At 46.6% G+C, this 57,671-nt stretch carries 47 protein-coding genes, 1 tRNA gene and 2 riboswitches (2 of these 50 only partly in view); of the genes, 39 read left to right on the forward strand and 9 right to left on the reverse strand.

The genetic code is table 11. The features are described from left to right. Together ACQW03_RS17335 and ACQW03_RS17340 are read left to right on the forward strand one after the other, a co-directional pair. A protein-coding gene (locus tag ACQW03_RS17335; RefSeq protein WP_441950822.1) for a glycoside hydrolase family 1 protein crosses the window boundary here: on the forward strand, positions 1-416 show its 3' end. Its footprint begins 1,042 nt before the window's first position; 416 of the gene's 1,458 nt are visible here — the last part of the coding sequence; its start codon lies off the left edge, out of view; its stop codon occupies positions 414-416. A 168-nt stretch (positions 417-584) separates the two neighbouring features. Further along, a riboswitch (glycine riboswitch) is annotated at positions 585-661 on the forward strand. Positions 662-679: 18 nt separating this feature from the next. Continuing rightward, positions 680-774: riboswitch (glycine riboswitch) on the forward strand. A gap of 159 nt (positions 775-933) precedes the next feature. Further along, positions 934-2,352 carry an alanine/glycine:cation symporter family protein gene (locus ACQW03_RS17340; RefSeq protein WP_049827704.1) on the forward strand — a complete coding sequence of 473 codons (1,419 nt, stop codon included), beginning with the start codon at positions 934-936 and terminating at the stop codon, positions 2,350-2,352. Positions 2,353-2,409: 57 nt separating this feature from the next. On the opposite strand, the gene ACQW03_RS17345 is transcribed toward ACQW03_RS17340, so the two are convergent. The 5 genes from ACQW03_RS17345 to ACQW03_RS17365 all read right to left on the reverse strand — a co-directional run bounded on the left by ACQW03_RS17345 (position 2,410) and on the right by ACQW03_RS17365 (position 8,449). Beyond that, complete coding sequence (locus tag ACQW03_RS17345; protein ID WP_068941706.1) at positions 2,410-3,582, reverse strand: iron-containing alcohol dehydrogenase; 1,173 nt, start codon at positions 3,580-3,582, stop codon at positions 2,410-2,412. Between the two features lie 148 nt (positions 3,583-3,730). Next, the gene (locus ACQW03_RS17350) at positions 3,731-4,558 is read right to left on the reverse strand and encodes a carbohydrate ABC transporter permease (protein ID WP_023989996.1); all 828 of its coding nucleotides are present in this window, start codon (positions 4,556-4,558) and stop codon (positions 3,731-3,733) included. Between the two features lie 22 nt (positions 4,559-4,580). Next, positions 4,581-5,456, reverse strand: coding sequence for a carbohydrate ABC transporter permease (locus tag ACQW03_RS17355; protein WP_076294466.1), 876 nt, complete (start codon positions 5,454-5,456; stop codon positions 4,581-4,583). Positions 5,457-5,487: 31 nt separating this feature from the next. Beyond that, positions 5,488-6,771 (reverse strand): ABC transporter substrate-binding protein, encoded by a 1,284-nt coding sequence (locus tag ACQW03_RS17360; protein ID WP_441950826.1) that lies wholly within the window; start codon positions 6,769-6,771, stop codon positions 5,488-5,490. A 196-nt stretch (positions 6,772-6,967) separates the two neighbouring features. Further along, complete coding sequence (locus ACQW03_RS17365) at positions 6,968-8,449, reverse strand: PTS transporter subunit EIIC (protein WP_071642602.1); 1,482 nt, start codon at positions 8,447-8,449, stop codon at positions 6,968-6,970. Between the two features lie 316 nt (positions 8,450-8,765). Here ACQW03_RS17365 and ACQW03_RS17370 point away from each other — a divergent pair, with 316 nt between their 5' ends. Further along, complete coding sequence (locus ACQW03_RS17370) at positions 8,766-9,590, forward strand: MIP/aquaporin family protein (RefSeq protein ID WP_441950829.1); 825 nt, start codon at positions 8,766-8,768, stop codon at positions 9,588-9,590. Between the two features lie 32 nt (positions 9,591-9,622). Beyond that, positions 9,623-11,116, forward strand: coding sequence for a glycerol kinase GlpK (gene glpK / locus ACQW03_RS17375; RefSeq protein ID WP_441950831.1), 1,494 nt, complete (start codon positions 9,623-9,625; stop codon positions 11,114-11,116). Between the two features lie 85 nt (positions 11,117-11,201). Here glpK and ACQW03_RS17380 read toward each other — a convergent pair whose 3' ends face one another. Continuing rightward, a complete protein-coding gene (locus ACQW03_RS17380) occupies positions 11,202-12,242 on the reverse strand; it encodes a LacI family DNA-binding transcriptional regulator (protein ID WP_076294416.1) in 1,041 nt (346 codons plus the stop codon). Between the two features lie 284 nt (positions 12,243-12,526). On the opposite strand from ACQW03_RS17380, the gene ACQW03_RS17385 reads away from it, so the two are divergent. The 5 genes from ACQW03_RS17385 (at position 12,527) to ACQW03_RS17405 (ending at position 20,259) form a co-directional block, all read left to right on the forward strand. After that, a complete protein-coding gene (locus ACQW03_RS17385) occupies positions 12,527-13,855 on the forward strand; it encodes an ABC transporter substrate-binding protein (RefSeq protein WP_441950833.1) in 1,329 nt (442 codons plus the stop codon). 70 nt (positions 13,856-13,925) lie between these two features. After that, on the forward strand, positions 13,926-14,819 hold the full coding sequence (locus ACQW03_RS17390; RefSeq protein WP_028541563.1) for a carbohydrate ABC transporter permease: 894 nt from the start codon (positions 13,926-13,928) through the stop codon (positions 14,817-14,819). Continuing rightward, positions 14,819-15,637: a carbohydrate ABC transporter permease gene (locus tag ACQW03_RS17395; protein WP_028541564.1), complete on the forward strand. Its 819-nt coding sequence runs from the start codon at positions 14,819-14,821 to the stop codon at positions 15,635-15,637. The genes ACQW03_RS17390 and ACQW03_RS17395 overlap by 1 nt, the downstream gene beginning before the upstream one ends. Positions 15,638-15,660: 23 nt before the next feature. Continuing rightward, positions 15,661-17,007, forward strand: a complete 1,347-nt coding sequence (locus tag ACQW03_RS17400; protein ID WP_071642596.1) for a GH1 family beta-glucosidase — start codon at positions 15,661-15,663, stop codon at positions 17,005-17,007. Between the two features lie 18 nt (positions 17,008-17,025). After that, positions 17,026-20,259, forward strand: a complete 3,234-nt coding sequence (locus ACQW03_RS17405; protein ID WP_441950837.1) for a cellobiose phosphorylase — start codon at positions 17,026-17,028, stop codon at positions 20,257-20,259. A gap of 86 nt (positions 20,260-20,345) precedes the next feature. Here the strand turns inward: ACQW03_RS17405 and ACQW03_RS17410 are convergent, their stop codons facing one another. From ACQW03_RS17410 to ACQW03_RS17420, 3 genes are all read right to left on the reverse strand, one after another. Then, positions 20,346-21,110 (reverse strand): exodeoxyribonuclease III, encoded by a 765-nt coding sequence (locus tag ACQW03_RS17410; RefSeq protein ID WP_104497854.1) that lies wholly within the window; start codon positions 21,108-21,110, stop codon positions 20,346-20,348. Between the two features lie 16 nt (positions 21,111-21,126). Further along, on the reverse strand, positions 21,127-22,206 hold the full coding sequence (locus ACQW03_RS17415; RefSeq protein ID WP_104497853.1) for a hypothetical protein: 1,080 nt from the start codon (positions 22,204-22,206) through the stop codon (positions 21,127-21,129). Positions 22,207-22,517: 311 nt separating this feature from the next. Further along, positions 22,518-22,591: transfer RNA gene (locus ACQW03_RS17420), tRNA-Arg, on the reverse strand. A gap of 257 nt (positions 22,592-22,848) precedes the next feature. On the opposite strand from ACQW03_RS17420, the gene ACQW03_RS17425 reads away from it, so the two are divergent. From ACQW03_RS17425 to minC, 30 genes are all read left to right on the forward strand, one after another. After that, complete coding sequence (locus ACQW03_RS17425) at positions 22,849-23,757, forward strand: hypothetical protein (RefSeq protein WP_441950839.1); 909 nt, start codon at positions 22,849-22,851, stop codon at positions 23,755-23,757. Between the two features lie 143 nt (positions 23,758-23,900). Further along, positions 23,901-25,214 carry a trigger factor gene (gene tig / locus ACQW03_RS17430; RefSeq protein WP_028541569.1) on the forward strand — a complete coding sequence of 438 codons (1,314 nt, stop codon included), beginning with the start codon at positions 23,901-23,903 and terminating at the stop codon, positions 25,212-25,214. Between the two features lie 410 nt (positions 25,215-25,624). After that, the gene (gene clpP, locus ACQW03_RS17435) at positions 25,625-26,215 is read left to right on the forward strand and encodes an ATP-dependent Clp endopeptidase proteolytic subunit ClpP (protein ID WP_016324659.1); all 591 of its coding nucleotides are present in this window, start codon (positions 25,625-25,627) and stop codon (positions 26,213-26,215) included. Between the two features lie 12 nt (positions 26,216-26,227). Next, a complete protein-coding gene (gene clpX / locus ACQW03_RS17440) occupies positions 26,228-27,484 on the forward strand; it encodes an ATP-dependent protease ATP-binding subunit ClpX (protein WP_013311623.1) in 1,257 nt (418 codons plus the stop codon). A 110-nt stretch (positions 27,485-27,594) separates the two neighbouring features. After that, on the forward strand, positions 27,595-28,713 hold the full coding sequence (ispG, locus tag ACQW03_RS17445; RefSeq protein ID WP_023989971.1) for a flavodoxin-dependent (E)-4-hydroxy-3-methylbut-2-enyl-diphosphate synthase: 1,119 nt from the start codon (positions 27,595-27,597) through the stop codon (positions 28,711-28,713). Between the two features lie 217 nt (positions 28,714-28,930). After that, positions 28,931-30,658: an ATP-dependent protease LonB gene (gene lonB, locus ACQW03_RS17450; RefSeq protein WP_023989970.1), complete on the forward strand. Its 1,728-nt coding sequence runs from the start codon at positions 28,931-28,933 to the stop codon at positions 30,656-30,658. A 110-nt stretch (positions 30,659-30,768) separates the two neighbouring features. Next, a complete protein-coding gene (gene lon / locus ACQW03_RS17455; protein WP_441950843.1) occupies positions 30,769-33,105 on the forward strand; it encodes an endopeptidase La in 2,337 nt (778 codons plus the stop codon). 18 nt (positions 33,106-33,123) lie between these two features. Next, positions 33,124-33,735, forward strand: coding sequence for a ribosome biogenesis GTP-binding protein YihA/YsxC (gene yihA / locus ACQW03_RS17460; RefSeq protein ID WP_013311619.1), 612 nt, complete (start codon positions 33,124-33,126; stop codon positions 33,733-33,735). A gap of 286 nt (positions 33,736-34,021) precedes the next feature. After that, positions 34,022-34,609 (forward strand): non-ribosomal peptide synthetase module, encoded by a 588-nt coding sequence (locus tag ACQW03_RS17465; RefSeq protein ID WP_076294409.1) that lies wholly within the window; start codon positions 34,022-34,024, stop codon positions 34,607-34,609. Between the two features lie 267 nt (positions 34,610-34,876). Beyond that, a complete protein-coding gene (gene speD / locus ACQW03_RS17470; protein WP_441952418.1) occupies positions 34,877-35,275 on the forward strand; it encodes an adenosylmethionine decarboxylase in 399 nt (132 codons plus the stop codon). Positions 35,276-35,520: 245 nt separating this feature from the next. After that, on the forward strand, positions 35,521-36,915 hold the full coding sequence (gene hemA, locus ACQW03_RS17475) for a glutamyl-tRNA reductase (RefSeq protein ID WP_053325974.1): 1,395 nt from the start codon (positions 35,521-35,523) through the stop codon (positions 36,913-36,915). Between the two features lie 16 nt (positions 36,916-36,931). Further along, positions 36,932-37,759, forward strand: coding sequence for a cytochrome c biogenesis protein CcsA (gene ccsA, locus ACQW03_RS17480; RefSeq protein WP_071642591.1), 828 nt, complete (start codon positions 36,932-36,934; stop codon positions 37,757-37,759). An 8-nt stretch (positions 37,760-37,767) separates the two neighbouring features. Further along, positions 37,768-38,415 (forward strand): precorrin-2 dehydrogenase/sirohydrochlorin ferrochelatase family protein, encoded by a 648-nt coding sequence (locus ACQW03_RS17485; protein WP_071642589.1) that lies wholly within the window; start codon positions 37,768-37,770, stop codon positions 38,413-38,415. Position 38,416: 1 nt separating this feature from the next. Beyond that, the gene (hemC, locus tag ACQW03_RS17490; RefSeq protein WP_025722717.1) at positions 38,417-39,343 is read left to right on the forward strand and encodes a hydroxymethylbilane synthase; all 927 of its coding nucleotides are present in this window, start codon (positions 38,417-38,419) and stop codon (positions 39,341-39,343) included. 4 nt (positions 39,344-39,347) lie between these two features. Further along, on the forward strand, positions 39,348-40,904 hold the full coding sequence (gene cobA, locus ACQW03_RS17495) for a uroporphyrinogen-III C-methyltransferase (protein WP_076294407.1): 1,557 nt from the start codon (positions 39,348-39,350) through the stop codon (positions 40,902-40,904). A 47-nt stretch (positions 40,905-40,951) separates the two neighbouring features. Continuing rightward, positions 40,952-41,950 (forward strand): porphobilinogen synthase, encoded by a 999-nt coding sequence (gene hemB / locus ACQW03_RS17500; RefSeq protein ID WP_028541574.1) that lies wholly within the window; start codon positions 40,952-40,954, stop codon positions 41,948-41,950. A 30-nt stretch (positions 41,951-41,980) separates the two neighbouring features. Beyond that, the gene (hemL, locus tag ACQW03_RS17505; protein WP_441950848.1) at positions 41,981-43,285 is read left to right on the forward strand and encodes a glutamate-1-semialdehyde 2,1-aminomutase; all 1,305 of its coding nucleotides are present in this window, start codon (positions 41,981-41,983) and stop codon (positions 43,283-43,285) included. Beyond that, the gene (locus ACQW03_RS17510; protein ID WP_441950850.1) at positions 43,282-44,196 is read left to right on the forward strand and encodes an RluA family pseudouridine synthase; all 915 of its coding nucleotides are present in this window, start codon (positions 43,282-43,284) and stop codon (positions 44,194-44,196) included. The genes hemL and ACQW03_RS17510 overlap by 4 nt, the downstream gene beginning before the upstream one ends. Positions 44,197-44,322: 126 nt before the next feature. Continuing rightward, positions 44,323-45,654 carry a LysM peptidoglycan-binding domain-containing protein gene (locus ACQW03_RS17515; protein WP_441950852.1) on the forward strand — a complete coding sequence of 444 codons (1,332 nt, stop codon included), beginning with the start codon at positions 44,323-44,325 and terminating at the stop codon, positions 45,652-45,654. A gap of 409 nt (positions 45,655-46,063) precedes the next feature. After that, a complete protein-coding gene (locus ACQW03_RS17520; RefSeq protein ID WP_023989958.1) occupies positions 46,064-48,730 on the forward strand; it encodes a valine--tRNA ligase in 2,667 nt (888 codons plus the stop codon). Positions 48,731-48,766: 36 nt separating this feature from the next. Next, positions 48,767-50,143 carry a bifunctional folylpolyglutamate synthase/dihydrofolate synthase gene (locus tag ACQW03_RS17525; RefSeq protein ID WP_441950855.1) on the forward strand — a complete coding sequence of 459 codons (1,377 nt, stop codon included), beginning with the start codon at positions 48,767-48,769 and terminating at the stop codon, positions 50,141-50,143. 6 nt (positions 50,144-50,149) lie between these two features. Next, complete coding sequence (murC, locus tag ACQW03_RS17530; protein ID WP_013311605.1) at positions 50,150-51,529, forward strand: UDP-N-acetylmuramate--L-alanine ligase; 1,380 nt, start codon at positions 50,150-50,152, stop codon at positions 51,527-51,529. A gap of 167 nt (positions 51,530-51,696) precedes the next feature. Next, positions 51,697-52,917, forward strand: a complete 1,221-nt coding sequence (locus tag ACQW03_RS17535) for an SPOR domain-containing protein (RefSeq protein ID WP_441950857.1) — start codon at positions 51,697-51,699, stop codon at positions 52,915-52,917. Positions 52,918-53,038: 121 nt separating this feature from the next. After that, positions 53,039-53,281, forward strand: coding sequence for a DUF4321 domain-containing protein (locus ACQW03_RS17540; protein ID WP_023989955.1), 243 nt, complete (start codon positions 53,039-53,041; stop codon positions 53,279-53,281). A 22-nt stretch (positions 53,282-53,303) separates the two neighbouring features. Continuing rightward, positions 53,304-53,912: a Maf family protein gene (locus ACQW03_RS17545; protein ID WP_071642572.1), complete on the forward strand. Its 609-nt coding sequence runs from the start codon at positions 53,304-53,306 to the stop codon at positions 53,910-53,912. 13 nt (positions 53,913-53,925) lie between these two features. Next, positions 53,926-54,618, forward strand: coding sequence for a RadC family protein (gene radC, locus ACQW03_RS17550; protein WP_081366859.1), 693 nt, complete (start codon positions 53,926-53,928; stop codon positions 54,616-54,618). Positions 54,619-54,723: 105 nt separating this feature from the next. Then, positions 54,724-55,758: a rod shape-determining protein gene (locus ACQW03_RS17555; RefSeq protein ID WP_013311600.1), complete on the forward strand. Its 1,035-nt coding sequence runs from the start codon at positions 54,724-54,726 to the stop codon at positions 55,756-55,758. A 55-nt stretch (positions 55,759-55,813) separates the two neighbouring features. After that, positions 55,814-56,635, forward strand: a complete 822-nt coding sequence (gene mreC, locus ACQW03_RS17560; protein ID WP_023989952.1) for a rod shape-determining protein MreC — start codon at positions 55,814-55,816, stop codon at positions 56,633-56,635. Beyond that, complete coding sequence (gene mreD, locus ACQW03_RS17565; RefSeq protein WP_023989951.1) at positions 56,635-57,165, forward strand: rod shape-determining protein MreD; 531 nt, start codon at positions 56,635-56,637, stop codon at positions 57,163-57,165. The genes mreC and mreD overlap by 1 nt, the downstream gene beginning before the upstream one ends. An 82-nt stretch (positions 57,166-57,247) precedes the next feature. Continuing rightward, positions 57,248-57,671 carry the 5' portion of a septum site-determining protein MinC gene (gene minC / locus ACQW03_RS17570; protein WP_013311597.1) on the forward strand. The gene runs 239 nt beyond the window's last position, so 424 of the gene's 663 nt are visible here — the first part of the coding sequence; the start codon lies at positions 57,248-57,250; its stop codon lies beyond the right edge, outside the window.

Genomic DNA, 57,671 nt, shown 5'->3' on the forward strand with positions numbered 1-57,671 from the left:
ATCCATATTTACAGTCCTCTGACTGGGGATGGCAAATTGATCCGATCGGTCTGCGTGTTACACTGAACACGTTATATGACCGCTACCAAAAGCCGCTGTTCATCGTGGAAAATGGCCTAGGTGCTTATGATAAGGTAGAAGAAGACGGTTCTGTGCATGACACATATCGTATTGATTACTTGCGTCAGCATATTGTTCAAATGAAGGAAGCGATTGCCGACGGTGTTGATCTGCTTGGCTACACCAGCTGGGGTCCTATCGACCTTGTGAGCATGTCTACTTCCGAAATGTCCAAGCGCTACGGATTTATTTACGTTGATCTGGATGATGACGGTAACGGAACGCTCAAACGCTCCAAAAAGGACTCATTTAACTGGTATAAAAATGTGATAGCAACCAATGGTGAAGAATTGTAATACTATATCTTCTCGGGCGGGTATAGCAGAGGACATCCTAAGGATGCAATCTGCTGTACCCGCTTTTTTGATAGACACAATAATAATATTTCAGCGGGCTTCACAAACTTTTCACTTGTAATAAGCTGAAAGTTTTCTGTATAATAAATAAAAATTTCATATGTCTGGTTGATGTTTGCGGGAGATGGAACGAAAGTTCCGACCGAAGGGGCAAAACTCTCAGGTGCTTAGGCTGATTACAGCAACAAGCGGGGACCGTAAACGGACAGAACTCTGGAGAGACCCTTAATTGGGCGCCGAAGGTGCACCGCAGAGAACATCTGCTTAAACTCTCAGGCAAAAGGACAGAGACGCGAATAACCTGTGACAGGGAATGCCCTAGGCTTTTTTATAAGCTATTAGAGGCAGAAACCTGCGCAAGATGGTTGTATTTTTTCGTGCCTTTAACCTCTCCAGGAGTCGAATCAGCGGATTTGACTCTTTTTTGTTTTCTAATATGCTGGAGGAGCGGGTTGAAATGAATTTGGTACATGTGTTAGAAGCGATTAGCAGTTGGATATGGGGGGCGCCTCTCATCATTCTTGTCATGGGAACGGGGTTGTGGCTGACCATACGTTTGAAGATGCTGCAGGTATTCCGCCTGCCCCTGGCGATCAAGCTGATCGGTAAGGCCCCGAATGAAGGCAGCGGGGATGTAAGTAGTTTTGCGGCTTTGAGTACAGCGTTGGCGGCTACAGTTGGCACAGGAAGTATTGTCGGCGTAGCGACAGCCATTAAGCTGGGCGGGCCGGGTGCCTTGTTCTGGATGGTCGTTGCAGCCTTTTTTGGGATGGCGACGAAATATGCGGAAGGTGTACTTGCGGTAAAATACCGGGTGAAGGATCGGAATGGGCAATTTTCCGGCGGCCCGATGTATTATATTGAGAAAGGTCTGGGACGCCGTTTTAAACCGCTGGCGATGCTGTTTGCTTTTTCGGGCATGCTGGTAGCGTTGTTCGGGATTGGAACGTTTCCGCAGGTCAAAGCGATTGTATCTTCGACTGAAAATAGTTTTGGCGTTCCGCCCATTGTAACGGCACTGATTATTGCTATCCTTACAGGACTTGTTACTATTGGAGGACTCAAAAGCATTGCCAAGGTATCGACGAAGGTCGTTCCTTTTAAAACAGGCTTGTATGTACTGATCTGTCTCATCGTACTGATTCGGTTTGCTGACCAACTTCCTGCTGCAATTGCGCTGGTGCTCCATTCGGCATTTTCAACTACATCTGCAACGGGCGGATTTGCCGGAGCTACGATTATGCTAGCGATGCGAAGTGGGGTAGCCAGAGGTATTTTTGCCAATGAGGCCGGATTGGGAAGCGCACCGATTGCAGCTGCAGCTGCCAAAACTAAATGGCCTGCGGAGCAAGGGCTAATTTCCATGACAGGCGTGTTTATTGATACGATGGTTATTTGTGTGATGACCGGGTTGACGCTACTGGTTAGTGGTGTGTGGAGCGGGCCTACCGACGCGGGCCTGATGACTCAGCAAGCATTTTCCAGCGCATTCCCGCTGGGGGCAGAACTGCTCACAATCATTCTGATTATGTTCGCGTTCACCACCATGCTCGGCTGGAACTATTACGGGGAACGCTGTGTTGAATATTTGCTTGGGGTCAAGTGGATTAAGCCATACCGTTATCTGTTCATCGTACTGGTTGCCGGGGGTGCGTTCATTAAATTGGATGCGATTTGGCTGCTGGCAGATATATTTAACGCAATGATGGCTTTCCCGAACCTGATTGCCCTGCTCGGCTTATCAGGAATTGTAGTCGCAGAAACCCGAACCTATATGGATTCTCTGAATTCTAGTAAGAAAAAGGGCATTCTTGCAGGTGCCAGTGTAGGGGCAGCTATCCAAGTAGAAGAAAAAGGACAAACGGTTAATTCATAAATTCCAAAAGGGAGTGCCCTCAGTCATCACAGGCTTGAGGACACTCCCTTTTGAATGTTATAACGATGCGTGCAAAATAGCTGAAATATCTTCTTGATTCAGCTTTTTATAATTACCGAAGCCTCCGTATTCCATTTCACGGGCTGCAATGTTTGCGACTTTTTCCAATTGCTCATCATTAATATTGTAATCGGCCAGGGTGGAAGGGGCACCGAGACTTGTCCAGAATGCACTCAGGCGATCAATCCCCTCCAAAGCAATTTCCTTATCCGTTTTACCAGTGGTATCTAAATCAAACATGCTGAGCATCAGCCGCTTCATGCGTGCAGCATCCTGATCCACCGTATGTCTCATCCAGTTGGGGAACAGGATCGCGAGACCGCCAGCATGAGGAATATCATATACAGCGGATAATGCATGTTCAATCGTATGCGAAGCCCAGTCCCCGAAGTAGCCCATTTGCAGTGTTCCGTTAAGGGCAATCGTTCCGGCATATAAAATCGTTTCACGATGCTCGTAGTTGTGCAAATCCTCCAGCAGCTTAGGTGCAGTTTCGATCACGGTTTGCAACACGGAAAAGCACATACGATCTTGCAACGGTGTATTTTTAACATTGTGAAAATATTGTTCAAACACATGGCTCATCATATCCACCATGCCATATACCGTCTGATCACGTGGCACAGAGAAGGTGTTTTTTGGGTCCAGAATCGAGAATTTCGGATGCGTTACCGCGCTGCCCCATACGTATTTTTCGTTCGTTTCCCAGTTGGTGATAACAGAATCCGGATTCATTTCTGAACCGGTGGCGGCGAGTGTGAGGATGGTGCCGAATGGCAGAGCCTCGGTCGGCATGTGCTTTTTGTTGATAATATCCCACACATCGCCGTCATATTCAGCCCCTGCTGCGATGGCTTTGGTGCAATCAATAACGCTTCCACCGCCTACTGCAAGTAAGAAGTCGATTTTTTCATTTCGGCAAATGTCGATACCCTTCTTAACGGTGGACAAGCGCGGATTCGGTTCTACGCCGGACAATTCATGAATGTTGAGATGTAGCGGCTCTAACGCGTTTAATACCTGGTCATACAGACCATTTCGTTTGACACTTCCACCTCCGTATACCAGCAAAATGTTTTTGCCGTAATTCAGCAGCTCCTGCTGGAGTTCTTCAATTTGATTGTCTCCAAAAATTAATTTGGTGGGGTTATAATATGTGAATTTGTTCATCTGGTAAGTTTCCCTCAGTTCATAGTTCATGTTCAAATCGTAAATCGCTTAACCTGATTGCCTGTTGGATACCTAACTTCATCATGTAAGCTATTTGAAATGACGATTAACTATTATACATGAAATGAATAAGGGAATTCAAGTAAATCTAATCTTTGACCGCTCCGGCGGCAAGATCGGAAATAAACTGGCGGCTAATGAAAAGAAATAAAATAATAAGTGGCAGTACAGCCAGCAGGGTGCCCGCAATGACCATCGCATAATCCGTATTGTAAATCCCGTTCAATTGTGACAGTGCAATCTGGAGCGTGAATTTACGCTCATCCGTTAAGACGATTAGCGGCCATAAATAATCATTCCAGGCTCCTATAAAGGTAAACGCGCCGAGAAAAGCGAACGCAGGACGTAGAATAGGCAGTGCTACATTCAAGTACAGTCGAAAAAAGCTGCATCCGTCCATCCGGCCCGCATCCAGCAGTTCCTTTGGAATGGATTCTTCCGCATATTGACGAATCCAGAAAATGCCGAAGGCATTTACCATCCCCGGGATGATAAGCGCTTTGAACGTACCTACCCATCCAAAGGAGGCCATCATGACAAAGGAGGGGACAAGCGAAAGTTGTGAAGGGACCATCATCGTAGCTAGCAGAACGATAAATAGCACTTTTTTGCCCGGAAAATCAAACTTGGCGAATGCAAAACCTGCTAGTGAATCGAAAAACAGAACCAATAGGGTAACAGAACCGGCTACAAAAAGGGTATTAAAAAAGGCTCCGGCAAAATTAATCTGTTGTAATACTCTCGTTATGTTATCCAAGAAGTGGCTGCCAAACCACAATTGTGGTGGAAAACGATAGATGTCTGAGGTTGTACGGGTTGCCATGACGATCAGCCAGTAAAATGGAAACATCGACAGGATGATTCCCACCAACAATCCGGCATATAAAACAAAGGATTTTGCGCGTGTCTGCATCATGTTGTGAAGCTCCTTCCCATCGTTATTTTTTACCTTGAACGAGTTTCCAGTTTATGATGGAGAATAGAGCAATGATGAGGAACATGCCCCATCCGACGGCTGCACCATATCCAAAATAGTTGTTAATGAACGACTCGCGGTACAGGTATAAAACGATGGTCATGCCACTTGCCCCGGAACCGCCGTCATTACCGACCAGGACCTGTGGCTCGGTGAAGAGCTGCATACCGCCGATGGTGGACGTAATGACCGTAAACAGAATGACTGGGCGTAGCATAGGGATAGTGATGCGGAAAAAAGCTTGCGCTCCGGTTGCCCCGTCTATTTTGGCGGCCTCATACAGCACATGCGGAATACTTTGGAGTCCAGCCAGATAGATGATTGCGTTGTAGCCCATCCATCTCCATACGACCATAGAAGAAATGGCAATTTGGATACCCCATGGCACATTCAGCCATTGAACCATGGGTAGTCCCATGAGTTGCAGCAGGTAGTTGAGAAATCCAAAATTGTTGGCAAATAAGGCACCAAATATGATGGCAACAGCCACAATAGACGTCACATTTGGCAGGAAGAATCCGACTCGCCATAAGGTGCGCATTTTCACAAAAGGGGCATAAAGCAGAAAGGCAATAATCAGTGCGAAGAATAGCATCGGAATCGTTGCATACACCCAGATCACAAAGGTGTTGCCTACAGCCTGCCAAAATTCATGATCTGTTATAAGGTAGCGAAAGTTGCCCCAGCCGTTGTAGGTCATGTCTCCGATCCCGTCCCATTTGTGAAATGCTAGATATAATGAAAAACCAATCGGAAACAGTCCAAAGATGCCAAACAGCAGATAAAACGGCGAGATCGCAGCATAAACGGCACGGTGCTTCCAGATTTCTCTCAGCATAATGTCCACACGCCTTTTTTGAATTTTGTTTTTATCGCTGTAATTCCCGTTCGATTCGTTCCATGGTTTCCGTCCATAATGCATCGGAATTGCCATCCTGCTTGGCGACATTAGCAAGGCGACGGGTCACAATGCCGTGGATGACAGGATAGCGCTCGCCGAAATAGCTGCTCTTCACATTACGTGCGGAGGTGGCAAAGATGAGTCCGGTGGCCTGACCACCAAAGAAAGGCTCGGGTGTCCCCATGATAGGATCGTTATAGACGCCGGGAGTGGACGGGAACAGTCCCATTTTGTGGTAGGCTTCCAGCTGGTGTTCCGGGTTTTGCAGCCAGGTCAGGACTTCAAAGGCTTCTTTGGGATGTTTGCTGGATTTGAGGATAGAAATGAAAGAACCACCCAGGTTGCCATCTCCTCCAGGAGCACGGGCGACTCTCCATTTACCCGCTGTATCCGGCGCGGCCTCTGTGAGAACTTGCTTCATCCAGATAGCCCCTACAAAAGAGGCAATTTTGCCGTTATTGACCGAAGCGTTCCATTCGGGAGTCCAGCCATCCGCATTGGCGAGCAGATGCTTCTTGTGGAAATCGACAGCGGTTTTCCAGCCCAGACGGATGTCAGGAGATTGATTGCCGATATAGCTGCCATCCGGCTTGAAGTAAAGGGTTGTATGCTGAGCGAGTACCTGATTGTAAACGTTTACAATATTGTCAGCCAAAAATGAACGGCTTCCGAATTTCTGGCGAAGTTGTTCTCCAGCCGCCATGTAATCATCCCATGTGCGAATGGAGGCACTAACCTTTTCAGGATCACTAGGCAAGCCTGCTTGTTCAAACAGATCACTTCGGTAGAAGAGGGCGGTAGGTCCTGTATCCATGGGAAATGCAATCATTTTACCATCAGGAGTGATCCCCTGATTCCATTTCCATTCCAAATATTGATCCTTCAAGCGGTCTGCTCCGAGTTCACTTAAGTCATAAAAACGATCCGCACTGGGGAACAGCTCCACCATCCAATCGTTCAGAGCTACGATGTCTGGTTCACCGGAACGAGCTGCGAGCGTTGTCTTCAGTTTGGCTTTGAAGTCACCGCCTATTTTTTGAGTTTTTAATTCAATGTTGGGAAATTGTTTTTCCGCTTGGGCGAGTAGTTCATCGTCAATAGAACGGTTCCAGTACCACAATGTAAGCGTTATCTTTTTTTCGTTTGACAAATTAGTTTCAGATGATTGACTTTCAGAGAACGAGGGTCCACTACAAGCACTGAACATCGTGAGAAAAGCAAGACATAATACCAGCCATTGTACTGTCTTCACATCATTTCCCTCCTTGCTGTCTGAGATAATCTGCCTGCTAAACAAGTTGTAAATGGTTTAGCTCCATCATATGAAGCTGTTACCCATTTATGTGCATTGCCTTAACCAAAAACAAAAAATTTGAAACGTTTATCAATAAATAAAAGCACGTGCGTCTGTTATATGAAGAGCGCACGTGCTTAAATAAGTATTCAGCTCATGACATCAACCGCTGTATTTCATCTTTCAGAATTTCGGACCGAGTCCCGAAAATAACCTGCAGGGTACCGTTACCAAGCCTGATGATTCCCGATGCTCCGAGCTGCTTGAGAGCTTGATCATTAACCGCTTTGTCGTCTTTGACGACAAGACGCAGCCGTGTGATGCAAGCATCAATGCTTTGAATATTGTCTGAACCGCCGAGATAGGTTAGTATTCTGCCTGCCTGACTGGATTGAGTGTCGGATATGGCGCTTGCCTTTCCAATGGGTACAGATTCGTTAGCCTCAGACAGGAGACTGTCTTCTACATCATCTTCACGCCCAGGAGTTTTTAGGTTGAATTTGAGAATGATGAATCGGAACAGAAAGTAATAAATGAGGGCGAAGACAAGCCCGACCGGGATCATTCGCAATGGGTGGGTGGAGAGTTTCATATTGACCAGATAGTCAATGAGTCCTGCTGAAAAAGAAAAGCCGAGTTTGACATCCAGTAGGTATACGACCAGGCCGCTTAGGCCTGTCAGCAGAGCATGAACGCCGTAAAGCAATGGTGCAATGAACATAAACGAAAATTCGAGGGGCTCGGTAATTCCGGTCAGGAACGATGCCAGTGCAGAACCGATGAAAATGGAAGCGACGGCTTTACGTTTTTCCGGTTTGGCCGTATGAATGAATGCGAGGGCTGCTGCTGGCAGAGCGAACATCATAATGGGGAAGAAGCCGGACATGAATATTCCCGCCGATGTATCGCCTGCGAAAAAACGCGTCAGGTCACCATGAACGACCTCACCGGCAGCATTGGTGTAGTCACCAATTTGAAACCAAGCGATCGAGTTCAACACATGATGCAAACCGAGTGGGATCAGCAGCCGATTGGCAATCATGAATACCATTGATCCGACTCCGCCAAAGCCGACAATCCAGTTGCCGAAGGCTGCAATCCCATCTTGTATTGGACTCCAGATCATTCCGAGCAGAATGGCCAGAATCATGGTCGTGAAGGCGGTGATCATGGGGACAAAACGTTTGCCCGAGAAGAAGCCAAGCCAATCTGGAAGTTGAATATTATGATATTTTTTAAACAGAAAAGCAGACCATCCACCGATAAAAATACCACCCAATACGCCCATGTCCAGCTTGACGTCGTCTGGAATATATGCAAATATACCCGGCACTGCCGCCAAAATACGGGTCAGCACCATATAGGCAATGACTGCCGATAATGCGGCTACTGCGTCGCCTGCCAGACCAATGGCAACACCGATGGAGAAAATGAGCGCCAGGTTCCCGAAGATGGCCCCCGCCCCCTCGTTCAGAAAAGGAGTGACATAATGATTCAGAAATCCGCCAACTCCGGGACCAAGCGGTATATCCGATTCATAATTAATCAGTGCTAATCCTTGTAAAATCCCTGCGGCGGGTAGAGTGGCTACTGGAAGCATTAGCGACTTGCCGATTTTCTGCAGAAATTTCAGCATAACATTCTTCCCTTCTTCATCGAGTTTGGGAGTGTCGTATTCATCCTGAAACCTTCACATTAAACCATTTTTTTACATCATAAATCGGAGAAACTAACATGGTCAACGATTATTTTAAGCTATGAAAAGACGTAAATCCGCAGTTGACATCGCTTACATGCTTATATAGTATCAAATTTAAGTTAATAATCGTGACGGAGATAAGAGAGCCACGCAGACACCCATGGTACAGCACAGGGTTGGTTTGTGATGGCTTTTCTTTTTTTGCGCGATGAAAGCGATCGAAATCGGATGATCTATTGAGGAGGTAGGTTGTATGTCGCCATACGCAGCCGAATTCATAGGGACAATGATTCTTATTGCCCTAGGTGGCGGAGTGTGCGCAGGGGTGTCCCTGAAAAAGTCATTTGCTCACGCTTCCGGCTGGATTGTGATTGGAATGGGATGGGGGCTCGCGGTTGCTATTGGGGTGTATGCAGTGGGTGAAATCAGCGGAGCGCATTTGAATCCGGCAGTGACACTGGCGTTGGCATTTCAGGGCATTTTTCCGTGGCAGGACGTTCCCGGCTATATTGTTGCTCAGCTTCTCGGGGCCATGGCGGGTGCGATAATCGTCGTTTTGCATTATTGGCCTCACTGGAAAGAGACGGAGGACACTGCAACCAAACTTAGTGTATTTGCGACAGGACCGGCTATTGATCATCCGTTTGCCAACGTGCTTAGTGAAATGATAGGTACTTTCATCTTTGTTCTTGCTCTGCAGTCATTTGGTGCCAATTCATTTACAGGGGGCTTGAAACCGCTGATTGTGGGTTTTTTGGTTGTCAGTATCGGTTTATCCTTTGGAGGCACAACGGGCTATGCCATCAATCCAGCGAGAGATTTTGGGCCGCGTCTGATGCATTATTTACTACCGATTCCCGGTAAGGGAGCATCCAATTGGAAATATGCCTGGGTGCCCATTGTAGGGCCGCTGTTGGGTGGATCTTTCGCAGGGCTATTTTATCAGGCTGTTTTTAAGGGGAGTGTGACTCCGGCTTTCTGGATTTTACTAGGGATCATCGTGATTGTACTCTTGATTACCTTCCGTATTAGTCGTACTTATAAAAGTCATAAAACGGATCACAAACTTACAGCGTAAAAACGATGGATTTACACGGGGAGAGATGAACAATGGGAAAATATATTCTGTCACTAGATCAGGGAACGACAAGCTCAAGAGCGATTTTGTTCAATAGCGAAGGAGATGTAGTGTACTCGGCTCAGCGAGAATTTCCGCAATATTTTCCTCATCCCGGCTGGGTAGAGCAGAATGCGAATGAAATCTGGAGCTCTATTCTCGGAGTCATTGCTTCCTGTCTTTCCGAATCCGGTGTAAAAGCAAATCAAGTGGCTGCCATCGGCATTACCAATCAGCGAGAATCGGTGGCTGTGTGGGACAAAAATACAGGAGTACCTGTGTATAACGTACTCGTATGGCAATCACGCCAAACCTCGGACATCTGTGAAGAATTGAAGCGGCAAGGGCACGAGGAGCTGTTTCACAGCAAAACAGGGCTGTTGATCGACCCGTATTTTTCAGGCACTAAAGTAAAGTGGATACTGGACCATGTGGAGGGCGCTCGGGAAAAGGCAGAACGAGGTGACCTGTTATTCGGTACGATTGACTCGTGGCTGATCTGGAAACTATCCGGCAGAACGGCACATGTAACGGACTACTCTAATGCAGCCAGGACGCTGATGTACAACATTTATGAACTAAAGTGGGACGAAGAGCTGCTGGACATTCTGGGTGTTCCGAAAATCATGCTACCTGAGGTAAGACCTTCTTCCGAGGTATATGCGCACACCGTGGATTATCATTTCTTTGGTCAGAATGTACCAATCGCCGGTGCAGCAGGTGACCAGCAGGCAGCCTTGTTTGGTCAGGCATGTTACGAAAAAGGGATGATCAAAAATACTTACGGCACAGGCTGCTTTATGCTGATGAATACGGGGGATCAGCCTGTTGAATCCAAGCACGGTCTGATTACGACCATCGCTTGGGGACTGGAGGAAGGCAAAGTACAATATGCACTCGAGGGGAGTGTGTTTGTAGCGGGGTCGGCGATCCAGTGGCTGCGAGACGGGTTGCGCATGTTCCGTGAAGCGAAGGACAGTGAGCCTTATGCCGCCCGTGTTTCGTCTACAGAAGGAGTGTATCTTGTACCCGCTTTTGTCGGACTGGGTAGCCCCTACTGGGATAGCGAGGTGCGCGGAGCGATGTTCGGCCTGACACGCGGGACCACGAAGGAGCATTTTATCCGCGCCACATTGGAGTCACTTGCTTATCAGACCAAGGACGTGCTTACAGCCATGGAGATTGATTCAGGTATTTCAGTGAAGACGCTGCGGGTGGATGGAGGAGCTGTATTGAACAATTTTCTGATGCAATTCCAGAGCGATATTTTGGATGCAACAGTGGAGCGGCCAGTTATCCATGAGACGACGGCACTTGGGGCTGCATGTCTGGCGGGTTTGGCTATTGGATATTGGAAGAGCACGGATGAACTTCGCAAGCGGGTGAGGGTGGAAACCTCTTTTGCCCCGGATATGGATGAATCAACACGTGAAAGCTTGTATGAAGGCTGGAAAAAGGCTGTGAATGCGACGATGGCCTACAAGTGATAGATTAAGCGATGGGTCTCTGAATATTAAACTGCAAAAAGATGACTTCTGAATTTATCAGAAGTCATCTTTTTTAAGGCATGTGCTAACTCTTGACCTTCGTATGGTTCCAATGTTGCCGGGCTCCGCAGGAGCTACGAATGACTAGTTCCGGCTCTACTTTAATACATTTTGTATCCATTTGTTTATTCATCAGGTCAAACAGCACCATAGCGGCTAGACGGCCTATTTTTTGCTTGTCTTGTTTTACAGTCGTCAGTGGAGGATCGGTATAACGACAGGCTTCTATATCATCACATCCCACTACAGCAATATCCTCGGGTACCCTCAAGCCGCTTTCCTTGAAAGCACGTATGGCACCAAAGGCAAGCAGGTCGGTAGCCGCAAAAATAGCTTTTGGTAAATTTCCTTGCTGTATCCACGCCTTCGCGATCTGGTATCCATCTTCTGCCGCGTAGTCCTTACCATACACGATCCATTCAGGTCTGACATCAAGACTAAACCGTTTTAGTGAAGCGATAAAGGCCTCCTCTCTCTCTTTAATAACCAAGGAGGGGCGTTCAATGCCTATAAAACCCATTTCGCGGTATCCATTCATGTAAAAGTGCTCAACAACCTTCATTGAAATCTTCTGATTGTCGGACATAATATAGCAGGAACTGGCTCCGGTTAGTTCAATATCGACACCGATGCAGGGGATAGGGCTGGCGTCGAGATCAAAAACACTCTTCTCCACCTCATCTCCAGCAATAATAATGCACCCGTCCACTGAAAAATATTTCGAGCGAGCCCAATAGTCCTCTCCATTATCCAGAAATTTCTCATTTGAAAAAAACAGCAGATCGTAACCGAGCAAGCCAATCTGTTTTTTGAAGACATTAATGATATCTACAAAAAAAGGATGACTAAAATCAACATTCAGCTTGCCGGCAAATATAACGCCTACCAGATTTGATTTTTTGGTAGCTAGCGTTTTAGCCGAGGAGGAGGGTCTATAGCCTGTTTCCTCCATGATTTTAAGTACCCGCTGCCGGGTTTCCTCACTGATGTCCGTGTAATTGTTAATGATTTTCGAAACCGTTGCCACTGAAACGCCTGCCATGCTAGCTATTGTTTTTATATTCATGGAATCCTCCGTAACTAAACTGATTTAGTTAAATTGACTTTTCTTTTTAAACTTAATGGTTACTCGTATTCTATGCTACCTCATAGAAGTGAGTCAACAGTGCTAATAAAGGATGTTGTCTAATATTTTAAGGAGTAATAACGATAATTTGTGTTTTTTTTGATAATTTACAAATCTCTATTTACAAATACAGGCTATCGATACATAATAGTAGCTGTAATTAACTAAACCGCTTTCGTAAAAGTGAATGCATTTATTCTAAGATTACAGGGGGAAATTTTGCAATGCTGAAAAAGTGTTTTTCTTTACTTATTGTAACCGCTTTAATAGTGGTGCTGGCTGCTTGCGGCAAAGGTGGTGAAGCTGGACAGAACGGGAATAAAAAGGTCACGTTAAAGATTATTCATTGGCAGCAAGAAAATATTAATAACTATATAAAGGAATTTAATAAAAAGTTTGAAGAGAAGTATCCCGATGTTCAGGTGGAGTATACGACGGTTCCTGCTGATTCAACGTATGATCAACTGATGCAAACGCGTATGAATGCTGGTTCAACCGGTGATGCAGACATTATTCCTTTGAAATTCAGCTTCGTAGGCGCACCGCAGGAATGGTCTAAGGGAGCAGCTGATCCGATGTGGAAGCAGTGGATTGAGGGAGGACTCATTGCAGATCTGTCGGATCAAGCTTTTATCAAAAACTATAATCCTACAGATGTCAAAAATGCCATGACCTACAACGACAAAGTATACGGTGTAAACATGGGAAAGGTGGCCCTGACAGGTCTGTTTTACAACAAAGATATTTTTGAAAAATATAATCTTACTGTGCCGACGACATGGGACGACCTAGTGAATGTGATGAAGGTGCTCAAGGATAATGGCGTAGAACCGCTTGGTTTTGGCGGTAAGGATGTATGGCCTATTAACCTTGCTGTCCAAGGGCTTCAAGCCTCTATCCATGATGATCAGCTGGAATATATCAAAGGGCTGTGGACAGGTAAGACGAAGCTGACAGACCCCGTCCAGCTCGAGGTTTTGGAAAAATCACAAATTTTGATGAACAACGCCATTAGTGGATTTATGGGGATTGACTATGGAACCTTGCCAAGCTTGTTTGCTTCAGGTCGTGTGGCCATGATTGCGGATGGTACATGGGATGCAACTACGATTCAGACAGCCAATCCAGAGATGAAATTTGGATATTTCCCGATTCCAGGTAGTAATGATCCTGCCAAAAATAAAAATCTAGCAGGAAAATACGATATGACATGGATGGTTCTGGAAAAATCACCGAATAAGGAATATGCGATTAAATGGCTTGAAATGCTTTCTGAGAAGCAGAACTATACAGATTTCGTGAACGTTGCTGGATTTTTGCCAACACAGCCTGATGTGAAGATAAAAAGTGATTTTGTTGCTGAAATTCAGCCGTCACTTGAAAACTTCAAGCTCTCTTGGGATCAGTTGTTTATCAACCGTAAGAATGCTGGGCAATACGTTAAGGATGCCAGTGCACATGCAGAATTCTTGGCTCCTGCTGGTCCGATAAAGACTCCTTTGGAACTTGCTCAGAAATCTCAGGCTGACTGGGATGCGGCTGCTCCTAAATAATGCATAGATTTTACAGGAAAACAATTGGGCAACTGCAAGACCTTAAATAATGTAAAAAGGTGTGAGGCACATGTATCCCTTCGGAAAGGGTGCGGCCCGGATAATGCCCTATCTTTTGCTGGGTATACCGGTTCTGCTCTATTTGCTTCTTGGTTTTGGACCCTCTATGGTAACGGTGCTTTTTTCCTTTACAGATGCTACCGGGGTTCCGGGACAGACATGGAGTTTTATCGGATTCGAGAATTACACAACTTTCTTCACCTCCTCCGATTCTGGAGATCGTCTCGCTTCTATAGGACGTTCCTTGTATTTTGCCGTAGCGGTGGTTGTAATTCAAAATGCGGTAGGGCTGTTCATGGCCGTCCTGATTAATAAAAAGCTTAAAGGGGATATGTTATATCGCTCTGTATTTTTCCTCCCTGTTGTACTCGGGGTAACGGTATCCGGCCTGATCTGGCAGCTGCTTGCCAATCCGCTTGGGGGTCCTGCGCAAGCCTTGATGAACTTTTTTGGAACGAGCTCTAACTTCTTCGGGGATTACAATATTGCATTTGAGTTGATTATTTTTGTGCAAATTTGGATGTATATGGGTTACTCGATGACTATTTTCTTAGCCGGACTCCAATCTATCCCCAGTGACTTATATGAAGCAGGGTATATGGACGGTGCCTCTGGATGGAAAGCGTTCAAAAATATTACCTTTCCGATGATTGCACCGTCCTTTACCGTCAATATGCTGCTGTCCATTATCGGCGCCTTGCAGACCTTTGACATTATTTATGTGCTGACAGGTGGTAAATTCAACACAACAACCCTGGCGTTTGATGTATATGCAACAGCCTTTGGTACTGGAACGTCAGATTACGGTCTTGCTTCCGCAGTTGCTATGATCCAGTTCGTGTTCGTATTTACAGTATCGATGATTGCCTTGTATTACTTACGTAGAAGAGAGGTGGAAATGTAATGAGCAGTACCAAAGGGACCAAAATACTGAGCTACATCATCGTACTGCTCATGCTTTCGTTATATGTGTTCCCTCTTTTTTACCTTTTTAATGTATCCATGAAGACTCAAAGTGAGTATTTGATGAATCCTGTAGCTCTAGCCAAGAGTCTACATTTGGAAAATTTCATGGATGCTTGGGAGAAAGGGAACTTCTCTCAATACATGTGGAATAGCATTTTGTATACAGGCGTATCTACGTTATTAACACTGATTATATCCGTGTTCGCAGCTTTTCCGTTGGCACGGGGATACGTTAAGTTCAGTACCTTCTTTTATGTGTTTTTCCTGATATCTATGTATCTCCCGAATCCTCTGATTCCGCAATTTGCTCTTATTAATAGTCTGGGACTTTACAATACACAGCTTGGTTTTATCTTACTGAAAACAACAGGTACCGGCATCGCCTTCCTGATGTTTGTAGGGTATATCAAGTCTGTCTCCCGAGAGCTGGATGAAGCGGCTGCAATGGACGGGTGCGGATATTCACGATATTTGTTTACGATTCTTGTCCCGCTGATGAAGCCAGTGTTGGCGACAGGCATTATTTTGACAGCTATTGGGGCGTGGAATGACATTATAGGTCCTACTATTTATTTGTCTGATCCTGCTTATCAGCCAGTGACCAAGGGATTGTTCTCCTTCTACGGACAATACATGAACAACTGGCCGCTGCTCGCTTGCGGCATTCTGATTGTTACACTACCGCTCGTGATTTTGTATATTTTCCTCCAGCGCTTTATTGTCGGCGGTGCAATGGCCGGAGCTGTGAAGTCTTGATACCTGAAAGGATGATACCGAGTATGAGTGAGAATACCTATACATTCCCCACCACGTTTATGTGGGGAACTTCGACCTCTTCTTATCAAATTGAAGGTGGCGCGGATGAGGAAGGGAGAACGCCTTCTATTTGGGATACTTTCTGTCGAGCACCCGGGAAGGTGATAGGAGGGGACTGCGGAGATGTGGCTTGTGACCATTTTCACCGCTTTAAGGAAGACGTGCAATTAATGAAGCAACTTGGCTTTTTACATTACCGTTTTTCCGTGGCCTGGCCGCGCATTATTCCCGCACCCGGTGTGGTTAACGAACAGGGGCTACTCTTCTATGAGCGTCTGCTGGATGAGATTGAGTCGGCCGGGCTAATTCCAATGCTGACGCTGTATCATTGGGATCTACCGCAGTGGATTGAGGACGAGGGCGGTTGGACGCAGCGAGAGATTATCCAACATTTTAAAACGTATGCCTCTGTAATTATGGATCGATTTGGACAGCGTATAAGCTGGTGGAATACGATAAATGAGCCCTACTGCGCCTCTATTTTGGGCTATGGCACAGGCGAGCATGCCCCCGGCCACGAGAACTGGAGGGAAGCCTTTACTGCGGCTCATCATATTCTGATGTGTCACGGGATAGCCATGAACTTACACAAGGAAAAGGGCCTGACGGGCAACATCGGTATTACGCTAAACATGGAGCATGTCGATGCAGCCTCTGAACACCCCGAAGATGTAGCCGCTGCTGTCCGGCGGGATGGTTTTATTAATCGTTGGTTTGCCGAGCCATTGTTTAACGGGAAATACCCTGAGGATATGGTGGAATGGTACGGGGGGCACTTGAACGGATTGGATTTTGTACAGCCTGGTGATATGGAGCTGATTCAGCAGCCAGGGGATTTTTTGGGCATCAACTACTACGCCCGCAGTATCATTCAAGCGACTACAGACGCTTCGTTGCTTCAGGTCGAGCAGATTTCCATAGAGGAACCGGTAACGGATATGGGATGGGAGATTCACCCTGAATCCTTTTATAAGCTGCTAACGCGGATTGAGAAGGATTTTACCAAGGGATTACCTATCCTGATTACGGAAAACGGAGCAGCGATGAAGGACGAACTGGTGAATGGAAAGATTGAGGACATTGAGCGTCAGCATTACATTGAGGAACATTTAAAGGCATGCCATCGCTTTATTGGGGAGGGTGGTCAGCTTAAGGGCTATTTTGTCTGGTCATTCCTCGATAACTTTGAATGGGCCTGGGGATACAGCAAACGTTTCGGTATTATACACATCAATTACGACACACAGGAACGGACTCCCAAACAAAGTGCGCTGTGGTTCAAACAAGTGATGGCGAATAACGGGTTTTAAATAGAAAAGGGGGATACGATGCAGCAGTATTATTTTGACGATCAAGGACGTTTTGTGATTGAGAATTATGCGCAGGTCAAGCCCTTTTCCAGTTTTCTACCCGGTATTGCTGGGGTTCAGGGGATTCCTCTGTGGGCATATTATGTTAATCGTGGACAAGGAATTGCGAGCTTTGGTGTGGAGGATAAGAATGGAGCAATCATGGAGTTTTTTCCGGCCAACCGCAGCTATAGTCTCGTGCCGATACATGGCTTTCGAACGTTTTTAAAGGTCAAGATGCAGGGGGAGTGGAGCTATGTGGAGCCATTTTCGGCTGTGCATCCTATGAAGCGTGAACAGCAAAAAATGCTGATATCCCGCCACATGCTGGAAATACATAGCTCCAATCCAGACACAGGTCTTGAGGTGCGTGTGCAATATTTCACGCTTCCTCATGAAAGTTACGCTGCTTTGGTGCGCAAGGTGGAGATTGTCGATCATTCCGCTCAAGAGCTTGAACTGGAGGTGCTGGACGGCATGCCTGCCGTGTTGCCCTTCGGTATTGATAATGGGGCATACAAGGAGCTTGGACATACACTGAAAAGCTGGATGGATGTGTATAATCTCAACAACAGCATTCCTTACTATAAGGTACGTGGAAGTACAGCGGATACAAGTGAGATTCATCAAATTGAAGCGGGACATTTTATGTACAGCTTTGTGGAGGAGGAGGGCAAGACCAGGCTATTGAGTCCAATTGTCGATCCGTCCGTAATATTTGGTGAAAATACGGCACTGACCTTCCCGGATCGCTTTATCCATTCACGCGTCGAAGACTTGGTTTCGCAGCAGCCTGTGACGACGAATAAAGTGCCTTGTGGGTTTAGCGGCTACACAGCACGACTAGCGGCAGGTACTGCCGTCAATCACTGTACGATCATCGGGCATGTGAATGATATTCACTCTATCAATGAACGAATTACGGAAATTGCAACCATGTCTTATATTGAACGGAAGGCGGAGGAAGCCAAAGCGTTGATAGAAGAGTTGACGGATGAAATGGCAACGCGGACATCCATTCCGCTATTTGACGAATACTGCCGTCAGAACTATCTGGATAACCTGTTACGCGGTGGTTATCCATTGCTGCTGGATAACGGCACCGAGCAACCATTTGTATATCATGTATTTTCGCGCAAGCATGGGGATCTGGAACGGGACTATAATTTCTTCAAGCTCCAGGCGGGATATTATTCTCAAGGAAATGGTAATTTTCGCGATGCAAACCAGAACCGGAGAAATGATGTGTGGTTTAACCCCGGCGTAGGAGATTTCAATATCCGTTTGTTTATGAGCCTGATTCAGCCAGACGGCTATAATCCGCTTGTTGTAAAGGGGTGTAGCTTTCAAATACGAGAGCTGGAACCGTTGCTGGGACAGGTGGAGGTGGCAGCTCATTCGTCTTTGCGTGCTTTTTTTCAATCGTCGTTCACCCCGGGTGAGCTGATTCAACATATCCTTCATGACAACATCGCGCTAAAGCAAACGGTTGAGACGTTTGTAACCGAAGTTCTCAAGCATTCCGAACAATGCTATGAGGCTGATTTTGGTGAAGGCTTCTGGATCGACCATTGGACGTATAACATGGATCTAATCGAAAGTTATCTAAGTATCTATCCAGACAAACAAAAGGAACTCTTGCTCGCGACCCGAGAGTACATGTATTACGATAGTCCGGCATGGGTACAGCCACGTCGAAACAAATACGTGCAGATGAAGGACGGACGTATCCGTCAGTACGGGGCGGTCGTAGAGAGCAAGGAGAAAGAAGCTCAGCTGCACGCCCGGGATCGCGATGTTCATTGGGTTCGAACCGAACATGGAAGCGGAGAGATTTATAAGTCCAATTTATATGAAAAGCTGCTGTCATTGGCAGCCATCAAGCTGTCCACGCTGGACCCGGAGGGCTTGGGAATTGAGATGGAGGCGGGCAAGCCGGGATGGAATGATTCCATGAACGGACTTCCGGGGCTGTTTGCTTCTGGATTCAGTGAACTGTGTGAATTACAGCGACTCGTAAGATTTTTAATAAATGCACAGGTGAAGCTTTCGGGCGATTCTGTGCTACGGTTGCCGAGAGAAGTTGCTGAGTTGATCCAACAGCTGAGGCTCACAATGGAGGAATACTACCACGCTTCTGATGAGGCTGATTACAGGAATGAAAGCAAGGATTACAGCTTCTGGTCACGAATTTCGGATGCTAGAGAAGCGTATCGAGAAACAGTTCGTTTTGGATTTGAAGGGGTAGAAACACCACTAGCGTTTGATGATGTGCTGGTGTTTTTGCGCCAGGCTGAACGTAAGCTCCGACAGGGGATGGATAAGGCTCTGCTTATCGGTGAGGGGATATACCCAACCTTCTTTTATTATGAAGCCAGAGAATTCGGGGTACAGGAGGATGACTGCGAAGGCAAGCTCGTAAACATACATTCCTTCGAACGTAAGGATACACCATATTTTCTGGAGGGACCGACCCGGGCTATGAAAGTGGTTGGTGACATTGTAAATGGGCAGAAGCTGTATCGGCAAATCAGACAGAGCGGGCTTTACGACAGGAAGCTGGGCATGTTTAAGGTGAATGAAAGTCTGGCGGGGCAGCCATTCGAACTCGGTCGTTCCAGAGCTTTTACGCCGGGGTGGCTGGAAAATGAATCTATATTTATGCATATGGAATATAAATATTTACTTGAATGCTTAAGGGCGGGTCTATACACTGAATTTTTTTCAGACATTAAAAAAGCGTTACCGCCTTTTATGGACCCAGAGGTCTACGGAAGAAGCACGCTGGAGAACAGCTCCTTTATTGCTAGTATGGCTAATCCTGATGCAAGTTTGCATGGAACGGGATATATTGCGAGGCTGAGCGGATCTACGGCAGAATTTATTCATATGTGGATATGGATGATGACCGGCGGGCAGCCGTTTGGCTATGATCATAGGGGCCTATCCTTGAGACTGGAGCCCAAGCTGCCAGGCTGGCTGTTTACAGCTACAGGTGAGTTATCTTTCTGTTTTCTCGGAAGCTGCCAGGTGACTTATTTTAATACGGGCCGCAAGGATACTTATGCACCGGAATGCATAGTGACCCAGTATGTACTGCATTACGCCAGTGGCGAAAAGAAGACGATAAGCCAGGTTGCATTAGATCAAAAAGAGGCACAAGATGTGAGAGATCGCTTGATTTCCCGTATCGAGGTATATTTGGGGACATAGCTCCATGAATTAAAGCCGTCATGCTGCAATAACAGAGCATGACGGCTTTTTAAGACTTCATAAATTATTGTTTCAGGCAGGGGGACCTATGCTGAAATATCTTGCAAATCCAATATCACAGGGCAGTGGTCACTGCCTGTAATATGACAATCAATGCTCGCATCCATCAATAGCGGACGAAGTCTCTCCGAGACGAGGAAGTAATCAATCCGCCAGCCGATATTCCTTTCTCTCACCTTTGGCATGTAGGACCACCAGGAATAAACATCCGTCCGGTCAGGATAAAAGGTTCTGAAGGTATCTATAAATCCGGCGTCTAGCAGCTGTGACATGCGTTCTCGTTCCTCAGGCGTAAATCCGGCATTTCCGTAGTTAGCTTTGGCATTTTTGAGATCGATCTCTTGATGAGCTACGTTCAAGTCTCCACAAACGATGACAGGCTTCAAAGCATCCAGTTGTTGCAGGTAGCTGCGAAAACGGTCTTCCCATTCCAGTCTGTAGGGCAGTCGGGATAAGTCCCGTTTGGTATTCGGTGTGTACACATTGACGAGATAAAATTTTTCGAATTCCAGAGTAATGGTTCGGCCCTCCGGTTCTTCATTTTCTTCAAGTCCATAATGCACAGAGAGCGGCTTGATTTTGGTGAAAATAGCCGTGCCGGAATATCCTTTTTTCTCAGCATAATTCCAGTATTGTGTGTATTCCTCCATGTTCTCCATATGGATTTGACCTGCTTGAAGCTTCGTTTCCTGTACGCAAAAAATATCGGCATTTGTTTCTTTTAGATAAGTATAAAACCCTTTGGTCACACAGGCTCTTAAGCCATTTACATTCCAAGATATTAATTTCATTTGATTAATCTCCTTGCTAATTCACGCGGTCAAGCGATGTGATTTGTATATCCTTTGTTGACATAAGTTTATAAATGTCTTCTATCTGGACTTCATAGGTCTTTTCATCAAAATGGTCCTGACCAAACATATAATCGTTTATTTCTATTGCCTTAAGGTTTCGTTTGGTATTCATAGTCAAAGGGAAGTATTCGATATCTAATGAGGCTTTATTTCCGGCCAACACTGTCTTGAGAACTTTCACGGTTTGTAACACCCGTTCTTTTTCCAATGGCAATCCTGAGTCAGTTAGATCCTCGAATATAATTATACGAATATACTGATCGCCGACCGCTTCGGGATTCAGTTTAAAATCGTCGTATTCTTTAATCATTTTATCCGTATTCCCTTCTTGCACCCCAGAATGAACAGCGGCTGAATCATCGTAAAGCTTCTGTATAACGGGTTTCAGTTTCATGTCCAGTTGGTTCTCCCAAAGGGCGTTAAGATAATTTTCTCTAAATGGGACATCCTCATAAGGACGCTTGGTCATATTAAAAAGGACAGAAGGATGACGATTAGAGATCGCCTCCATGGTATATTCAGTGAAGGGAATACTATGATAGCTAATATTTTGAATTTGAAAGTCCTCTCCGTATTTCTGCTCCAGATATTGCTCTGATTCTGCGGCTACGTTGCGTTTATTTTCACCTGTTTGTGTAAAAGGCTCGATAATATCTACGTATTTCATTGTGACTGCGAGAAGTAGAAGTGTAGCTCCCAAAGCGAGACTGAGCAAAGTACGCCATTTGGAAGGCAAGTATGCAACCGTCGGTGCTCTCTCCGCATGGTGTGGAATTTGAAAAGACCGTACTGTAAAAACAATGCCTAAAATGTGAAAAAAAATGGCCAACGGTCCAGAGATAATAAGCAGGTATCCGAGAGAAAACATTGTAAAATAGATCAGAATTCCCTGTGTGATGATAAGAGCCGCTCCTCCAATCATATAGGAAGGAATGGCGAGATAAAACATACCCAATCCAGTACCTAATATGGAAAGCAAAGTGGCAACGAAACGATGAATTTCCCGCGATTTTGGGAGTTTATTCGTAGTCAAGGGAGTCAGTTTACCTCCTTTACTTAAAAATGGTGAGACATGATAGATGATAGCAATTTCTGCGTTTTTTTGAAAGAGTAGAGACTGAAACCAGTGCCTAAAGTAGCGTTGGGCAGACTACTCTTTCTACATTTTTATATTGAAAAAAAGCTTCCTTGCGGAAGCTTTTTTTGGTGTAATATATCCGGAGAGAACTCTCCTATGGTCGACTGCGAAGTATAGGCTAAATGATGCCGATGGCCCGACGTTCCCCCGTGGTTTATCTCATGAGAACAAAAAAAAGCCTCCATTATGGAAGCTTCTTGTTATGACGTCCCAGGAGGGATTCGAACCCCCGACCGACGGCTTAGAAGGCCGTTGCTCTATCCAGCTGAGCTACTGGGACATAAAATTCAAGCGAATATCAATATATCATATGGATAAAAGAAATTCAAGTCTTATTTTGCATATATCGCTTATTTAAGCTTTATACAGCATAAATTCTGAGTAGAAGTAGTTTTTTTTGCCTTATAAAAGGGTATGTTAGAATACAGGTGAATATGTGTAAGACGAGTGGTTGGACTTCAGCTACTGTTTCTCATATAATCTACAAATACTTGAGCTTGCGAAGGAGAGGGGGTGCCTTGAATAAAGGACTCCAAGGTGACGACAAAAGAAAATAATATTGTATTGTTTCCGAAGACACTGGACTATTATCAAATTCAACTTACTGTGATGCTTGAAAACGAACGTTACGGAGAGGCGATGGCGATGCTGCGTTTTTTAATGCAGTGTCAAGGACAGGAGCAGAAGCAATACGATGAATGGAACGCTCTATTACAATGGCTGGAAGCTGCATTTCCACAGTACACTGACAGCGGGGCGGTAACGGACGCTGTGGAAGAAGAAGTCAGTGAAGTAGAGTTAGCTCGCCGTCATGCACGCTTTAAGCAGGAGCAGGATGCAGGCTACGGCAACAAGCTGTTGCGGATGGCTATGGATGAACCCTTATCCGAACAGACGATTTTAGCGTTGGAGCAGTTGTCCTATCTGGAACTCCCAGAAATCGACGATGCCTTGCTTCGCTGGATTACGGAACGGGAAATCCATCCTTTACTTCAATTCCGTGTTCTACAGACAATGCGACGACGCGGAACGGAAGGGACGATAGAAATCAGACGGGGTGATGAACAAGCGGAAATCGACATTGAAACGGTTCCGTTACAGCCAGGTGATTTTCCAGAGTCGATTATGCGTATTTTGGAACGGGTGGCTGATCAGACTGAGGTGCACGAGCCTACACTATTCTATTTTGCACAGGAGCTGTGGTCACAGTTTGTGATGGCAGTATACGGTACGAAAGATTATAGATCAATGTTGGTGGAAGAGGACGGAATGCCGGATATTTGGGCTGCAGCACTCCACCAGACAGTTTCGGAAAGTTTGAACGGAAATAATAATGAGGAAGAAACCCGTGCTATATATGGCATTACAGATGCGTTGCGTTTCCGTTTTGAGCAGGCGTATCGGTCGATGCGACTATTCGTAGCGGCGGGAATGAACACTCCTTAATGACCGGAAACGTTTTCCTGTGAAGCATTCAAAGGGCTGCTCTTGAAAAAGACAGTAATGTTAGATATACTATAGTGGTTATTTTGTGTGCGTTGATTGTAATGAAAACTAAGTGAAGATTTTGTTGGAGGGGAAAGCATAAAATGAAAGCAACTTGGGAGAAAATAGAGAAGAACCTTGGGGTTCTTGAAGTTGAGGTTGACGCGGATCGTGTAGCCGCTGCACTCGACAAAGCTTTTAATAAAGTGGCAAAACAAGTAAGTGTACCAGGATTCCGTAAAGGTAAAGTACCACGTCCTATCTTTGAAAAACGCTATGGTATTGAAAGTTTGTACCAGGATGCAATTGACATCCTGTTGCCAGAAGCTTACAGCCAAGCTGTAGAGCAAACGGACATCTTCCCGGTTGACAGCCCTGACGTTGAAATTGATCAATTTGCTAAAGGCGAATCTTTCAAGTTCAAAGCGAAGGTTACTGTTAAACCTGAAGTGACTTTGGGCGATTACAAAGGCGTAGAAGTGCCTGTAAGCAAACTCGAAGTAAGCGACGAAGAACTGGCTCAAGAACTGGAGCGCCTGCAACAACGTCATGCTGAATTGGTTGTCGTTGATGAAGATGCTGCTCAATCCGGTGATACAGCTATTATTGACTTCGACGGTTCCGTGGACGGTGTACCATTCGAAGGCGGACAAGCTGAGAAGTATTCTTTGGAACTGGGATCTAACACATTCATCCCTGGTTTTGAAGAGCAAGTGGTTGGTTTGCACACTGGCGATTCCAAGGACGTTGAAGTAACGTTCCCTGAGAACTACCATTCTGCTGACCTCGCTGGCAAACAAGCGGTATTCAAAGTGAAAGTTCACGAACTGAAACGCAAAGTTCTTCCTGAACTGGACGATGAATTTGCTAAAGATGTAAGCGAATTTGACACACTGGCTGAATTCAAGGAAGACTTGAAAAAGCAATTGTTGGATCGTAAGGAAAACGAAGCTAAAGCAGCCCGCGAGGGTGCTGTAGTGGAGAAAGTTGCTGAAAATGCAACAATCGACATTCCTGAAGCAATGGTGAAGAGCGAAGTGCAAAACATGGTTCGCGATTTCGACAACCGTTTGCGTAGCCAAGGTATGAACCTTGAAATGTTCCTCGGATTCTCTGGTCAAAGCAAGGAAGACCTGGAAGAGCAAATGAAAGCTGATGCTGAGAAGCGCGTACGTAACAACCTCGTGCTGGAGCAAGTGGCTAAAGCGGAAAACATCGAAGTTTCCGAAGCGGAAATTGATGAAGAACTGAAAAACATGGCTGAAGCTTACAAACGTTCAGTTGAGGAAATCCGCAGCATTCTGGAAGGTAACGGCTCGTTCGCTAACCTGAAAGAAGAAATTTCACTGCGCAAAACAATTGCTTTGTTGGTAGAAAACAGCAAAGAAGTTGAAGCGCCAGTTGAAGCTGCTGAATAATTCAGACGATAAAATATACGGAGTATGCTGTAACAAGCTGCAACGTAGCAATTAGATAGGGATAAGGCACGTAGTGAAAGTTACGTGCCTTATTTTTACCTTTGGTAATCCAAATTTTAGTCGTTTATGGAAAGTGCTGTGAGTCGTGTTTTTTGTTTTACATAAGTCACTTCCGTATATTTGCACATACATACGAAACATGGTTAAATATGAGAAGGTCTCGGCAGAGTGTACTGTAAACAGCTCGCACTGCATATATGAGCGCATGCAAATATGACACGAGACTCTGAACATGTTAAAATATTTTGTAAGGTGTTCACGTTTCATGATTGCTGCTTCCGTTTTAATGGGACATAAGGAAGCGGATGAATACAGGTGTTCATTTTAATAAAGAAAAGAGGTTGGTCGTGATGAGTCTCGTCCCTATGGTTGTGGAACAAACGAATCGAGGAGAACGATCTTACGATATTTACTCGCGGTTGCTTAAGGATCGTATTATTTTCCTAAGTGGCCCGATTGATGACGATGTCGCCAATCTCGTCATTGCACAGCTATTGTTCCTTTCTGCGGAAGATCCAGAGAAGGATATTAATTTGTACATTAACTCGCCAGGCGGTTCTGTAACTGCGGGCATGGGTATATATGATACAATGCAATTCATTAAGCCGGACGTATCGACGATCTGTGTAGGCATGGCTGCAAGTATGGGTTCATTGCTGCTCACAGCGGGTGCGCCAGGCAAGAGATACGCGCTTACCAACAGTGAAGTCATGATCCATCAGCCGCTCGGTGGCATTCAGGGGCAAGCCTCCGATATGCTGATTCATGCGGACTGGATTATCAAAACACGTGCTAAGCTGAATCAAATCTATGTAGAGCGTACGGGTCAGCCCCTCGAAAAAATCGAACGTGATACTGACCGGGATTTCTTCATGGAAGCGGAAGAGGCAAAAGCATACGGTATCATTGACCAGGTGCTGTCTAAACCGATTAATCTGTAAAGGGGTGGCTCTATGTTTAAATTTAATGATGAAAAAGGACAATTGAAATGTTCTTTCTGCGGTAAATCTCAGGATCAGGTTCGCAAGCTTGTTGCTGGACCGGGCGTATATATATGTGACGAATGCATTGAGTTGTGCACGGAGATTGTAGAAGAGGAATTGGGTCATGAAGAAGAAGTAGATCTGAAAGACATTCCGAAACCAATGCAAATCCGTGACATTCTGGACCAATATGTCATTGGTCAGGATCAAGCGAAAAAATCGTTGTCTGTAGCGGTGTATAATCACTACAAACGTATTAATACTCAAAACAAAATTGATGATGTGGAACTGCAAAAAAGTAACATTTTGATGCTTGGACCTACAGGTTCGGGTAAAACGTTGCTTGCGCAAACCATGGCTAAAATTCTGAACGTTCCTTTTGCTATCGCAGATGCCACTTCCCTTACGGAAGCAGGTTATGTGGGTGAAGACGTTGAAAATATTTTGCTGAAACTGATTCAAGCTGCCGATTATGATGTGGAAAAAGCCGAACGCGGCATTATCTACATTGACGAAATTGATAAAGTAGCCCGCAAATCCGAAAACCCGTCCATTACGCGTGACGTATCGGGTGAAGGTGTACAGCAGGCGTTGCTTAAAATTTTGGAAGGCACGGTTGCTTCTGTACCTCCACAAGGCGGTCGCAAGCATCCACATCAAGAGTTCATTCAAATTGACACCACGAATATCCTGTTCATTTGCGGTGGTGCCTTTGATGGTCTGGAGCAAATGATCAAACGCCGTATCGGCAAAAAGGTCATCGGCTTTAACGCTACTAGCGAACAAAAAGATCTGAAACCAGGCGAATATACTTCAATGGTATTGCCTGAGGATCTTTTGAAATTCGGTCTGATTCCGGAATTTGTAGGACGCTTGCCGGTAATTTCTACGCTGGAGCCGCTTGATGAGAACACATTGGTTCGTATTCTGTCCGAACCAAAAAATGCGTTAACGAAGCAATACCAGAAGCTGCTTGAGCTGGATAATGTACAACTGGAGTTTAAGCAAGATGCTCTGGAGGCCATTGCTCGCGAAGCGATCAAGCGTAACACGGGTGCCCGTGGCCTTCGCGCGATCATCGAAGGTATTATGCTGGACGTAATGTATGAAGTTCCTTCCCGTGAGGATGTGACTACTTGCGTCATCAATGAGCAGGTTGTAAAAGACAAAATCGCACCGGAACTCGGTGGTACAGATAAGGATAAAAAACAAGAAGAGAGCGCCTAAGGATTGATACTTCGCGATCTCTAAAACATGAGAAGCCGGATCTCCACTTCACTAAACCTGTATGAGGTTTTAAGGGGTGGAGGTTTGGCGTTAATGGGAGAGAAAAGTACATGTTCTTAAGACAAGACACACGTCCCGTTAAAGTCGGGAATCTGACGATTGGCGGCAGCAATGAAGTCATCATCCAAAGCATGTGTACAACCAAAACAGCAGATGTGGAAGCAACTGTAGCCGAGATTCTTCGCTTGGAAGAAGCCGGATGTCAACTGGTACGGGTTACCGTCAACAATGAGGAAGCTGCCGCAGCCATTAAGGAAATAAAAAAACGGATTCATATTCCGTTGGTTGCAGATATTCACTTTAATCACAAGCTGGCTCTACTGGCAATTGAAAATGGAATTGATAAGGTTCGCATTAATCCAGGTAACATTGGACGACGTGAAAAAGTGGAAGCTGTCGTTAAGGCGTGTAAGGAAAAAGGGATTCCAATTCGGATTGGTGTGAACGCCGGGTCGTTGGAACAACATTTACTTGATAAGTATGGCTACCCTACGCCAGAAGCGATGGTAGAAAGCGCACTGTATCATATCGGGATACTGGAAGAGCTTGATTTCCATGACATTATTGTGTCACTGAAGGCGTCTGATGTTCCTATGGCGATTGCCGCTTATACGAAGGCCGCTGAAATTATTAAGTATCCGCTCCATCTGGGTATTACCGAAGCTGGTACGCTCTTTACGGGTACGGTTAAAAGCGCAGCAGGTATGGGCGCTTTGCTGGCATCAGGCATCGGCTCCACAATGCGTATTTCGCTCAGTGCTGATCCGGTGGAAGAAGTGAAGGTAGCACGTGAGTTGCTCAAGACGTTTGGATTGATCACAAACGCAGCTACACTGATTTCTTGTCCGACTTGCGGACGTCTGGATATTGATCTGTTCTCTATTGCCAACGAGGTAGAAGATTACATTGCAAAACTCAAGGTACCGATTAAAGTGTCGGTACTGGGTTGTGCAGTAAATGGCCCGGGTGAAGCGAAGGAAGCTGATATCGGAATTGCCGGAGCGCGTGGTGAAGGCCTTTTGTTCCGTTATGGAAAAATGATTCGCAAAGTACCTGAGGCTGATATGGTCGAGGAATTGAAAAAAGAAATTGATATCATCGTCAAGGCATATGAGGAAACAGGGAAAATCCCTGGACGTGAAGAACGTCATACCGCCGAGAAGGTGTAGGCAAAAGCAGTTATTATAAAGAGGCATAGTCATAATCTATTGTCATCATTTATACGCCGTGGAGAGCAGCTCTGCTACAGAACTGTTCTTCGCGGTGTTTTTGTATTTCTCTCTGATCTTTTGAAAGACCGCCGTTTAGCTATCGCGGAAAAGGAAATACTGTTTTTCATAGAGCGGCATTTTTCAAATTGCTGAGATGAGAAACGGAGGAAATACGATGGACTTGACTATGATTTTGTTATTGGTGCAAATGTTTTTCGGGATTGTTATTGGTCTGTATTTCTGGAACCTCCTGCGGAGCCAGAAAACGAACCGTAGTGCGGTGGATCGAGAATCCCGGAAGGAATTAGATAAGCTACGCAAATTGCGTTCAATTTCACTTACCAAACCATTGGCTGAACGCACACGTCCTGCCACATTACAGGATATCGTGGGTCAGAAGGACGGATTGCGCGCGCTCAAGGCGGCGTTATGTAGTGCGAATCCGCAGCATGTCATTATTTATGGCCCGCCGGGTGTAGGGAAAACGGCTGCTGCACGCGTGGTGTTGGAAGAGGCTAAGAAGAATCTGTCATCCCCGTTCAAGGGAGATGCCAAATTCACGGAGATTGATGCCACGACGGCCCGCTTTGACGAGCGCGGTATTGCGGACCCGCTGATAGGTTCAGTGCATGATCCAATCTATCAAGGGGCAGGAGCGATGGGAGTGGCGGGTATACCGCAGCCTAAGCCTGGAGCTGTAACGAAGGCCCATGGGGGTATGCTGTTCATCGATGAGATTGGTGAGCTGCATCCAACGCAGATGAATAAACTGTTGAAAGTGCTGGAGGATCGCAAGGTGTTTTTGGAAAGTGCGTATTACAACTCGGAAGATTCACATACTCCTGCTTATATCCACGATATTTTCCAAAACGGTTTGCCAGCGGATTTTCGTTTGGTAGGTGCGACGACCCGTTCGCCACATGAACTGCCACCTGCGATTCGCTCCCGGTGCATGGAAATTTATTTCCGTGCCTTGCAGCCACAGGAGATTGCCCGTATTGCTGAGGATGCTGTCCACAAGCTAGGCTTTGGTCCTTGTCCTGAGGCGGTAGAAGTTGTACAGCGTTACGCCACGAACGGCCGGGAGGCGGTCAATATGATCCAGCTTGCTGCTGGTTTGGCACTTACCGAGAAAAGGGAACGTCTCAATGCTTCCGACGTGGAATGGGTAGCGGGCAGCAGTCAAATTCAGCCGCGTCCTGACCGAAAAATACCGGGCTTGCCGCAAATCGGATTTGTTAACGGATTAGCTGTATATGGCCCAAACATGGGAATGCTGCTGGAAATTGAAGTTACCGCGGTTCCGGTTCCTGAGGGGAAGGGGAGCTATAATATTACGGGGGTCGTGGACGAGGAAGAAATCGGAGGTGGATCCCGCACACTGCGCCGTAAGAGCATGGCTAAAGGTTCTGTGGAAAATGTTCTGACCGTTTTGCGTACGCTCGGATTGGCTCCGTCGAATTACGATCTGCATATCAATTTCCCCGGGGGTACGCCGGTAGATGGCCCGTCCGCAGGAATTGCGATGGCAACAGCTATTGCTTCCGCGATGCGGGGAATTCCGGTGGATCATGAAATTGCTATGACTGGCGAAGTTAGCATCCATGGTCGTGTCAAACCGATTGGTGGTGTGTTAGCCAAGGTTGAAGCCGCTTTTCAGGCGGGAGCCAAAAAAGTGATCATTCCGCAGGATAACTGGCAAGCTCTTTTTGACAGCATTGAGGGTTTAAAAGTCATCCCCGTACAGTCGGTTACCGAAGTGTTCCGACATGTGTTTGGGGAAGAGATGACATCGGATTTGCCTGTGCATGCGCCAATTGAGACTTTTCGCCCATCCCAATCTTCCTTGTTACAGGCTGATGGAACGCATAACGGGACGATATCAGATACAGGATCTTGCTGATAAACTACCCTTTCATTGGTTTTTTCATAAAACATTTGATAAAATATGAAAGATAGCAACGTGAGGATTGTAAAATCCGGAACCTGAGAATCACTGGAGGTGCGAAAGCGATGGGACCCACCAAGACAAAAGGTCGTCGTTTTCCTTTGCTGCCTTTAAGAGGGCTTCTGGTCTACCCGAGCATGGTTCTGCATCTCGATGTGGGCCGGGAAAAATCGGTCAAGGCTTTGGAAAAAGCGATGGTTGAAGACAATTTGATTCTCCTGTGTTCTCAATCAGAAGTAAATATTGAAGAACCCACACAAGAGGATATCTTTCGAGTCGGCACGGTAGCCAAGGTACGCCAGATGCTCAAGCTTCCTAATGGAACCATTCGAGTATTGGTGGAAGGGCTGGAACGCGCCGAGATTATTCAATATACGGACAATGAAGAATATTACGAGGTAATGGCGAAGGAGCTGCACGAGGCAGAAAACGTACAGCCTGAGACAGATGCGCTTATGCGCACTGTATTAACTCAGTTCGAGCATTATATCAACTTGTCCAAAAAGGTAACACCGGAGACTCTCGCTGCGGTATCCGATATTGAGGAGCCAGGACGGCTTGCAGACGTGATCACAAGTCACCTGACGCTCAAAATTAAGGAAAAGCAGGATATACTGGAGACGATCGACGTTACTCAGCGTCTGGAGAAGCTTCTGGATATTTTGAACAATGAGCGTGAAGTACTGGAGCTGGAACGGAAAATCAACCAGCGTGTGAAGAAGCAAATGGAGAAGACGCAGAAGGAGTATTATCTGCGTGAACAAATGAAGGCGATTCAAAAGGAACTTGGCGAGAAGGAAGGCCGCGCAGGAGAAGTTGAAGAACTGCGCAACCAGCTAAGTGAACTGAAGCTGCCTGTTCCGGTGAAGGAGAAGGTCGAAAAGGAAATCGACCGTTTGGAAAAAATGCCGGCAAGCTCTGCCGAGGGTGGCGTCATCCGTAATTATGTTGATTGGTTGTTAAGCTTGCCATGGAACAAGTTTACCGATGATGATCTGGATATCGTCAAAGCTGAAGAAGTACTCAATAACGACCACTACGGACTGGATAAACCCAAGGAGCGTGTATTGGAGTATTTGGCTGTACGTAAGCTGGTGAAGACCATTAAGGGACCGATTCTGTGTCTCGTAGGTCCGCCAGGGGTCGGCAAGACTTCGTTGGCCCGTTCGATTGCCAAATCCATGGGTCGGGAATTTGTCCGCATCTCTCTCGGAGGTGTGCGGGATGAAGCGGAAATCCGTGGTCACCGCCGGACTTATGTTGGCGCGATGCCGGGGCGGATCATTCAAGGGATGAAGACCGCAGGAACGTCTAATCCGGTATTTTTGCTGGATGAGATTGATAAAATGGCTTCCGATTTTCGAGGGGATCCATCGGCGGCACTGCTCGAAGTGCTTGATCCTGAACAAAACAATACGTTCAGTGACCATTTTGTCGAGCTGCCGTTTGATCTGTCCAATGTGATGTTTGTAACGACAGCCAATGCTGCACACAACATCCCGCGTCCGCTAATGGACCGCATGGAGACACTCTATATTCCTGGCTACACCGAACTGGAGAAGCTGGAAATCGCCAATCGGTACCTATTGCCCAAGCAGAAGAGAGAGCATGGCTTGGACGAGGAACAACTGGTTATCGGGGAGGATACGTTACTGCGTGTCATTCGCGAATATACCCGTGAATCCGGTGTACGGAATCTTGAGCAACAAATGGCTTCTCTGTGCCGCAAGGCGGCGAAGTCCGTTGTATCTGGTGGCGAAGGCCCGATTCAAATCACACCGGATAATCTGAAGGATTATCTGGGTATCGCTAAATTCCGTTACGGTGTTGCAGAACTGGAGGATCAGATCGGTACGGTTACAGGCTTGGCATGGACAGAGGTCGGTGGTGAAACACTGATGATTGAAGTGACGGTCGTACCTGGTAGCGGTAAACTGATTCTTACGGGTAAACTGGGAGACGTTATGAAGGAATCAGCACAGGCGGCATTCAGCTACACTCGTTCGAAAGCAGTTGATCTGGGTATTGAACTGGACTTTTACGAGAAGAATGATATCCACATTCATATTCCTGAGGGTGCGATTCCGAAAGATGGCCCATCTGCGGGAATTACTATTGCTACCGCATTAATTTCAGCTTTGACCAACCGCCATGTATCCAAGGATGTGGCTATGACGGGCGAAATTACACTGCGCGGCCGTGTATTGCCGATTGGTGGTTTAAAAGAGAAGTCGCTGGCTGCCCATCGGGCAGGCTACAAAAAAATTCTGCTTCCCAAAGATAATGAACGGGATTTGAAGGATATTCCCGACAGTATCCGGCAGGATGTTGAATTTGTCCCCGTTGCCCATATGGATCAGGTGCTAAAGCATGCTTTGGTTGAGCAGGCAAGGGTACATTAGAGAGGAATTAAGGACATAATGAAAGTAACAAAAGCAGAATTTATAATAAGTGCGGTTGGCCCTGATCAGTTTCCTGTGGACGCTTTGCCAGAGATTGCTCTGGCGGGGCGCTCCAATGTAGGAAAGTCTTCACTGATTAATCGGTTGATTAACCGTAAGAATTTGGCGCGTACCAGTTCTACGCCAGGTAAAACCCAGCAACTCAATTATTACCGGATTAATGATGATCTCTATTTTGTCGATTTTCCTGGTTACGGTTACGCCAAGGTATCCAAAACGTCCCGTAAGGCTTGGGGGCAGATGATTGAGTCCTATTTGCTGGAGCGTGAGCCACTCAAACTGGTGCTTCAAATGGTGGATTTGCGCCATCCGCCGTCCAAGGACGATATCATGATGTATGATTGGCTGCGTCATAATGGGCTTCCCGTATGTGTTGTAGGCACGAAGGCAGATAAAATCCCTAAAACGCGACGAGAAAAGCATTATAAGGTAATCAAGCAGGAACTCGGAATACTTCCCGGGGGATTGTTTATCCCCTTTTCATCCGAAGAAGGTATGGGTAAGGAAGAGCTGTGGTCTGTCATCTCTAGCTATATAGAGAATGACGACGAAGAGCAGACGGAATTGTAAGGCTAGGGACGTCCTTAAGGGCGTCCTTTTTTAATGATTCGAGCTTCAAAAAATAAACTCACTAAAATGGTAGGAATAATATATAATAACTAAAGGAACTCGTGGAATTTAAGCAGAAAAGTGAGTATATGGGGGATAATGCAGTCTCAACCCCATTATTTTTTGTTTTTTTCGATGTATGGCGGAAATTTATGATTTGATGGGCAAGAAAAGCGCTGTAGGTCTGATGTATAATAAAGCTTACAGCTTAAACTTATAGGTTCAGGAAAGAATTGAGGAGATTGGTATGGCTCAGCGGTTAGCCACAGAGTATGTTAAAACCACTTTGACCTTGTCAGAAACTCAAATGGACGAATTTTTTCGGGCAATGGATGATCCCCAGGTGCATTATCACATTAAAGTTCTGGATAACGGAAGACAGGAAATCGTTCTGGAGCATAGTGCGGGTGAGGAAGTTCATTTGTTTTTTGAAGTCAAAGAGGGAGCGTTTGTGTGTGAATTGACTTGCCGCTTAATTCATCCGCAACTAACCCTGTTTATACGCAAACTTTTTGTTCGTTTTAAGGGTGAAGGCATCGTTTACCGAATGTATCAAGGATTCACTATGGTGTATTTTTATAATGAAGGTACGGTTCGTAAAATTATGGAGAAGAATGCCGCAGGCTCTAAGCTGGTATTTGAATATAAAAATACGGTGCAGGAACTGCAACAGCTTTTTCAGCATCAGAACGTCGAAAATGAAATATCAGACGTATATGATCTCATTAATTCGTTGCTTGACCAGCGGAATTTGGCGCGCACTTTCTTGGAGTTGGAACAGATTGACCACAAGCTTCGAATGAGTTGCTCAAAATTATTTGCACTGGAAGCTTAATAAGGCATGAATATATGGAATGAATCGTTATGCAGTGTGGTCCCTTTCTTTACCGAAAGGGGCTTTTTTATTCCAAAAAAATGATTGCATTTGCTGCACATAGATGTTATTTTTAATCTCGTTGAAAATGAATATAGGAACCAGGATTCACTCAGGACATTGAATGTTGCGAGAGGTTATTCCCTCGGGAAGTGAATGACGTAGGTCCTAGCGGATGAAATTTTTTCAAACATTTTATTCCTAGGAAGGGGGAACCGAAAGATGGAATTGGAGTACTCAACTTTCGGAAGACACGTTGCCGTAGATACTTGGGGTGTTGAGTTTGAATTACTGAATGATGCGCAGTTTTTGCAGGCTCAATTAGTTGAAGCAGCTGAAGCTTGCGGAGCAACGGTGATGTCCGTTCAATCCAAGCAATTCGAACCACAGGGAGCTACCGTGCTTGTACTGTTGTCGGAGAGTCATCTCTCTATTCATACGTATCCTGAGAGAGGATTTGCCGCTATTGATTGTTATACTTGCGGTGAGACTGTCGATCCGCAGCTGGCTATTGATTACCTGGTATCCGTTCTAAAACCAAAAAAAACATATGCGAAGAAGCTGATTCGCGGCTTGGGAGAACTTCAGGTGGAATCACCAGAGTGCAAGCTGGCCGAGTTAGTGTAAATCGTTCTTAAGGAGCCATTTGTGCGTCCTATATTATAACCATGGAACATTTCCATGGTTATTTGTTTTAAAAGTGGTTTACACTAAATCAAATATACAGAACGTGCTAGATGTCATGAAAGCCATCCAATTTTCATAAACAATTCATAAAACAGCCGGAGGAGATTCGGACTTCTGTGATATAATTAACATAGTTTATGATAACAGTGGTTATTCTTATTACAGTTTAGGCAGGTGAATTTGCAATGCACATCGTCGTTGTTGGGTTGAATTATCGTACGGCGCCTGTGGAAGTCAGAGAGCGTTTTACATTTGCAGAACAAGATTTGCCAAAAGCGCTGGAACAACTCAAACTTACCAAAAGTGTGTTGGAGGGCGTAGTTGTCGCAACCTGCAATCGGACTGAAATATATGTTGTGGTGGACCGCCTTCACATGTGCGGTTATTTTATACGCAGTTTTATGGAGCAATGGTTTGGCATTCCGCGTGATCAATTTACACAACATTTATATATATATGAGGACGAGCAGGCGATTCGGCATTTGTTCCGTGTGACTTGTGGTCTTGATTCTATGGTAATCGGAGAAACACAAATTTTGGGACAGGTAAAGAACGCTTTTCTTCAGGCTCAATCCCAGAAAATTACGGCAACTTGGTTTAATATGTTGTTTAAGCAGGCCGTCACATTGGGCAAGCGTGCCCATTCGGAGACGTCTATTGGAGAAAGTGCCGTATCTGTTAGCTATGCAGCAGTTGAGCTGGGCAAACGGATTTTCGGGATGTTTACCGATAAAAAGGTACTGATTCTCGGTGCTGGTAAAATGAGCGAGCTTACTGTTAAGCATTTGTACAGCGGCGGAGCAGCCGAGGTTATTGTAGCAAATCGAACCTTGTCCCGTGCGGAAGACCTTGCCTCCAAGTTCCATGGAACGCCGGTTACGATGGAGGAAGGCATGAATCGGTTGGCGGATGTAGATATTGTTATTAGTTCGACAGGTGCCCAGGGTTATATTCTGGATCGGACTCGGGTTGAAGCAAGTATGAAACGTCGACAGTCCCGTCCTTTGTTTATGATTGATATTGCGGTTCCGCGTGATCTCGACCCGGCTATTGGTGAATTAAAGAATGTTTTCCTGTACGATATTGATGATCTGGAAGGGATCGTGGAGAGCAATTTGGAAATGCGCCGTACCGAAGCTACAAAAATCGAGCATATGATCGAAGATGAGCTTAGCGAGTTTTATCAATGGTTGAAAACGATGGGAGTGCGTCCGGTGATTCGTGCATTACAGGAAAAAGCGGAGTCTGTACATCAGGATACGTTGGAAAGCTTGTTCAATAAGCTTCCCGAGCTGGATGAACGGCAACGCAAAGTGATTAGCCGCTTGACGAAGAGTATGCTGAATCAGATGATGCATGATCCGATCAATCGGGTAAAGGAACTGGCTGTCCAAAAGCAGGGAAATGAGGCGCTAGACATGTTTAGCCACATTTTTGCTCTGGAGGATCGTTTGGATGACGCCGCTCAGAAAGTAGATAAAAGCGATGCATCTGCGTTAATGAAACCGGAAGCCGGTGTTCATGAAAAAACCGTTCAGGCTCAGGCTTTGCCAGCGTCGTTTGCGCCGGCCAGCCTGTAAAGGTGGGTGAACAGAAGTGGCTTTAGGTATGCTTATATATGATTCAATGATTTATGTTTTTGCCCTGAGCCTTCTGTTTGTATTCTCGGATGGGATTCGTCGCAATGCGAATGCTAAACGGACAGGTACAGGGCTTCTTGTTGTCGTTCTGGTGCTCCAGCTTGTTTATATGGGTATAAGAACCTGGAATGAAGGGCATCTTCCGATTTTCGTGACCTACGATTTTCTATTTCTGTTCTCAGTTATTTTGGTACTGATTTCTTTGATTCTGACACGTTATCAGCGATCCGAATTTGCGGTATTGCTGCTTAATATTATTAGTTTTGCAGTGCTGGTGCTCAACAATATATGGATGGAGCCTCTCGACAACCCGCTTGGAAATTGGCATACAGTACATGGGCTGCTCCTGATTCATATTGCGCTGGCTAATCTTGGTTTTGTAGCAATGACGGTAGCGGCTGTATTTTCGGGGTTATATCTGTTTTTGCATCGTAAATTGAAAGTAAAGAAATGGAATGACACGATCAGACGCCTGCCGAGTCTGGAAATGATGGATCGGTATACGCATATGGCGCTGTTGATTGGTACTCCTTTGTTGGGAGTCTCTATTGTAGTTGCCGTTATTTCTATTATTGCCGAGGAACGCTGGCGTCTCTTGCTCGATACCAAGGTGCTGATGACAGCAATTGCCTTGTGCGTGTATATTGTATTTTTAGTGAGCAAAAGATTGAATCAGCGTTCAGGGCTTGTGATGGCAAAGTGGGCATTGGTCGGCTACACGCTATTGATTCTTAATTTTTTGCTGAATTCCTGGTCTGTATTTCATCAGTGGACGGGAGAGTGAAAAGCCTTTTGCAGCATTTTGTCCCGATTTCGTTGAATTGTAAGAATAAGATCTGTTGTGTTGTAGGTGGCGGTAGGATTGCGGAACGAAAGGTAAAGGGGATGATGGAAAGTGGGGCATTCATTACCGTCATTAGCCCGAATATAACGCCGGATTTACAGGTTCTGGCGGATCACAAGCAGCTCCACTGGGTAAATCGCGTATATCGCGAGGGTGACCTCCAGGGAGCCTTTCTTGTATATGCGGCAACGAACCAGAGAGAAGTGAATTATGAGGTTGCACATGAGGCCAGACAAAGGGGTATACTGGTAAATGTAGCGGATCGATCGGAAGATGGAGACTTTATAACGCCGGGTATCATTCGACGAGGAAGACTGACGATTAGTATTTCCACAGAAGGGGCTGGCCCTGCTGTGACCTCTGATATTACATCAGCTTTGGATACGTTGTTTGGTAGCGAATACGAGCCATATCTGGATTTCATGCACGATATGCGACAGATCATCAAACATAAGATAAGTTCCCCGCAGCAAAGGACCAAACTACTGAGGCGCTTGGCGAATAGCGATATTTTAGATCAAATACGTCGTCATGAATTTATGGCTTGGACCGAAAAAGAAATAGACGTATGGATTGCGCAAAATCAGGAGGAATAACATGCGAACAATTGTGGTAGGCAGCAGACAGAGTGCGCTGGCGTTAACTCAGACCGGGCATGTCATTGAAGATTTGAACGCGCTATGCGCGGAGCATGGAATGGATTTGCAATTTGTTGTGAAGAAAATCCTCACCAAGGGTGATCGAATATTGGATGTAACCTTGTCCAAAGTGGGTGGCAAAGGGCTTTTTGTCAAAGAAATTGAACAGGCCATGCTGGCTGGTGAGATTGATATGGCAGTACATAGTATGAAGGATATGCCTTCCGAATTGCCGGAAGGGCTTGTCAACGGCGCTGTGCCGCGCCGTGAGGATCCACGTGATTGCCTGATCACATTGGGCGCCAAGAGCCTGGAGGATTTGCCTCAAGGGGCAAAGGTGGGCACGAGCAGCCTGCGCAGAGCCAGTCAAATCAAGTCCATGCGACCTGATCTACAATTGGAGCCTGTGCGTGGTAATATTGATTCCCGTCTGAAAAAGCTGGAGACGGAAGGTTTTGACGCTATCATTTTGGCGGCAGCAGGCTTGCATCGGATGGGCTGGAAAGAGCGAATTACGTCCTATATACCGGAAGAAGACTGTTTGCCGGCGGTTGGGCAGGGAGCGCTGGGTATTGAATGTCGTGCGAGCGACGAAGAGCTATTGGCCTTGCTTCGCCTTTACAACGACCGGGATACCTCGGCTACCGTTGCGGCAGAACGAACCTTTCTGGGCGTGTTAAATGGGGGATGTCAAGTGCCGATCGGGGCTCATGCGGTCTGGGCTGGTCAAGAAATCAGCCTCACAGGCATGGTAGGATCGCCAGATGGCGAGGTTATTTTGAAGGAAACGCTCCAGGGAAATGATCCGCAAAAGCTGGGAGAAGCGGTGGCGGCCAGTTTGATAGCCAAAGGAGCGGAACAGATTCTGGCGCAGGTGAGGGGATGATAGTATGGCAGGAAAAGTATATTTGGTAGGTGCAGGACCCGGAGACGCAAGATTAATTACGGTCAAGGGTTGGGAATGCATTCAATTGGGCGATGTCATTGTGTACGATAGACTGGCAAGCCCACGCCTCTTGGGACTGATGAAGCCAGGTGCCCAAAAAATATATGTCGGCAAGTTGCCAGATCGTCACACTATGAAGCAAGAGGAAATTAATCAGCTGCTGGTGGATTTGGCCTTAGAGGGCAAAACAGTTGTTCGTCTTAAAGGGGGAGACCCCACTATATTTGGACGAGTCGGCGAGGAAGCCGGGCTATTGCGTAAACACGGTATTTCCTATGAAATTATACCCGGTATCACATCAGCAATCAGTGTGCCCGCCTATGCGGGCATTCCGGTCACACACCGGGATATGGCCTCATCGCTGTCTATTATTACAGGTCATGAAAGTCCGGATAAACTCGACAAAAGTATTCATTGGGATAAAGTGACGAACGCTACGGGCACACTGATCTTTATGATGGGTGTAGCAAAGATCGGCTATATCAGTGAACAGTTGATAAAACACGGCAAGCCGTCAAATACTCCTGTTGCCTTGATCCGCTGGGGAACCCGCGCCGAGCAGGATACGCTGGTGGGTACGCTGGCGGATATTGAAGCTAAGGTGAAGGCCGCGAATTTTCAACCTCCCGCCGTCATCGTTGTCGGAGAAGTGGTCAATCAACGTGAACAGTTAAAATGGGCTGAGGACATGCCTTTGTTTGGTAAGCGGATTTTGGTTACTCGCGCGCGTGCGCAGGCCAGCAGTCTGGTTCACCGGATTGAGGAGCTTGGTGGCGAGCCTTATGAATTTCCAGTTATTCAGACTGTCGCCCCTTCGGACGAGCCAACCAAACAGGAAATTAAAGAGGCATTTGCACGACTGCCTGAATATGATTGGGTGTTTTTTACCAGCGTTAATGGAGTGGAATACTTTTTCACGCACTTAAAGGAACAGGGCAAGGACGTACGCGCGTTGTTCAAAGCGCGTATTGCCGCAGTCGGACCGGCTACAGCAGCCGCGCTTCGGACGCACGGAATTGCGGCAGAACAGATCGAAGGCCCTTTTCAGGCGGAGGGCTTGCTCGAAGGGTTTGAGCAGGATTTGCAGGCAGGGCAGAATGTATTTCTCCCAAGGGGTGATCTAGCTCGGTCGTGGCTGCCAGAAAAGCTGAGGGAGATGGGCCTTCATGTGACCGAGGCTGATTTGTATCGAACTGTGCTGGCAGCGAACACACAGGATGACGAGCTCCTCAAGCTGCTTGAGGAACGTGCCATTCACGCGATTACGTTTACGAGTTCCTCAACCGTCACCTTTTTTCTGGAAGCGCTCAGGCAAATGGGGATCCATGATCCGTTGTCGCTGCTGGAGGGAGTTGCGATTGCTGTGATCGGTCCTTTGACCGGTGAGACAGCTGCCCAAGCCGGTTTGACTGTGAGTTTTATGTCAGAGAAGGCAACCATTGAAAGTCTGATTCAATCGTTATGTGACTGGAAACGATCAAGTACTCTTATGACATTATAATTTTTTGTTTTTGCTAATGAATGTATAAAAAATGGAGGTTTGTATTCATGAGTGTTCCTTTTACTAGACATCGTCGTTTGCGCCAGTCGGCTGCAATCCGCAGTATGGTGCGTGAGACGGTATTGAATCCCGCTGATTTTATCCAACCGATTTACGTAACATTTGGTACTGGGGTGAAACAGGAAATTAGCTCTATGCCAGGTGTATACCGTTTTTCTCTGGATCGGCTGGAGGAAGAACTGAAAGAGATTAGTGAGCTTGGCATTCCCGCCGTGCTCCTGTTTGGCATACCGGAAACAAAAGACAGTGTAGGGACTTCGGCTTTTGTGGACGATGGTATTGTTCAGGAAGCTACTCGTTTGATCAAGTCTCGTTATCCCGAACTGCTGGTTGTGGCTGATACTTGTTTGTGTGAGTTTACGGACCATGGACACTGCGGTATGGTACACATGCATGAGCATGATGGTGAGGTATGCGGTGAAGTATTGAATGATGAATCTCTGGAGGTGCTGGTACGTACAGCCGTTTCTCAGGCCAGAGCTGGTGCGGATATTATCGCGCCATCTAATATGATGGACGGTTTTGTACAGGCGATTCGGCAGGGGCTGGATCTAGAAGGCTTTTCACATATTCCGATTATGTCGTATTCCGTCAAATATGCGTCTGCTTTTTATGGTCCTTTCCGGGAAGCTGCTGATTCTGCACCGCAGTTTGGTGACCGTAAATCCTATCAGATGGACCCTGCCAATGCACGTGAAGCATTGCGAGAAGCGGAATCTGATGTGCTGGAGGGTGCGGATATGCTGATGGTGAAGCCTTCTCTTTCTTACCTGGACGTGATGCGCACGATTAAGGATCAATTTGATCTGCCTATGGTGGCTTACAACGTTAGTGGTGAATATGCCATGGTCAAGGCAGCAGCTCTTCAAGGCTGGATTGATGAAAAAGCAATGGTGCTAGAGATTTTGACAAGTATGAAGCGTGCGGGTGCAGATATGATTATTACCTATTCGGCCAAGGATGCGGCAAGATGGTTGAAGCAATAAGTCTATTTTCAGAAGATAGGAGTGGTCAGAATGATCGACGAACAACGAACAGTGCGCAAGGATAAGAACTCCAAAGTAGCCTTTGACGAGGCAAAACAATACATTCCGGGTGGTGTAAACAGCCCGGTACGGGCTTTTAAATCTGTTGGGATTACACCTGTATATATCGACCATGGTGAAGGATCGCGCGTATATGATATTGATGGTCAATCCTATTTAGACTATGTATGTTCATGGGGACCGCTTATTATGGGGCATGCACATCCCGAAGTGGTTAAAGCTTTACAGGCTGCTGTTGTAAAAGGAACCAGCTTCGGCGCACCAACGTTGGCAGAAACTGAAATGGCCAAGCTCGTTTGTGAACGTGTTCCTTCCATGGATATTGTACGTATGGTTAACTCCGGAACTGAGGCGACTATGAGTGCGATTCGACTTGCACGCGGATTTACGAGCCGTAGTAAAATTCTTAAATTTGAGGGATCATATCACGGTCATGCGGACAGCTTGCTGATTAAAGCAGGCTCTGGTGTTGCGACATTAGGCTTGCCTGATAGTCCGGGTGTACCTGAAGTTGTGGCCACCCATACAATCACCGTCCCTTATAATGATTTGGCTTCGGTGAAGCTAGCTTTTGAGAAATTTGGCGAAGAGATTGCCGCAATTATTGTCGAGCCGGTAGCAGGCAATATGGGAGTTGTACCGCCACAGCCTGGATTTTTGGAAGGTTTGCGTGAGGTAACCCAGCAATACGGAAGTCTGCTGATTTTTGATGAAGTGATGACTGGATTCCGGGTTGGACTTCATTCGGCTCAAGGTCGCTTTGGTGTGACGCCAGATCTTACCTGTCTGGGTAAAGTGATTGGTGGCGGACTCCCTGTAGGTGCTTATGGTGGACGTCGCGATATTTTGGAGCAGATTGCGCCATCGGGGCCCATTTATCAAGCGGGTACGCTTAGCGGAAATCCGCTGGCTATGGCAGCAGGTTATTCGACACTTAAATTGCTGACGCCAGAAGTATACGATCGTCTGGAAGAGCGGGCAGCAAGGCTTCAAGCCGGATTCGAACGTAATGCGAGCGAGCTGGGTATCCCTGTCACGATCAATCGCGTGGGCTCTATGGTTTGTCCATTTTTTACAGAAGAAAAGGTTATCAATTTTGACACAGCTAAAACGAGTAATCAGGACCACTTCCGCCGTTACTTTACTGAAATGGTGAATGAGGGAGTTAGTGTGGCACCATCTCAATTTGAGGGTATGTTTGTGTCGGGCGTGCATACGGTAGAGGATATTGATGCCACCATTGAGGCGAACTATCGCGCGCTCAAACGTCTATGAGCTGGCAAGGTGGCTGGAAAAGAAGAGGACCGTGGCTGGAAGTCACGCCAGGACGGGAAGTCACAGACGGGGAAAAAAACAGCGCTGATGCTGTAGATCAGTGGTTGCTGAACCGTTTGGAATTACCGGAAAAGCTGTGGCGCAGACTGCGTCATGAAAAAGAGATTGAACTTACAGGGGACCGGCTGCGGCTGGCCCTTTTTCCTGTAATGAACCTTGGCATCACCCCTCGTTGGTATGATTTGGAGGTACTGCATGAAGATGATTTTTGCCTGGTAGTGCATAAACCAGCAGGTATGGCAGTACATCCAGACGGCGCTGTGCAGGATGGTCCGCTGACGTTGGATCATGCTGTCGCATCCTACTATGAGATGAATGGCATACATGCGGCGGTACGGCATGTACATCGTCTGGATGTGGATACGACGGGCCCAGTGCTATATGCCAAAAATGAATTTGCGTTGCTCAAGCTGGACGAGCAAATGAGAGCTAAGGATATCGGCCGCAGGTATGTAGCTTTGGTACGAGGGAAAGTACCTCCATCGCTGCGAACGTTGGATTGGCCGATTGGCAAGGACAGGCATCATAAGCAGCGCCGCCGTGTATCTCCGACTGGGCAGAAGGCGGTTACCCATATTGAACTTGGGGAAGTTCGGGGAAGCGGTCCAAGTGCAGTGAGTCTCGTATATCTGACGCTGGAGACAGGCCGGACGCACCAGATTCGCGTACATCTTAGTCATGCTGGCTACCCGTTGCTTGGGGATGTATTATACGGGGGTCGGGCTACTGATTTTGGCAGGCAGGCGCTGCACGGAGAGCGTCTTACCTTCTGTCATCCGCTGAGTGGCGAAACAATTACGGTGGAGGATGCTTGGCCGGATGATTTTCAAATGCTGCACAAACAGCTATAAAAGATGGCATGCCTTCTATTTTGGCGCATATACTTGAACCTAGAAACGGTTTGCAATATGGAGTTTCCGTGCGCCTGACCAGAAGTCAGAGGATGTGCGGAGACTGCCCAAAGGAGGATGCCATCCTTGAACAAACAACAGAATGATCAGCCGCAAGGCTTGCGTTTTGATATTTATGAACGCATTCATTTGACGGAGGAAGCTGCCGGGATTGCTGAGTTGGAGGAAATTGAGCTTCTGCCACGCATTCAGGTTGTAACCCACGGCGACCATGCCGCTTTGCGAGGGCATTTGCTGCTGGAGGGCGTGTACCGCACACCTGAACAGATCACGAGCGAGCTTCATCATTTGATCCCTGTGGAAATTACCATTCCACTAAACCGCGTAGGGAGATTGGAAGATATCTCTGTCGAGATTGAAAATTTTGATGTGGACCTGCTCTCTTTACGTAGTCTAAACATTACAGGTGTTCTTTCTTTGCATGGCGTGGAAAGCTCGCACGCGGAGGAGACGGCGGTCTGGCTGGATGAGGAATTCACCGTAGTGCATGCACCTGAGCATCCGGTTCAATCCCATACCGCCGATGGAGAGTATCGCCATGCAGAGGCCTATTCTACCAATGACTCGACCTCCGATTACGTTATAGACCCTGAAACCTCCTACAGAGTGCCAGCACAACAGGAGTCCGTTTCATGGGAACAGCTGTCTGAGGGCCATGGAGAACAAAAGGCATCGTCGGAACAGCAAGGTTATGAGTCGGCAGTAGATCCTAACCGATTCTATGAGCCTTGGACGGGTAAAGCAGTTGAAGACAGCTCTCCAGAGGTCAAGCATGAACATGGGTCTCCGGAAGTGTGGGGATTTCAGCAAGAGGAAGCATGGACAGGGGGGAATGAACCTAAAGTATCTTCCGCATCTCCCAATATAGTATATGACCCTTTGTTGAATGAACCGCATCTTGCCACGGAGTCCGAGGTCTATTTAGAGCCACAGTTGGAGGAGAGTCAAGTAGATAACTTTGACTTCAGGCCCGAAGCGTCAGAACAGGTGAACCACGAGGCCCGTGACACCTTTACTGAGGATAAGCCAGAGATGCGTGTGGCGCTTAACAGTAAAAAGGATGAAGGGGCAGACGAGCCAGACCCGGTTGTCTACTCATCATTGCTCCAATCCAGCCGTTCGGTGAAGGAAGCCGAATACCAGCAGCAATTGGAGCAGGAGCCGCAGGATCAGGATCAGAAAGCCGAAGAAGAGCGGGAGAATGCCAAGTGGAAGAACCTTTTTTTTCATACACAAGATGAAACACCTTTTCGCAAGGTGCGGTTATGCATTGTACAGCGCGAGGATACACTGGAAACCATAGCTGACCGTTATCAGCTCAGCACACGTGAGCTTCAACTGTATAACAGATTGGCGGAGCATCATGTGGAAGAAGGACAGGTATTGTACATCCCTTGATCCGGTTGTTGAAAAATGCACAGCGGGTGTTGACTATAGTCAATGGGAAATGTATGATGTGGTATAGTTATTGAAAGACTGAGATCGGGAAGAGTAGGCAGCAAGCCCTTCAGAGAGTGGAATTGCAGCGCTGTGAGGTTCCGCAGGAAGCTACTGGCCGAAGTCACCCGGGAGTCGCCTGTTTGAACGGTTCCTCATTTAATTCCTACGGAAGATAAGAGGTTCACGGTAGAATAAGGCCGGTCCGCAACCGTTATCTGCATAAAGTGTCACACCATGTGTAATGGATCAGTGGATACATACACTAGGGGTGAAACAAAGGTGGTACCGCGAGAGAACAGCCTTTCGTCCTTTGAGGATGAAGGGCTTTTTTTATTTGCCAATTGAAAAATCATGGAGGTATCCTGATATGTCAGAACAAGACAACAAGACAACCTTGGAAATGCCAACAACGTACGATCCAAAATCAGCAGAACAAAAATGGTACAAAACGTGGATGGAGAAGGGCTATTTCCGCGCCGGGCAACATCCAGAGGCAGAGCCTTTTACAATCGTTATTCCACCACCGAATGTTACAGGTATGTTGCATATTGGACATGCTCTTGACTTTACTTTGCAGGATATTATTATTCGCGCCAAGCGGATGCAGGGTTATGATGCCTTGTGGCTGCCAGGGGCAGACCATGCGGGTATTGCTACCCAAACAAAGGTAGAACAAAAGCTGCGTGAAGAAGGCCTGACACGTTATGATTTGGGCCGCGAGAAGTTTTTGGAGAAAGTGTGGGAGTGGAAGGAACTTTATCTGGATAACATCCATAATCAATGGGAAAAAATGGGTTTCTCTCTCGATTATTCTCGTGAGCGTTTTACGCTGGATGAGGGACTGTCCCAAGCGGTACGCGAGGTATTCGTTACACTGTACAAGAAGGGTCTGATTTATCGCGGTAAACGCATCATTAACTGGGACCCTGCTGCACGTACTGCATTATCGGATATTGAGGTGGAATACAAAGAGGTGAACGGAAATCTGTATCACCTGCAATATCCACTGAAAGACGGTAGCGGATTTATTACGGTAGCCACTACACGTCCTGAAACAATGCTGGGCGATACAGCTGTAGCTGTACACCCGGAAGATGAACGTTACAAGCAAATGATCGGCAAAACGCTTGTGCTCCCAATCATCGGACGGGAAATTCCGGTCATTGCGGATGACTACGTTGATAAAGATTTCGGTAGCGGCGCGGTTAAAATTACACCGGCTCACGACCCGAATGACTTTGAAATGGGACAACGTCACCAGCTGCCACAAATTACGGTGATGGACGAAACGGGAACGATGAATGCCGAAGCAGGCAAATATCAGGGCCTTGATCGTAGCGATTGCCGTAAGCAAATCGTCGCTGATCTGAAAGAGCAGGGCGTACTGATTCGTATTGAAGAGCACGTACACCAAGTAGGCCACAGTGAGCGTACAGGTGTAGTTGTAGAACCTTATCTGTCCACACAATGGTTTGTGGAAATGAAGCCTCTGGCAGCTAAAGCGATTGAAGTGCAGAAGGCTGGCAACGGGGTAAACTTTGTACCGGATCGCTTTGAACGAACTTATCTGCATTGGATTGAAAATGTGCGTGACTGGTGTATTTCCCGTCAATTATGGTGGGGACACCGTATCCCGGCTTGGTACGATGAGGAAACCGGAGAAGTTATTGTATCGGCGGAGGACCCTACAACTTTGCCTGAGTACGCTGGCAGAAAGCTAAAACAGGATGAGGATGTGCTGGATACTTGGTTCAGCTCGGCTTTGTGGCCGTTTTCGACACTGGGCTGGCCTGAGCAGACAGAGGACCTCAAACGTTACTATCCGACTAATGTCTTGGTTACAGGCTATGACATTATTTATTTCTGGGTATCGCGTATGATTTTTACCGCGCTGGAGTTTACAGAAGAGATTCCGTTTAAGGACGTACTTATGCACGGGTTGGTTCGTGATGCGGACGGTAGAAAAATGTCCAAATCCCTCGGCAACGGTGTTGATCCGCTCGACGTGATTGACCAATATGGTACCGATGCCATGCGTTATATGATTTCCACCAGTAGCACGCCTGGGCAAGACCTTCGTTTCCGCTGGGAGCGGGTGGAGCAGGCCCGTAACTTTGCCAATAAAATCTGGAATGCGTCACGCTTTGCGCTGATGAATCTGGAAGGCGTCACTTCGGCAGATATAGACATTACTGGTGACTTGAGCACCGCTGATCGTTGGATCCTGCATCGTCTAAACGAAACTTCACGCGACATCACGCGTCTAATAGATGCTTATGAATTTGGCGAGACAGGCCGCCTTCTGTATAACTTTATTTGGGATGATTTGTGCGACTGGTACATCGAGTTTGCGAAGCTTTCCCTATATGGCGACAATGCAGAGGCGAAAAAGAAAACGCAATCCGTACTTGCATATGTATTGGATCGGACGCTGCGCATGATTCATCCGTTCATGCCGTTTATCTCTGAGGAAATATGGCAGCATCTCCCGCATGAGGGAGAAACGATTACACTGGCCGCTTGGCCTGTTTATGATCCGGCTTTTGAGGATAAGGATGCAGTCGCTGAAATGAATTTGCTGATCGACGTAATTCGCGCTGTACGCAATATCCGCGCTGAAGTCAACGTGCCGATGAGTAAGAAAATTGAATTGCTCATAAAACCCGGCGATCAAGCCGTTCTCGATATCATTAACCGCAATGGGGAATATGTACGTAGATTCTGTAATACGTCTGAATTCGACGCAGGATTAGAATTCACCGTTCCAGATAAAGCGATGACATCTATAGTTAGCGGCGCAGAGCTATACCTGCCGCTGGCCGGACTGCTTGATATTGCCCAGGAAATTAGCAGACTGGAAAAAGAACTTCAGCATTTGAACAGTGAAGTGGAGCGCGTGGAGAAAAAGTTATCTAACCAAGGCTTTGTGGCGAAGGCACCAGCTAAAGTCATCGAGGAAGAAAAGGCCAAGCAAGCCGATTACTCAGATAAGCGCGCTAAAGTTATCGCACGTATTGAAGAACTCAAGGGATAATTTCACTCACAATAAAATGACCTGAAGGTGAAGAGGATGTCAGATACGATCAGGGGCGGAGATACGGCTCCTTTACAAAGCTATGATGAAGCAGTGGAATGGATTAACGGCTTGATTCCGTTTGGTATCAGACCCGGATTGGAACGAATTGAACAGCTAATGAGTAAGTTGGGTGATCCGCAACGGCATCTGAAGTTTGTGCATATTGCGGGAACCAACGGTAAAGGCTCGACTTGTGCCTTTCTGACCTCTGTGCTTCTGAAATGTGGGTACGATGTCGGAACTTTTACGTCGCCGTACATCACCTGCTTTACGAACCGTTTTCAATTCAATGGGACCGATATTCCCGATGAAACGCTGGTTTTGCTTGCCAATCGCTTGTATCCGTTGGTGAAAGAAATCGCAGATAGTGAATTGGGATCACCTACGATGTTTGAGGTATCGACAGCGTTGGCTATTTTATACTATGCTACGGTATCTTTCCCAGATGTTGTGGTATGGGAGACAGGTCTCGGGGGAAGGATGGATGTAACTAATATCGTGAGTCCAATCGTCTCGGTTATTACGAATGTCGGCTATGACCATACGGATATTTTAGGAGATACGCTCGAACAGATTGCAAGGGAAAAGGCCGGCATCATCAAACCGGGTGTACCTGTCGTCAGCTGTGTTTCCCAACCCGAGGCTATTCAGGTCATACGTGACACGGCGGCAAAGCAAGGAGCTACCTTATACCTGGCAGGAGAACAGTTTACGTATGAACGGCTAAATGGGGATGAAACAGCTCAGACCTTTTCATTTGCGGGGCCCTTCCGACATATGGAAATTGACATCACGTTGTTAGGCGAGCACCAATGTTCTAATGCGGCAGGAGCTATGATGGCACTTGAGGTCCTACGTCAGTATATGGCTTTTGTGTTGGATGATGCAGAACTGCTGGAGGGCTTTAGGCAAACTGCCTGGGCAGGGCGTCTCGAACAAGTCAGTACCTCTCCGAGGATTGTCCTTGATGGAGCTCATAATCCAGAAGGAGCACAGACGCTGGCCAAGAGTCTTCCTCAAGTGTATTCGTACAAAAAATTGGTTTTAATGATGGGGATGCTGTCAAACAAGCATCATGAAGCATACTTGCAGCATATACTGCCACTAGTGGATACGCTTATCCTGACCGAGCCCGATTTTCGCCGCAAAATGAATGCCGCTGAATTGGCTCATCTCGTGGAGAAGCTGCGGCCGTCTTATGCCAAAACGGATTTAAAAATAATTGTAGAAGGTGACTGGAAAAAGGCTCTTGGCCTGCTTCAGTCACATACGGAAGCGGAAGATCTGGGGGTGGTGTCCGGCACGCTGTACCTTATTGCGGATGTACGGGCTACCCTTATGTATCAAACCGATTCGGAAAAAGGTTGGTGAAATTTGTTGATTACTTCGGAACATGTTCATTTTATCGGTATCGGCGGCTACGGGATGAGCGCGATTGCTCGGGTCATGCTGGAGATGGGTTATACCGTGACTGGCTCAGATGTGGCATCACAAGAGCTGACAGAAAAACTGGCGGCAAAAGGCGCAAAAATATATATTGGACACACGCCTGAGCATATTGCAGGCGCGGATATCGTCGTCTATTCAACAGCATTGTCACGTGACAATGTGGAGCGGGTTGCAGCGGAGGAATTGAATATTCCAACTCTGCACCGTTCGCAGATGCTGGCTCGCTTGCTTAACGAACGTAAGGGAATAGCTGTTGCGGGTGCGCACGGTAAAACGACAACCTCTTCCATGATCGCTCTGGTTATGGAGAGATGTAACGTTGATCCAACGTATATTATTGGCGGCGAAATCACGAATTTGGGGACGAATGCCAAAGCAGGTAAAAGTGAGTTTGTCGTTGCTGAGGCGGATGAGAGTGATGGTTCTTTCCTGCAATATCATCCTTGGCAAGGCATCGTAACCAATATTGAAGCGGATCATTTGGAAAATTACGATGGTGACTTTAATCGTCTGAAAAGTGCCTATGTACAGTTTTTGAGTCAAATTCGACCGGATGGGGCGGCTATTGTATGCGCAGATGATCAGAATATCCGGGAAATGCTGCCTCAACTCCAGACGCGGGTCATTACTTATGGAGTGGAGCATGAAGCGGATTATATGGCGACAGATATCCAATTAGGTGACCGTCGATTAAGCTTCACTATGAGCCGCAAGGGAACAGCACTCGGAACGATCGAACTATCAGTGCCGGGTAAACATAACATGTATAATGCGATGGCGACTGTGATTTCATGTTTGGAAGCAGGGATTCCCTTCGATCAAATCGCTGCGACAATTGTGGAATTTCACGGCGCGAAGCGTCGTTTTCAAGTACTAGGTGAAAGCAATGACATACTGATTATTGATGACTATGCGCATCACCCAACAGAGATTGAGGCTACGATTAGCGCAGCGAGAGCGACTGGCAAACGTATTATTGCTGTATTCCAGCCGCAACGCTATAGCCGTACCTTTTTCCTGCTCGATGCGTTCAGCCGCGCGTTTAGCGAGGCTAGTGAAGTTATAATTACCGATATTTATTCACCAGCGGGAGAAAAACAGATTGAAGGCGTGCATTCTTCCAAGCTCGTGGATTTAATCGTCCAAAACAGCAATGCGAATGCAATCTATTTGCCGACCAAAGAAGCTGTGATTGAGGAGTTGAAAGATCGCTTACAGCCGGGTGATCTTGTGCTGACGATGGGAGCGGGAGATATCTGGAAAGCAGGTGACGCGTTAGCGCGTCATCTTCGCGGACAGCAAGTGTAATACGTATAAAAAAAAGCTGTTACGCCAATGAATCACATTTATTCAAGGGTATTCCGAACACGATTGTGTTTCGGGATACCCTTTTTTTGTAATGCTGGGGCATATATTCTTAGCTTGACTCATACAACAGACTATGAGGAAGTATGGGACAAGGAGGGAGTGCATCCATGAACAAGACCAAGATGACATTCCGGTTCGACCAACAGTTGCCGGAGACAAACCGGGAGGATAAGCTACAGGTGCTTCCGTACAAAAACGAGTCGATTACGAACGAACAGCGTAAAACTGATAACCCGCATAAAGGAACGGAACGGAACAGAGGAATGAAGAAAGATACTGTAGCTACGCAAGAACCAGAGATCAATGAGCATGAGGATCTGAATAAACGCATTTCAAGTCGTCGTTTTGCTCCGACATTAAGAGTACAAGAGGGATGGGATGACCCCTTTGGTCGTTCGGCGGCTTCCTGGTCAGATGCGGAAGTTCTACTAGATAGCCTGGAAGAGGATGAGGAAGCTTATCATTCTGTCCAAGAGTACAGAAAGCGTCCGCCCCATCCTTCTAGATGGAAACTGGTTGGCTCTGTAGCCAGCGCGCTGGTGACCGGAGGCATGTTTGGATATATTATGTTGTTACTGTTTAACGGAGGAGGCATGGTCCCGGGATCAGATCCTTCAGTAGAGGAGGCAGTACCGGTCTTTAAAGAATCTGTTGGTGTGGATGCAATATCTGCAAAAGAGAATTCTGTCCCTGTCACTGTCATAGAGGCTCAGGTACCTCCACAAACCTATTATTTACTACAATATGGGGTTTTCAGCACTCCAGAACGGGCCTTACAAGCAAAAGAAGAACTGTTGAAGGCAGGCATTGCAGCAGGTGGGGATACCGAGGACCAAAACCGGGTATATGCAGGAATATCGCCGGATAGGGAGCAAGCCAAGTTGCTCAGCAATCAGTTGAAAACACAAGGAGTCGAATTGTATGTTCGTGAGCTTGAATTGCCTGGAATCGAAAAAGCGGCTTACCGAGGCGAAGGTGATAAACTCACTAGCTTTTTTCATTTAAGCAGTTCATTGGTGGGTAAGTTGAGTGGACTTTCCTCAACCTTGCTCGGAGAAGGAGGTCCGAGTACGGTGTCAGCCTCCGACATGAAGGAGCTGAACGACCTGCATCAGCAGTGGACACAAAATATCACTGCACTTCCCGCTGGGCTATCGAAGGAAGCGGCTGTCTCCGCAACCTCACTTGAAAAGGCAATGAGCAGTGCGATCTCAGCAATTGGGGAATATAATAAGAACACAGCCAAGGAACACATTTGGGAGATTCAGTCCTCCATGATGGAATATGTTTTGCGTGAGAAGGAATTTATCCAATTCATAAAACAATAAGCTAACCATATTTTCCGGCAAGGAACTGGAAATAGTTCCCCATGCCGGATTTCTGTTTGTATTGCAGTACAAATCACCGTATAATAATGAAGGTGTCAAAAAATGGCGAGGGAAGATCAGGATGAAAAAAAATGTAGGAATGCTTATATTGTTTTTGTTGCTCGGTTGGCTCTTGGGTGCATGGATTGCCAAAGCCCTTCAATCGATCAAGTTCCTTTCCTTTCTGACCCACCCCACTAGGATATCTTGGTCGCCGAGAGCGGACCTGGATATTATCAGCTACAACATAACGATAAATTTTGAATTGAGCCTGCTTAGTCTGATCGGCATCATTGCCGCGTTCTGGCTGTACCGCAGGCTCTAACTGATGAAAAGGAGCTTCCCTTATGGACGGGAAAATTACGCCCCGCATTATTCTGGCATCGACTTCACCAAGAAGGAAGGAATTGCTCGCATTTTTGAGACTCCCCTTTGAGGTGGTGCCGAGTCATGCGGATGAGAGCACGCCTGAGAGCTGGACGCCTCAGCAAATCGTGGAGACCCTTGCGGCACGCAAAGCCGAAGCGGTCGTGAACACAGCCGCTCAGTCGAAGGAAGCCGGACTGGTGATTGGCAGTGATACCATTGTCGTGCTGGATGGTTCGGTATTGGGCAAGCCTGCCGACCATGCGGACGCGGTTCGCATGCTGACTGCATTGCAGGGAAGGACACACCGTGTGTACACCGGGGTAGCCTGCATACATACCGGAACCGGCGAAATGCTTGTCAGACATCGCCAAACGGAGGTTACAATGAAGCCTCTGAGTCAAGAGCAAATTGTGGCATACGTGAATACTGGTGAACCGTCTGACAAAGCAGGAGCGTATGGCATTCAAGGCATGGGTGCTACGCTGGTGGAATCTATTCAGGGTTGTTATTTTAACGTCGTAGGATTGCCGCTTTCCTTGCTGTCGGACATGCTGTCCGATTTTGGAGTGAATGTGTTGCATCCATAAAGGGGATAAACATATGCTGGAGTCGCCAATACTGATGCTTCGCGACCTCCCCCATGAAGAACGACCAAGAGAGCGCATGATGACATATGGGGCGGATGCCTTAAGCAACGCGGAGTTGCTGGCAATATTGCTGCGTACAGGAACGCAAAATGAGTCTTCGGTGCATTTAGCGCAGCGTATTTTGCAGCAGGCAGGAAATTTGCGTCAACTGGTGGATATGAGCATGAGCGAGTTGACCCAGATTAAGGGCATTGGGGATGCTAAAGCGATACAGCTAAAAGCGGGTATCGAACTGGGGCGTCGATTAGCATTGTCTCGCCATTTGGAGACCCCGGTGATTAGTTGCCCGCGGGATGTGGCAGATCTGCTGTTTGAGCAGCTTCGTTATTTGCAGAAAGAGCATTTTGTATGCTTGTTCCTTAACACTAAAAATCATGTCATTGCTCAGGAAACACTATCTATGGGTAGCCTGAATTCTGCCATCGTGCATCCTCGTGAAGTATTTCGGGCAGCAATCAAATGCAGCAGTGCTTCAATAATTTGCGCTCATAACCATCCGAGCGGTGATCCGAAGCCAAGCCCGGAGGATGTCCAGTTGACTCGCCGCCTGATGGAAGCGGGCAACATCGTGGGTATCGACGTTCTTGATCATATTGTGATCGGGGACGGGACCTTTGTAAGTTTGAAGGAACAAGGTCTGATATAATATAATATTTAAATCAAACATTTAAATACGACCGGATAATCCGGCCTGAATAAACCGTTTATACATGGATAACAGATTTCAGGGAAGAGAAAAGGAGATTACATCATGCTGGGTGGCTTTACAAAAGATTTGGGAATAGACTTGGGGACGGCAAACACGCTTGTATACGTAAGAGGTAAAGGAATTGTGGTTCGTGAACCATCTGTAGTCGCTTTGCGTACAGATACAAAAACCATTGAGGCTGTTGGTGAATCTGCGAAAAAAATGATCGGTCGCACACCGGGAAATATCCGTGCGATTCGTCCGATGAAGGACGGTGTCATTGCTGATTTTGATACGACAGCAACGATGATCAAATATTTTATCCGTCAGGCGCAAGCCCAACGCTCTTTGTTTCCACGCCATCCGAACGTGATGGTTTGTGTACCTTCAGGCATTACTGCGGTGGAGCAGCGTGCTGTTGAAGATGCGACGAAGCAAGCAGGCGCAAGAGAGGCATATACGATAGAGGAGCCGTTTGCAGCAGCAATTGGCGCTGATCTTCCTGTATGGGAGCCTACAGGCAGTATGGTTGTCGATATCGGTGGAGGTACAACCGAGGTGGCAGTCATTTCCCTGGGCGGGATTGTAACAAGCCGCTCCGTGCGTGTGGCTGGCGATGAAATGGACGAGTCCATCATCCAATACGTAAAGCGCCAATACAATCTGATGATTGGTGAACGGACTTCAGAGCAACTGAAAATGGAAGTTGGTTCAGCTATGCCATTAGAGCAAGTGGAAACCTCGGAAATCCGCGGACGTGATCTGGTAACAGGTTTGCCGAAGACGATCACGATTACTTCTGATGAAATTAGTGAAGCGTTATCGGATACAGTCAATGCAATCGTGGATGCGGTCAAAGTAACACTGGAAAAATGCCCTCCCGAGTTGGCAGCGGACATCATGGATAGAGGAATCGTACTAACTGGTGGTGGAGCACTTCTGCGTAATCTGGACAAGCTGTTGGCAGGTGAAACCGGAATGCCGGTGATCGTAGCGGAAAATCCTCTGGATTGTGTGGCAATCGGTACAGGTAGAGCGCTGGAAAATATTCATTTGTTCAAATCGCGCAGCAGTTCTGCCGTCCGTTCCAAACGTTGAATCGGGGGTGTAGGAACTGTTTAAGCTGTTTGGCAATAAAAGACTATTTGTTCTATTGATCGGAATCGTTCTGTTTATTGCCCTTATGGGGATTACACTTGGACAGAGAAATTCCTTAACCTGGCCCGAGAAGTTCGCCAGAGATTCAATTGGCTTTGTGCAAGGTATCTTTTACAGGCCCGCTTCAGCAATAGCGGGCTTCTTTGAAGATATCGGAAATATGCGCAGCATCTACGAAGAAAATGAACGGTTAAAAATTGCTGTAGCAAAGCTGACTCGTGACCAGATTCAGACCCATAATTATGTTGAAACAAATGCCAGACTGCAGAATGAACTGAAGTTCACCCAAACGCAAAAGGCGAAGAATAATTATGATTATCGTGTTGCTCAAGTGAACAGTGTCAGCAATGATTCCAAAACGCTTGTGATCGATATTGGTGAGAAAGACGGAGCGAAGGTTGGTCAGGAAGTCAGTTCGCTTGAAGGATTTGTAGGAGTCATTAGTCAAACGGGGAATTTTACGTCCACCGTTACACTGTTGACTACATTGGATCCTAAAAATCCGAATTCTTATGCCATTGCAGCGACAGTCTTGGGCAAGGAAAATCAATCGTTTGGTATGATTGAAAGCTATGATCCGGGTACGAACAGATTTCAAATGACTCGCATTGAGGAAAAAGATCCAATCGCAAAGGGTGATCAGATTATTACGTCTGGCGCAGGCGGGAAATTCCGCAAAAACCTAATGATCGGAACGGTAGAGAAGATTCAGGTTGGGGAGTTTGGCAAAACACGGACAGCGATTATTAAACCGGCAGCCAGCTTTGTGGATTGGAAAGAATTGCTCATCCTCTACACTCCTGAGGTACCGGAATAATGAAGATGCGCGGTCAGGTTCTAATACTGCTGCTGTTTGTACTGTTTATAGCTGAAGGGACGATTCTTCCGTGGCTTCTTCCGGATAGTTGGCATTCAAGAATGGTTCCGAATTTTGTGTATGTTGTGATCTTGTTTGTGTCTGTGTATTACAGCCGTCATACAGCATTGGTGCTAGGTATTGTTTTTGGACTTATTCATGATGTAGTGTTCTACGGGTTTATCATTGGACCTTATTCTTTTGCAATGGGGTTGTCTGCATACTTATTGGGGCTTGTTTTTACAGCTCGACGTGCGCAGATGCCCATTATGATGGCAGCCGTGTTGATTGGTAGTTTCCTGCTGGATTCTATGCTATTTGCCATTGATCAGCTGTTCCAGCTGAATCATCAGACTTTCAATTGGGCGCTTGCTCAGTATATGATTCCTGATTTATTTATCCATTTTCTGTTCGCCCTCATCATTTATGTCCCAGTTCGCAAGCAATTGCAGCGTTTGGGTACCCGTGTGAAAAAGGAAGAGGCTGTCTAGGTCTTTTTACACACATTTTGTCCGGGTTAGCAGGGATTTGACGTCCCGGGGACGAAATGATTGAGATAGGAGGGACAGGCTAATGGCGGTGAAATCGAATCATGTCACGATTAAAGGCATCAAAGATGGCCTGGTATTCCTGCTGGACGATCAATGCGAGTTTGAGGATTTGCTGGGTGAGCTGCGTTTTAAGCTGGAGCACAGTCATCAAAATATTTTAACAGGCCCGATCATTCATGTGGATATTAAGTTGGGAAGCCGAGAAGTGACAGAGGAACAGAAGGAAAGTATTCTGGAGATTTTGAAGCAGAAGGGGAATCTGCTCATCAGGTCTGTAGAATCACCTGGACTGCCTGTGGAAGTGCAGGGAAAGCCCCCTATTCACACGGTGACAGGAATTATCCGTTCTGGTCAAGTGCTTCATCACAATGGGAACCTACTCTTTTTAGGAGATGTAAACCCGGGTGGAATTATAACATGTACTGGTGATATTTATGTCCTCGGCG

The organism is Paenibacillus sp. DRB1-1 (assembly GCF_052119485.1).
GTDB lineage: Bacteria > Bacillota > Bacilli > Paenibacillales > Paenibacillaceae > Paenibacillus > Paenibacillus polymyxa_B.

Excerpts from the sequence above, each read along its gene's own strand:
- ACQW03_RS17540 (WP_023989955.1), top strand. The coding sequence starts at position 53,039 with ATGAAAAAAAATGTAGGAATGCTTATATTGTTTTTGTTGCTCGGTTGG.
- hemB (WP_028541574.1), top strand. The coding sequence starts at position 40,952 with ATGAGTGTTCCTTTTACTAGACATCGTCGTTTGCGCCAGTCGGCTGCA.
- ACQW03_RS17545 (WP_071642572.1), top strand. The coding sequence starts at position 53,304 with ATGGACGGGAAAATTACGCCCCGCATTATTCTGGCATCGACTTCACCA.
- ACQW03_RS17365 (WP_071642602.1), bottom strand. The coding sequence starts at position 8,449 with ATGCTGAAATTTCTGCAGAAAATCGGCAAGTCGCTAATGCTTCCAGTA.
- hemL (WP_441950848.1), top strand. The coding sequence starts at position 41,981 with ATGATCGACGAACAACGAACAGTGCGCAAGGATAAGAACTCCAAAGTA.
- lonB (WP_023989970.1), top strand. The coding sequence starts at position 28,931 with ATGGACTTGACTATGATTTTGTTATTGGTGCAAATGTTTTTCGGGATT.
- ACQW03_RS17355 (WP_076294466.1), bottom strand. The coding sequence starts at position 5,456 with ATGCTGAGAGAAATCTGGAAGCACCGTGCCGTTTATGCTGCGATCTCG.
- ACQW03_RS17555 (WP_013311600.1), top strand. The coding sequence starts at position 54,724 with ATGCTGGGTGGCTTTACAAAAGATTTGGGAATAGACTTGGGGACGGCA.
- lon (WP_441950843.1), top strand. The coding sequence starts at position 30,769 with ATGGGACCCACCAAGACAAAAGGTCGTCGTTTTCCTTTGCTGCCTTTA.
- ACQW03_RS17510 (WP_441950850.1), top strand. The coding sequence starts at position 43,282 with ATGAGCTGGCAAGGTGGCTGGAAAAGAAGAGGACCGTGGCTGGAAGTC.
- ACQW03_RS17405 (WP_441950837.1), top strand. The coding sequence starts at position 17,026 with ATGCAGCAGTATTATTTTGACGATCAAGGACGTTTTGTGATTGAGAAT.
- cobA (WP_076294407.1), top strand. The coding sequence starts at position 39,348 with ATGGCAGGAAAAGTATATTTGGTAGGTGCAGGACCCGGAGACGCAAGA.
- ACQW03_RS17465 (WP_076294409.1), top strand. The coding sequence starts at position 34,022 with ATGGCTCAGCGGTTAGCCACAGAGTATGTTAAAACCACTTTGACCTTG.
- mreD (WP_023989951.1), top strand. The coding sequence starts at position 56,635 with ATGAAGATGCGCGGTCAGGTTCTAATACTGCTGCTGTTTGTACTGTTT.
- glpK (WP_441950831.1), top strand. The coding sequence starts at position 9,623 with ATGGGAAAATATATTCTGTCACTAGATCAGGGAACGACAAGCTCAAGA.
- radC (WP_081366859.1), top strand. The coding sequence starts at position 53,926 with ATGCTGGAGTCGCCAATACTGATGCTTCGCGACCTCCCCCATGAAGAA.
- ACQW03_RS17370 (WP_441950829.1), top strand. The coding sequence starts at position 8,766 with ATGTCGCCATACGCAGCCGAATTCATAGGGACAATGATTCTTATTGCC.
- hemC (WP_025722717.1), top strand. The coding sequence starts at position 38,417 with ATGCGAACAATTGTGGTAGGCAGCAGACAGAGTGCGCTGGCGTTAACT.
- ACQW03_RS17395 (WP_028541564.1), top strand. The coding sequence starts at position 14,819 with ATGAGCAGTACCAAAGGGACCAAAATACTGAGCTACATCATCGTACTG.
- tig (WP_028541569.1), top strand. The coding sequence starts at position 23,901 with ATGAAAGCAACTTGGGAGAAAATAGAGAAGAACCTTGGGGTTCTTGAA.
- yihA (WP_013311619.1), top strand. The coding sequence starts at position 33,124 with ATGAAAGTAACAAAAGCAGAATTTATAATAAGTGCGGTTGGCCCTGAT.
- hemA (WP_053325974.1), top strand. The coding sequence starts at position 35,521 with ATGCACATCGTCGTTGTTGGGTTGAATTATCGTACGGCGCCTGTGGAA.
- ACQW03_RS17410 (WP_104497854.1), bottom strand. The coding sequence starts at position 21,110 with ATGAAATTAATATCTTGGAATGTAAATGGCTTAAGAGCCTGTGTGACC.
- ACQW03_RS17350 (WP_023989996.1), bottom strand. The coding sequence starts at position 4,558 with ATGATGCAGACACGCGCAAAATCCTTTGTTTTATATGCCGGATTGTTG.
- ACQW03_RS17340 (WP_049827704.1), top strand. The coding sequence starts at position 934 with ATGAATTTGGTACATGTGTTAGAAGCGATTAGCAGTTGGATATGGGGG.
- ACQW03_RS17390 (WP_028541563.1), top strand. The coding sequence starts at position 13,926 with ATGTATCCCTTCGGAAAGGGTGCGGCCCGGATAATGCCCTATCTTTTG.
- ACQW03_RS17385 (WP_441950833.1), top strand. The coding sequence starts at position 12,527 with ATGCTGAAAAAGTGTTTTTCTTTACTTATTGTAACCGCTTTAATAGTG.
- ACQW03_RS17520 (WP_023989958.1), top strand. The coding sequence starts at position 46,064 with ATGTCAGAACAAGACAACAAGACAACCTTGGAAATGCCAACAACGTAC.
- ACQW03_RS17525 (WP_441950855.1), top strand. The coding sequence starts at position 48,767 with ATGTCAGATACGATCAGGGGCGGAGATACGGCTCCTTTACAAAGCTAT.
- ACQW03_RS17400 (WP_071642596.1), top strand. The coding sequence starts at position 15,661 with ATGAGTGAGAATACCTATACATTCCCCACCACGTTTATGTGGGGAACT.
- ACQW03_RS17345 (WP_068941706.1), bottom strand. The coding sequence starts at position 3,582 with ATGAACAAATTCACATATTATAACCCCACCAAATTAATTTTTGGAGAC.
- clpX (WP_013311623.1), top strand. The coding sequence starts at position 26,228 with ATGTTTAAATTTAATGATGAAAAAGGACAATTGAAATGTTCTTTCTGC.
- ACQW03_RS17535 (WP_441950857.1), top strand. The coding sequence starts at position 51,697 with ATGAACAAGACCAAGATGACATTCCGGTTCGACCAACAGTTGCCGGAG.
- clpP (WP_016324659.1), top strand. The coding sequence starts at position 25,625 with ATGAGTCTCGTCCCTATGGTTGTGGAACAAACGAATCGAGGAGAACGA.
- ACQW03_RS17380 (WP_076294416.1), bottom strand. The coding sequence starts at position 12,242 with ATGAATATAAAAACAATAGCTAGCATGGCAGGCGTTTCAGTGGCAACG.
- ispG (WP_023989971.1), top strand. The coding sequence starts at position 27,595 with ATGTTCTTAAGACAAGACACACGTCCCGTTAAAGTCGGGAATCTGACG.